The following is a 44619-nucleotide window of genomic DNA, read 5'->3' as shown; positions in this document are numbered from 1 at the left end:
CGCGCGCGCGCCGAGGCGGTTGGCGAGCCCGGGGCGCGCGTTGGCCTCGTGGACGGTGAAGGGGACGCCGGCGCGGCGGGCCGCCAGGTAGGCGGGTGCTGCCGCGTACCCTCCGAAGCCGACCACCGCGTCGATCCGCCGATCGCGGATCGTCCGGACGATGCCGGCGATGGTCGCGCGGAAGGCTCCGGGGAACCGCAGCGCCGCCGCGTTCGGGCGGCGCGGGAACGGCAGCCGCGGGATCACCGAGAGCTCGTAGCCGCGGAGGGGGACGAGGCGCGCCTCGAGCCCCTCGGCGGTGCCGAGCACGAGCACTTCGTCGCGCGGGTTCCGCCTGCGGATCTCGTCGGCCGTCGCGAGCAGCGGATTGACGTGGCCGGCGGTGCCGCCGCCGGCGAGCAGGTAGCGGGTCACTCCGCCGCCGCCTTCCTGCGGCGCAGCACGCCAGCGCCGGGCAGGGGCGCGGTCTGGGTGCGGGCGAAGGAGAGGACGACGCCGATGGCGAGGAGCGAGCTGAGCAGGGCGGTGCCTCCGGAGGAGATCAGCGGCAGCGGGACCCCCAGCACCGGGAGCACCCCCAGGACGACGCCGATGTTGACGAACGCCTGGCCGATCAGCCAGACCATGATCGCGCCGGTGCTGATCCGCACGAACGGATCGGAGGACGCGTGGATGACGCGGAAGAAGGCGACCGCGAGGACCACGAACAGCGCCAGGACGACGATCGCTCCGATCAGCCCGAGCTCCTCGCCGATGATGGCGAATATGTAGTCGTTGTCCGCGGCGGGCAGCCAGGACCACTTGGCCTTGGAGTTGCCGAGGCCCACGCCGAAGATCCCGCCGGAGGCCATCGCCCAGGTGCCGTGCACCGGCTGCCAGCACGAGTTCTGGTACTCCTCGACGTTGGAGCAGTCGCCGAGGAAGGACATGATCCGGGTGAGGCGGTTGTCGCTGGAGACGGCGAACAGCACCGCTCCGATCGCGCCGACCACCACGATCGGCACGAGGACCTTCATCTGGACGTTCGCGTAGAAGAGCGCGGCGAGGACGATGCCCGCCATGATCACGACCGTGCCCAGGTCGCCTCCGATGAGGACCAGTCCGATCGCCGCGCCGCCGACGATCAGGACGGGGATGAGCGCGTCCTTCCAGTCCTTCGGCGACCGGTAGCGGCGGGCGAGCAGGAGCCCCAGCCAGAGGGCGAGCGCGAGCTTGATGATCTCGGAGGGCTGCATGCTGAAGGCGCCGAGGCGGATCCAGTTGCGGTTCCCGCCGACGGAGTCGCCGAGCGGTGTGAAGAGCACGAGGCACTGGAGGACGCAGCCGGCGATGAGCAGGATCGGCGTCACGCGCTTCCACACGCCGAGGGGCAGCCGCGAGACCACCAGCATCATCGGGATCCCGAGGAGGGCGAATCCGCCCTGGCGCAGGAAGCCGCCGAAGGAGTCGTCGCTCGACACGTAGGAGGTGACCGACGAGGAGGAGAGCACCATCGTCAGTCCGAACAGCACCAGGAAGAGCGTGGTGCCGAAGAGGAGGTAGAAGTTCGGCGAGTGGGAGGCGAAGACCTTCGACAGGACGATCCGCGCGGAGCGGGCCCCGCTCCGGTCCTTCCCGCGCGGCTCAGTGCGCGAGCGGCCCGCGGGGCGGCTCGTCGTCGGAGCGGTCATCGGCTCCCCCTCCCAGGTGTGTCGCCACGGCGGCCGCGAAGGAGCGGCCCCGAGCCGCGTAGTCGAGGAACTGGTCCATCGAGGCCGCGGCGGGTGCGAGCAGGACGACGTCCCCCGAGCGGGCGAGCGTCGCGGCGGCCTCGACGGCCGCCTGCATCACCGCACCAGTGTCGTCCGGCACCGCCTCGCTCACGGGGAGGGCGGGCGCGTGTCGCCGGAATGCCGCGAGCAGCGCCGAGCGGTCGGCGCCGATCACCACGGCGCCCCGCAGGCGGCCGACGTGCGCGGCCACGAGGGCGTCCACGTCGACGCCCTTGAGCAGGCCGCCGACGACCCAGACGACCGACGGGTACGCGCGCAGCGAGGCGTCGGCGGCGTGCGGGTTCGTGGCCTTGGAGTCGTTCACCCAGGTCACCCCGTCGTGCTCGGCGACGACCTGGATGCGGTGGGCGTCGAGCTCGAAGGACGCCAGCGCGGTGCGGACGGCCGTGACCTCGATCCCGCACGCTCGGGAGAGCGCTGCCGCGGCGAGCACGTTCTGGACGATGTGCGGAGCGGCGAGGTTCCGAGCGGCGAGCTCGTCCACGGTGGTGATCTCGAGGGCACTGGTGCGGCGGTCCTCGAGGAAGGCGCGGTCGCAGAGGATGCCGTCGACGATCCCGAAGTCGCTCGGGCCGGGCACGCCGAGGCCGAACCCGATCGCCCGGGCGCCCTCCACCACCTCGGCGTCGAGCACCATCTGCTCGGTCGCCGCGTCGGCGCGGTTGTACACGCAGGCGACGCGGGTGCCGGCGTAGACCTTGCCCTTGGCTGCGCGGTAGGCGTCGAACGAACCGTGCCAGTCGAGGTGGTCGTCGGCGATGTTGAGGCACACGCTCGCGATCGGCTCGATCGCGCCCAGGTAGTGCAGCTGGTAGCTCGAGAGCTCCACGACGAGGACGTCGAAGCCCTGCGGGTCGCGGACCGCGTCGAGCACGGGCACGCCGATGTTGCCGCAGGGGGCGGCGCGGAGGCCGCCGGCCACGAGCATCGTCGCCGTGAGCTGGACGGTCGTGGTCTTCCCGTTGGTGCCGGTGACGGCCACCCATTCCGCCGGAGTGCCGTCGGCGCGCACGACCTTGTCGCGGACGCGCCAGGCGAGCTCGACGTCGCCCCACACGGGGATCCCGGACTCCGCCGCCCACACGAGGATCGGGTGCGTCGGCCGGAAGCCGGGCGACACCACGACCAGCTCCGGTGCGAACGCGTGCAGCTCCTCCGGAGCGGAGTCGAGGCGGTCGGCCCGGTGCAGGCGGGCGCCGATCACCTCGAGCAGGCGCTCGCGCTCCTCGTCGGCGCGGTCGGCGAGGACCAGCACCTCGGAGCCGAGCTCGGTCAGGGTGTCGGCCACCGAGAACCCGGTGACGCCCAGGCCCAGCACGGCGACGCGCAGGCCGCGCCAGTCCGAGTGCCAGCTGCGGAGGGAGTCGGGACGGGCGGGATCGGTCATGCCAGCGACAGCCATTCCAGGTAGAAGAGCCCGACTCCGGCGGCGACGAAGATGCCGGCGATGATCCAGAACCGGACCACGACGGTGATCTCGGCCCAGCCCTTGAGCTCGAAGTGGTGGTGGAGCGGGCTCATCAGGAAGATGCGCTTGCCCCGGGTCAGCTTGAAGTAGATCCGCTGGAGGATGACCGAGCCGGTCACGATGACGAACAGGCCGCCGATGAGGATGACCAGCAGCTCGGTGCGGGTGAGGATCGCCAGGGCCGCGAGCGCGCCGCCGAGGCCGAGCGAGCCGGTGTCGCCCATGAAGATCTGCGCCGGCGAGGTGTTCCACCAGAGGAAGCCCACCAGGGCACCGGAGACGGCCGCCGCGATGATGGCCAGGTCGAACGGGTCGCTCACCTGGTAGCACTTGTCGACGACCTCGGGGTTGAGGTGCTGGTCGAAGCACCACTGGTTCGACTGCCAGAACCCGATGATGACGTAGGAGCCGATCGCGAGGATCGAGGACCCGGTCGCGAGTCCGTCGAGCCCGTCGGCGACGTTCACGCCGTTCGACGTGCTGGTGACGATGATGCAGATCCACAGCACGAACAGGCCGATGCCGATCCAGCCGAGGGAGGCGAAGTCGAACGGCAGGTCGCGGATGAACGAGATCGAGGTGGACGCGGGGGTGAGCCCGTTGGAGTCGCGGACCATGATCGCGATCACCGCGAAGGCCGCGGCGACGATGATCTGGCCGGCGATCTTCGCCCAGCCGCCGAGGCCGAGGCTGCGCTGGTTGCGGGTCTTCAGGAAGTCGTCGACGAAGCCGACGAGTCCGAGCCCGACCATCATGAAGAGCACCAGCAGGGCCGACGGCGCGATCGCCCGGTTGCCGAACAGCATCCCGAGGAAGTAGCCGACCACGGTGCCGATGATGATGACGATGCCGCCCATCGTCGCCGTGCCGTGCTTGACGTGGTGCGACTTCGGTCCGTCCTCGCGGATGAACTGGCCCCACTGCAGGCGGTGGAAGAGGCGGATGAACAGGGGCGTCATCAGGAGCGTGAAGGCTCCCGAGAACGCGCCGGACAGGAGGAGTGCCCTCATCGGTGACGCTCCCCGAGACGGTCGGCGAGGAAGCGCAGCCCCGCGGAGTTGGACGACTTGACCAGCACGGTGTCGCCGGGTCGCAGGTAGTCCTCGAGGAGGTCGAACGCCTCGTCGGAGGTCTCCGCGAAGACGGACTCGCCGCTCCACGACCCCTCGCGCTCGGCCGCGACGTGGATCCGGCGGGCGCCTCGGCCCACCACCACGATCTGGGAGATGTTGAGGCGCACGGCCAGCAGGCCCACGCGCTCGTGCTCCTCGTCGGCCCACTCGCCGAGCTCGCTCATCTCTCCCAGGACGGCGACGGTGCGCCCCCCGGGCTTCGCGATCTGAGCGAGGGTGCGCAGGGCGGCCGCGGTGGAGTCGGGACTCGCGTTGTACGCGTCGTTGATGATGCGGACGTCCTCGCCGCCCAGGACCTCCATGCGGCCGCGCTCGGCGAGGGTGACGGTCGCGAGAGCCTCGACGATCGCGGGCAGCGCCACTCCGACAGAGAGCGCGGCGGCGGTCGCCGCGAGGGCGTTCATCACGTGGTGCTCGCCGAGGACGCGCAGCAGGAGCTCGGCGCGAGCGGCCTCGCGGCCCTCCCCCGCCGAGACCTCGATGGCGAAGCGGGTGCCGTCGGCGGTCGCGTCGATATCGACGGCGCGGACGTCCGCGCTCTCGCCGCGGCCGAACCAGAGGACCCGGGCGGCGGTGCGGCCCGCCATCGAGGCGACCCGGCCGTCGTCGGCGTTCAGCACGGCGACGTCGTCGGCGGTGAGGTCGGCGACCATCTCTGTCTTGGCCTCGAGCGTGCGCTCGATCCCGCCGAACTCGCCGGCGTGCGCGAGGCCCACGGCGAGGACGACGCCGACGTCGGGCCTGGCCATCCGGACGAGGCGGCGGATCTCGCCGACCGCGCTCGCGCCCATCTCGGCGACGAGGAAGCGCGTCGACTCGGACACCTGGAGCATCGTGATCGGCGCGCCGACCTCGTTGTTGAAGGATCCGCGCGGAGCGACCGTCTCTCCGACCCGCTCGAGGACGGTGCGGAGGAGGTTCTTGGTCGTCGTCTTGCCGTTCGAGCCGGTGACGCCGATGACGGTGAGCCCGCCCTTCGCGCGGACGCGCCGGACGACCTCGGTCGCCAGCGCTCCGAGCGCCTCGACGGAGTCGTCGACGAGGACCTGCGGCACGTCGAGGTCGAGCGGGCGCTCCACGATGAGGAGCGCGGCACCGCGCTCGAGAGCGGCGGGAGCGAAGAGGTGGCCGTCGGTGTGCTCGCCGCGCTTGGCGACGAAGATCCCGCCGGGCGCGATCTCGCGGGAGTCGGTCTCGGTCGCTCCGTCGATCACGGTGGCGGCCGTGGCGGACGAGCCGGCCAGGTGGAGGCGTCCGGAGACGGCCTCGGCGATCTCGGTGAGGGTGAGGGCGATCATCTACAGCCAGCCCGCCTCGCGCAGCGCGTGACGGACGTCGTCTCTGGCCGAATACGGCATGTGCACTCCTGCGATCTCCTGGTGGTCCTCGTGGCCGGGCCCGGCGTAGAGGATCGAGTCCCCTTCGCGCGCGAGGGCGACGGCGGCGCGCACGGCGGCGCGCGGGTCGGCGATCTCGTGGATCTCCCGGTCGGGCACGGCGGCCCGGGCGCCCTGGAGGAGCGCGGCGCGGATGGCGGCCGGATCCTCCCAGCGCGGGTGGAAGTCGGTGACGACCACGACGTCGGCGAGGCGGGCGGCGATGGCGCCCATGTCGCTCCGCTTGGTCGTGTCGCGGTCCCCGTCCGCCCCGAACACCATGAACAGGCGGCCGGGCGTGATGGTCCGCAGCGCCTCGAGCGCGTTCTGGAACGCGTCGGGGGTGTGGCCGTAGTCGACGTAGACGCGCGGTCCGCGCTCCCCCGAGACGAGCTCCGCGCGGCCCGGGATGTAGACGTCGAGACGACTGTCCTCGAGCGCGTGCGCGACGGCGTCCAGGTCGAAGCCCGACTCCACCAGCATCACGATCGCCAGCGCGGCGTTGGACGCCATGTACCAGCCGATCAGCGAGACGGTGACGACGACGGAGCGGTTCTCGGGCCCCTCCAGGCGGAAGGTGGTGCTGTCGGGCGTCGCGTCCAGCACCGTCATCGACCAGTCGGCGGGCGTCGTCGGGGCGACTCCGACGACCGGAGAGCCGGCGAGCGTCGCGACGGGGATGCGGCTGCGCTCGGCGAGCTCGCGCCCCCAGGCGCTGTCGACCGTGACGACGCCGCGGCGTGCGCGCTCCGGCTCGAAGAGGTCGGCCTTGGCCTCGAAGTACTCGCGCAGATCGGAGTAGTCGTCGAGGTGGTCGTGGCTGAGGTTCGTGAAGCCGACGACGTCGAAGACGAGGCCGTCGATCCGGTGCCGCGTGAGCGCCTGCGCCGACACCTCGATGGAGACCGCGCGGACGGCGGACTCGCGCATCCGCGCGAGCAGGCCGTGCAGCTCGCTCGCCTCGGGAGTGGTCAGCGAGCTGACCACGGCGACGTCGCCGATCCGGCGCTCGGCGGTGGAGCTGAGGCCGGAGACGACTCCGAGCCGGCGCAGCAGCGCGTCGAGGATGTAGACGACGCTCGTCTTGCCGTTGGTCCCCGTCACGCCGAAGAGCGTCGGGACGTCCTCGCGGGTGCGGTGGATCCACGCGGCGACGTCGCCGAGGGCGGCCCGCGGGTCGGGGGTCACCAGCACGGGCAGGCCGCTGTCGGCGGCGAGCTCCGCTCCGGCCGGGTCGGTCAGCACGGCGACGGCTCCGGACGCCGCGGCGGCCGACGCGAAGGCCGCGCCATGGGCACGGCGTCCTGCGACACCGACGTAGAGGTCCCCGGACTCGACCTGGTTCGAGTCCAGCGTGACTCCGCTCACCTCGACGCCCTCGAGGCCGCGGACCGGGCCGAGGGAGAACTCGGCCACGAGCTGCGAGAGGCTCCGCGGCACGGGGTGCTCGGGGCGGAGGGAGGACTGCGGGCGAGGGTCGTGCACTGCCCGCTCTTTCTCTCGTTCTGGTGCGTGGATCGTGGTCCCGGCGGGGCTCACCACGTCGTCGGGTACTCGACGGGCGGCACCGTGGACGGCTCCACCCGGTTGGTCTTGAGCACCTGGGTCATGACCTGCTGGAAGACGGGAGCCGTCGCCTGGGACGTGTTCATCTTAACCGGATCGGCGATGGTGACCGTCACGACGTACTCCGGGTCCTCCGCCGGCGCGAGCCCGGCGAGCGAGACGGTGTAGCTCTTCGAGTAGCCGCCCTTGCCGTCGGGCTGCTGCGCGGTACCGGTCTTGGTGGCGATGTTGTAGCCGTCGACGTGGATGTCGTTCGCCAGCCAGCCCTCGTTGTAGTGCGTCTGCAGCATGTCGACGACCTGCTTCGCGGCCGAGCTCGACACCACCTGGGTGCCCGTCGCATCGGGGACGTCCACGACGGAGCCGTCGGCCGTGGTGCAGCCGTCGATCAGCTGCGACGGGAGCCGCACTCCGCCGTTGCCGAGCGTCTGGTAGATGCTCGCGACCTGCACCGCGGTCGCCGAGACGCCCTGGCCGAACATCGTCGTGTAGTTCGTCTGGTTGTCCCAGTCCTGGTAGTCGGCGAGCAGGCCGCCCTCCTCGCCGGGGAAGCCGCTCGTAGTGGGCGTGCCGAGACCGAACTTCTGCAGGTAGTCGTAGCGGGTCTGGGCCGACAGGCGGGAGCCGAGCATCGAGATGCCGACGTTCGACGAGTCCTTGAGGATGCCGGTCAGCGTGTAGTTCGTCGGGGTGTGCGCGAAGTCGTCGCTGAACGAGGCGCCGTCCTTCTCGAAGGAGTCCGGGACGACGACCTGGGTCGTCGGGCCCGCCTGGCCCTGGTCGATCAGCATCGCGGCCGTCATCGGCTTGAAGGTCGAGCCCGGCTCGAACGGCGCGCGGAACGCGCGCGAGCTGCGGTCGGCGGAGGCGCTCGCCTCGACGTTGTTGGGGTCGACGGTCGGCGTCTCGGCCACGGCGAGCAGCTTGCCGGTCTTGACCTCCTGCACCACGACGATCCCGTAGCTGCCGCCGACCTCGGCGACGCGCTGCGAGAGGACCTGCTGGGAGTAGTACTGGAGGTCGGAGTCGATGGTGAGCTTCAGCGTCCCGCCGTCGACGGCCGGGGTCTCCGAGACGGTGCTGCCCGGGATCCGAACATAGTCGGCGCTGCGCTCGTAGCTCTCGGACCCGTTCTGCCCCGCGAGGCAGGTGTTCTCCGCGTACTCCATGCCCTCCTGGGCCGCTCCGTCCGCCCCGACGTAGCCGACGAGGTTGCCGGCCACCGCGCCGTTGGGGTAGCTGCGTCCCTGCTGGGTCTCGAAGTAGGTCCACGGGATGTCGAGCGCGACGAGCTTCTGGTAGGCCTCGAGGTCGAGCCCCTCCGAGAGGATCAGGTAGTTGGCCTTCGCGTCCTTCGCAAGCGCGGCGTCCACCGCTCCGGTGATCTGCTCGACCGACTGCCCGGTGATCGCGCCGATCTCGGAGGCGGCCTGCTGCACGCTGACCATGACCTTCTGGTCCTCGCCCAGCTCGCGCGGGAACTCGGCCACGTTCTTCGGCGAGGTCGTCAGCCGGTAGCGCGTGGTGGTGTCCGCGAGCACCGTCCCGGAGCGGTCCACGATGGGGCCGCGCTGGCCGTAGGTGACGACGCTGTTCGACTGGTTCTGGGCGGCCGCATCGGTGAGCTCGTTCGCCCGCACGATCTGGATGTCCACCAGCTTGCCGATGAAGAGTCCGACGACGGCGACGATGATGACGAACGTGACGGCCGTGCGGCGTCTGCTCGAGCGGTGGTGTCTCACTGCGGCGGTGTCCTTCTTGCTCCGGGCGGGCGGGCCGCCGTTCGTCGGGTCCGGATGGTCGTCGTGCGCCCCGCGGGGCGGGTGCCCGCGCGGAGGCGGACCGCGACGCCGTGCGTCAGTGCGTGATGGGCGCGGGCAGCTCGCCCTGCAACGGTACGGCCGCACCGTCGACAGCCGGGGAGGACGCGCTCGCGCCGGGCTGGAGAGCCGGGACGAGGGCGTTGGGCACGAGCGGCGCGGAGGCGGTGCCCGCGACTTCGCTCGACGCGGCGGAGGAGGGGTCGCCCAGCACGGCGCCGTCCGAGAGGCGGAGGTAGACCGGCGCGGTATTGGCGACCATGCCCAGGCCCTGCGCGGCGGTGGCGAGGTTCTGCGGCGAGCTCAGCGTGTCGACGGCGTCCTGCTTCTCCGCGTTGCTGCGGGTGAGCGATTTCTGCTCCGTCTGCAGCGCCGAGATCTGGTAGGCCCCCTGCGAGAGGCCGACGCTCACCAGGAGCTGGACGACGATGATCGCGAAGAGGCCGGCGACGGCGACGATCCCGTAGACGAGCTTCGGGCGCGACTGCGCCTGACCGGCCGGGACGGCCTCGATGCGGGGGCGGGGCGCCTCCTCCTCGGGGCGTGCTCGGCGGGCGGTGTCGATGACGGCGGGGTCGATGACGGCGGTGGCGCTCATGCGGTGCTCCTGATCCTCTCGGCCGCGCGCAGACGCACGGGTGTCGCTCGGGGGTTGCGGGCCTTCTCGTCGTCGGAGGCGAGCTCGGCTCCGCGGATGACGAGTCGGAACTCGGGTCGGTGCTCCGGCAGCTCCATCGGGAGGCCGGCCGGGGCGGTGGAGGAGGACGCGGCCTGGAGCGCGCGCTTGACGATCCGGTCCTCGAGCGACTGGTACGCCTCGACGACGATCCGCCCGCCCTCGTTGATCCGGCCCAGCGCGGCGGGGATCGCCCGCTCGAGGACGGACAGCTCCTGGTTGACCTCGATCCGCAGCGCCTGGAAGACGCGCTTGGCGGGGTGGCCGTTCCGCTGGATCGCGACCGGGGTCGCCGCCTGGATGATCTCGACGAGACGGCCGGAGCGCTCCAGCGGAGCCTCGCGACGGGCCTCCACGATCTTCTTGGCGTAGCGCGCGGCGAGGCGCTCCTCGCCGTACTCGTGGAAGATGCGGCGCAGGGCGGTCTCGTCGTAGTCGGCGAGGATGCTCGCCGCCGTGAGCGGGGCGGTCGAGTCCATCCGCATGTCCAGCGGCGCGTCCTTGGAGTAGGAGAAGCCGCGCTCGGTCTCGTCGAGCTGGAGCGAGGAGACGCCGAGGTCGAAGAGCGCACCGTCGATCGTGTCGATGCCCAGCTCGTCGAGCACGTCGGGCAGCTCGTCGTAGACGGCGTGCACGAGGTCGATCCGGGAGGCGTGGGCGGAGAGCCGCTCCCCCGCGAGCTGTAGCGCCTCGGGGTCGCGGTCCAGGCCCACGAGGTGCAGGCCGGGGAAGCGCTCGAGCAGCGCGAGCGAGTGCCCGCCCATGCCGAGCGTCGCGTCGACGACGACCGCCCCGTCGCGCTCCAGCGCCGGAGCCAGGAGCTCGACGCAGCGCTCGAGCAGCACCGGGAGGTGCCGCTCCTCGGTCGGGCGCGGAGCGCCCTTCGGAGTGTTCTCTGCCATGGCGGTCCCGCCGTTCCCGTTCCTGTCGTCCGATCCCCATCCACCTCGCGTCCGGACACCGGGGAAGGTGCGTCCGGGCGCCGAGTGGCTGGGAGTCGCGCGACAGGACCTAGAACAGGCCGGGGATCACCTCCTCCTGGGTGTCGGAGAACACGGACTCCTGCTCCTGCAGGTAGGTCTCCCAGGCGCCCTGCGCCCAGATCTCGGCGCGGTTGCCCGCTCCGATGACGGTGAGGTCGCGGTCGAGGCCCGCGTACGCACGCAGCGGAGCCGGGAGGGTCACGCGGTTCTGCTTGTCCGGCGTCTCGGCGCTCGCGCCCGAGAGGAACACCCGGAGGAAGTCCCGCGCCTGCTTGCTGGTCACCGGCGCCTGCCGGATCTTCTCGTGCATCACCTCGAACTCGGCCTGGCTGAACACGTACAGGCACCGCTCCTGGCCGCGCGTGACGACGACTCCGGAGGAGAGCTCGTCGCGGAACTTGGCGGGGAGGATCACGCGGCCCTTCTCGTCGAGCTTGGGGGAATAGGTGCCGAGGAACACGGACTGCCCCCCACTTCTTCCGGCCAAGGATGGTGTGTCCTCCACAGTACTCCACTTCCCCCCACTCACAACCCCGGCGCGGCGCGGGGCGCGCCGGAGAGGCCCCGGTCATCCGCGTGTTTCCGCGGAATCGCGACAGTGGGGCGAAGTGGAGGGGGAAGGCCGCGGGAGGGAGGCCGCGGGCACGAAAAAAGGGCCGATCCGTGAGGATCGACCCTGTGGTGGAGCGGAGGGGAGGCTAGCCGCGCCCGTCTCCGCGGTTGTCCCACCTGTCGTTCAGACGGTCCATGAAGCCGGACCCCTGGCGGTTGCCCGAGCGGGGCTTCGACGGACGGCCGACGTCGGGCAGGCCGGGCTCGGCGGAGCCGCCGGCGGCCGGGCGCATGGCCACGATCACGCCGCCGAGCATGAAGGCGAACCCGAGGATGCCGACGAGGGGCTGGCGCACGACCACGCCCGCGACGAGCACGGCGAGACCGAGGATGCCGAGCAGGATGCCGAGCACGAGGGCTCGGTAGTTGGTGCCGCCGCGCCCCTTGCCGACCGCCGCCACGAAATCGGCGTCGTTCTGGTAGAGGTTCCGCTCCATCTCATCGAGGAGCCGTTGCTCGTGTTCCGAAAGCGGCATCGTGACCCCTTCAGGGTGCGGCGTCGACCCTTTCGGGGATCGGCACCGGAATAGGCGGCGTCTGGGCTCGACCGGTCGGGCGGCGCTTCAGTGTAGACCGAGCCCGACGCAGGCACCAGGCACCTTCGGTGCATAGGCTGGTCGGGTGAACCACAGCTCTCGACTGGTCGATCGCGTCCAGCTCCGAATCGATGAATTCCTCACCGGGCGCACGCCAATTCTGCGCTCCATAGGAGAGGACGTCTTCGCCCTCGGCGACCTTTCGCGGGACTTTCTCAGCGGGGGCAAGCGGTTCCGCGCGCGCTTCTGCGAGGCGGGCTGGAACGCGGTGTCGAGCACCTCGAGCGAGGCCCATCCGAGCGGCTCCGATCCGATCGCGAGGGTGGGCGCCGGGCTGGAGCTGTTCCACGCCGCCGCCCTTGTCCACGACGACGTGATCGACAACTCCGACACCCGCCGCGGCGCTCCCGCGGCCCACCGGCGCTTCTCCTCCTTCCACGCCGACGGCGGCTGGACCGGCGACCGCGACGAGTTCGGCCGCTCCTCCGCGATCCTCCTCGGCGACCTCCTCCTGGTCTGGTCGGACGAGATCTTCGCCGCGGCGGAGTGGTCGCTCGGGGATCGAGTCGCAGCCGAGCGCGCGCGCGCGGAGTTCAACCTGATGCGCACCGAGGTCACGCTGGGCCAGTACCTCGACATCCTCGAGGAGAGCGCGTGGGTGCAGCACCCCGAGCACGAGCACCTGCAGCGGGCGGAGCGGGTGGTGGTCTACAAGAGCGCGAAGTACAGCATCGAGGCGCCGCTGGTGATCGGCGGCTCCCTCGCCGGCGGCGACGACGCGCAGCTGGACGCCCTGCGCCGCTTCGGGCTCCCGGTCGGGATCGCCTTCCAGCTGCGCGACGACGTCCTCGGAGTCTTCGGCGACCCGGCAGTGACGGGCAAGCCGGCCGGCGACGATCTGCGGGAGGGCAAGCGCACCGTGCTGCTCGGCCTCGCCCGCGGCGCGTGCTCGCCGGGCGAGCGGGCCGAGCTCGACGCGGTCGTGGGCCGGAACGACGCCGACGCGGCGTCCATCGCGCGGGCGCAGGAGATCATCGCGGGCAGCGGCGCCCTCGAGCGGCTCGAGGAGCGCATCGACCAGGAGGTGGCCGCGGCGATCGCGGTCCTCCCCGACGCGCCGCTCCGCACGGAGGGCGTGGCGGAGCTGCGCGAGCTGGCCGCCCAGGTCACGGTCCGCACCTCCTAGGAGCGGACGGGCGGGATCAGGCCAGGGCCTGGGCGACCCGCCGGACCTCGGCCTTGCGGCCGGCGCGGAGGGCGACGATCGGGCTCGTGCCCAGGCTCTCCTCGACCGTCAGCATCCAGTCGACCGCCTCGTCGTCGGTGAAGCCGGAGTCGGCGAGCAGGATCGCGGTGCCGCGGATCTCGCTCATCGGCTCCCCGTCGCGGAGGAAGAGGGCGGGGACCTTCAGCACGCCGTCGCGGCGGGTGCCGAGCAGGTGGCGCTCCTCGAGGAGGCGGCGGACCCGGCCGGCGCCGAGCCCGGTCAGCTCCACGAGGTCGGGGACGGTCAGCCACTCGAGCTCGGAATCGGTCGAGGTGGCGGGGGAAGCGGACGAGTCGGTCACGCGTCAAGACTGCCACGAGCCCGGAGGGCCGCCAACTGCGGGCGCCCCGGAGAAGGAGTCGGGCCCGTCCTGCGCCGCCCGGGCGTCGCTCACCGGTTCCCCCGGGGGTCTTGCCTAGACTCGTCGCGTGACCACCAGCCAGCTCGACCCTCTCCTCGGCCGTCTCGTCGACGGCCGGTACGAGGTGCGCTCGAGGATCGCCCGCGGCGGCATGGCGACGGTCTACCTCGCGCACGATCAGCGCCTCGAGCGCCGCGTGGCGATGAAGGTCATGCACGGCCACCTCTCCGACGACGCGACGTTCAAGAACCGCTTCGTCCAGGAGGCGCGCTCCGCCGCCCGTCTCGCCCACCCGAACGTGGTCAGCGTCTTCGACCAGGGCCAGGACTCGGACATGGCCTACCTGGTGATGGAGTACCTCCCCGGGATCACCCTGCGCGACCTGCTCAAGGAGCGCGGCCGGCTGACCGCCCAGCAGGTCGTCGACATCATGCACTCCGTGCTCTCGGGTCTGGCCGCCGCGCACCGCGCCGGGATCCTCCACCGCGACCTCAAGCCCGAGAACGTGCTCCTCGCCGACGACGGCCGGATCAAGATCGGCGACTTCGGCCTCGCGCGCGCCGCCTCCGCCAACACCGCCTCCGGTCAGGCCCTCCTCGGCACGATCGCCTACCTCTCCCCCGAGCTGGTCACGCGGGGCACCGCCGACACCCGCAGCGACATCTACGCCATCGGGATCATGATCTACGAGATGCTCACCGGAGAGCAGCCCTTCACGGGCGAGCAGCCGATGCAGATCGCGTACCAGCACGCGAACGACTCCGTCCCGTACCCCAGCGCGACGGTCGCCTCCGTCCCCACCTCGCTCGACGAGCTCGTCCTCTGGGCGACCGAGCGCGACCCGGACATGCGGCCCCGCGACGCCGGTGTCATGCTCGCGCAGCTGCTCGAGGCCGAGCGGCTCATGGGCATCACACCGAGCGACCGGCGCGGCGACACGCAGGCGGTCACCCCGCTCCCGGCGCCCGTCGCCGATCCGGCGCCCGCGACGGCCGTCTTCGATCCGGCGGAGCCCGGGCAGACCTCGGTCTTCGACCCGGCGCCGGCCCCCGGAGCGGTGCTCGTGGTCGACGAGGACGACGACATCGTCGCCCGGCTCGCGAGCAGGCGCCGCGTCCGACGGCGCCGCGGCGTCCTGCTCACGGTGGTCGTCCTCCTCCTGGCGCTCATCGGCGGCGGGACGGCCTGGTGGTTCGGCGAGGGACCCGGCGCGATCGTGTCGATCCCGGACGTCGTCAGCCAGTCGCAGCAGGACGCGACGGCCCAGCTGCAGGCGCAGGGCTTCGAGGTGCAGCCGCAGGAGACGCCCGACCTCACCGTGCCCGCGGGGACGGTCGTGAGCTCCGATCCGCCCGGCGGGCAGGGGGTGCACAAGGGCTCCGTCATCACGCTGACCGTCTCGAGCGGGCCGCGCCAGCTGCCGGTCCCGTCTCTCGCAGGCCTCTCGGAGGCCGACGCTGCCGCCGCGGTGACGGGCGGCTCCTTCACCGTCGGCGACGTCTCGAAGATCTTCGACGCCGACGTCGACGCCGGTGTGGTCGTCTCCGCGTCGCTGCCTGACGGATCGGCGCTGCCCGAGACGATGTCCGAGACCAGCACCATCGCGATGGTGGTGAGCCTCGGACCGATCCCGAACGTCGTCGGCCTCTCGATCGACGACGCGACGGCGAAGGCGGAGGCGGCCGGTCTCGCCCTCGACCGCAGCGGCGAGGACTGGAGCGACACCGTGGCCGCGGGCGTCGTCCTCACGCAGGCGAACCCGGAGGCGCCCGCCGTGACCGGCGACACCGTCTCGGTCGTCGTGTCGAAGGGGCCCGAGCCCGTCGCCGTGCCGAACGTCGTGGGGATGAACCGCGACGAGGCGAAGGCGGCCCTCGAGGCGGCGGATCTGTCGTGGAGCTACTCCCTGACGACGCTCGGCCCGCTGATCGACGCGGCGCCGAACGAGCTGACCAAGGTCACGAACCAGTCCAACAAGGCCGGCGATCTCGTGCAGCGCGGCACGACGATCCAGCTGTCGATCACCATCACGACCTGACGCCGCCGGTCGAGCCCTCAACGAGGACTCGACCGGCGGTCGGGGTCGGATCAGATCGCGCGGCCCCGGAGCTCCTCCGCCACGAGGAACGCGAGCTCGAGCGACTGCATGTGGTTGAGGCGCGGGTCGCAGACCGACTCGTACCGGGTGGCGAGCGTCGCCTCGTCGATGTGCTCCGAGCCGCCGAGGCACTCGGTGACGTCGTCGCCCGTGAGCTCGACGTGGATGCCGCCCGGGTGCGTCCCCGCGGCGCGGTGCGCCTCGAAGAAGCCCTTGACCTCGTCGACCACGTCGTCGAAGCGACGGGTCTTGTAGCCGGTCGGCGTCGTCAGCCCGTTGCCGTGCATCGGATCGGTCACCCACAGCGGCAGGGCGTCGCTCCGCTTGACGGCCTCGAGCAGCGGCGGGAGGGCGTCGCGGATCCTCCCGGCACCCATGCGGGTGATGAAGGTGAGGCGACCGGGCTCCCGCTCGGGGTCGAGCTTGTCGATCAGCTCGAGCATCGTCTCGGGCGTGGTCGACGGGCCGAGCTTCACGCCGATCGGGTTGCGCACCCGCGACAGGAAGTCGACGTGCGCGCCGTCGAGCTCGCGGGTGCGCTCGCCGATCCAGATGAAGTGGCTGGAGGTGTTGTACGGCGTGCCGGTCCGCGAGTCGATGCGCGTCATGGGGCGCTCGTAGTCCATCAGCAGGCCCTCGTGGCCGGTGTAGAACTCAGTGCGCTTCATGCCCTCGAAGTCGGCCCCGCACGCCACCATGAACTTGACCGCGCGGTCGATCTCGCGGGCCAGCTGCTCGTAGCGCTGGTTCTGCGGGTTCTCGGTGAAGCCCTTGTTCCAGTAGTGGACGAGGCGCAGGTCGGCGAATCCACCCTGCGTGAAGGCGCGGATGAGGTTCAGCGTCGAGGCGGCGGTGTGGTAGCCCTGCACGATGCGACGCGGGTCCGCGGCGCGCGACTCCGGGGTGAAGTCGTAGCCGTTGACGATGTCGCCGCGGTAGGCGGGCAGGGTCACGTCGCCGCGGGTCTCGAGGTCGCTCGAGCGCGGCTTCGCGAACTGGCCGGCCATCCGGCCCATCTTGATGACGGGCATGCTCGCGCCGTAGGTCAGGACGACGGCCATCTGCAGCACGGTCTTGACGCGGTTGCGGATCTGCTCGGCGGTCGCTCCGGCGAAGGTCTCGGCGCAGTCGCCGCCCTGCAGGAGGAACGCCTCGCCGCGGGCCGCGGCTCCGAGACGCTCGCGCAGCTGGTCCACCTCGCCGGCGAACACCAGCGGAGGGAGCGCGGCCACCTCGGCGGACGCCGCTCGCACGGCCTCCGCATCGGGCCACTGCGGCTGCTGCTTGATCTCGAGCTCGCGCCAATAGTCCAGGCCGGCGACCACGGAGGGGGCGGCGAGGACGTACGGTTCGTTCGGATCGATGACCACGAGGGTGTTCCCGGTTCTGACGGGCGCCAGCGGCGCGCGGAGGGCCGCCGTCCGGACGGACGGCAGCGGTTGACGAGCTTATAGCCTGGCAGGGCGCTCGGCCGGGAGGGGCCCCCGGCGTCGAGCGGGCGCTCAGCGGGTGAGGGCCGCGCGCTTCTCCTTGACCGAGGTCGCGTAGACGTCGAGGTACTCCTGGCCGCTCAGGGCGAGGAGCTCGTACATGATCTCGTCGGTGATCGAGCGGAGGATGAACCGGTCGCCCTCCATGCCCTCGAAGCGGCTGAAGTCGAGCGGCTCCCCGAAGACGATGCCGATGCGGCCCAGCTTCGGCAGGCGCTTGCCGATGGGCATGATGCGCGCGGTGTCGATCATGGCGACCGGGATGACGGGCACGCGGGCCTCGAGGACCATGCGTGCGACTCCGGTGCGGCCGCGGTACATGCGGCCGTCGGGGCTGCGCGTGCCCTCGGGATAGATGCCCAGGGCGTGGCCGCCCGCGAGGACGCGGAGGCCCGTGTTGAGCGAGGCCTCCGACGCCTTGCCACCGGAGCGGTCGATGGGCAGCATCCCCGTGGCGGTGAAGAACGTCCGCGTCGCCCAGCCCTTGAGGCCCTTGCCGGTGAAGTAGTCGCTCTTGGCGAGGAAGACCATGTTCCGCTCGATCACCAGCGGGAGGATCACGGAGTCGATGAAGGAGAGGTGGTTGCTCGCGAGGATCACGCCGCCGTTCTGCGGCACCTTGTCGGCACCGACCACCCACGGCCGGAAGATCGTCTTCAGGAGCGGGCCCGCGACGATGTGCTTCATGAACCAGTAGAACATCGGGCTCCTCGGCGGTGCGGCGGATCGGGTGCGGCGGGTGCCGCTAGAGGGAGCTCGCGTGCAGGCGCGCCAGGTCGGCGGCCCCCACGACTCCGGCGTCGTTGACGAGCTCCGCGATGCGGAACTCGGGCTCGGGGTGGTAGCCCCGGGCGGGGAGGTTGTCGAGGTAGGCCTGGCGGATGGGGTCCAGCAGGAGGTCGCCCGCCTGCGCCACTCCGCCGCCGATGACGAACATCTGCGGGTCGAGGACGGCGCTCAGGCTGGCCGCCGCCTCGCCCAGCCAGTGGCCGAGCTGTCGCAGCGCCGCGAGGGCGCCGAGGTCGCCGGCGGTGATCAGCTCGGAGATGAGGTGGCCGTTCAGCTCGCCGCCGTTGCGGGCGCGGGCGTCGGCGATGCCCTGGCCGATCCCGCCCGCGTCGGCCAGCTCGCCGGCGAAGCGCTGGAGCGCGCGGCCCGAGCCGTACTGCTCGATGCAGCCGCGGGCGCCGCAGCCGCAGGGCAGGCCTCCGGGGACGACGCGCATGTGCCCGATCTCGGCCGCGGCGCCGAAGCCGCCGCGCAGGAGCCGGTCGTTGATGACGATCGCGCCACCCACTCCGGTGCCGATGGTGAGCATCAGCATGTCGCTGACGAGGCGGCCCGAGCCGTAGCGGAACTCGGCCCAGCCGGCGGCGTTCGCATCGTTCTCGATGATGATCGGCAGGTCGATGCGGGCCGAGAGCTTCTCGCGGAAGGGCTCGTTGCGCCAGTTGATGTTCGGGGCGTAGTAGACGATCGACTGCGAGGCGTCGATGAAGCCGGCGGCGGCGACTCCGACCGCGGAGACGTCTCCCGGGAGCAGGCCGGAGCGCAGATGCTCGACCATCTCGACCACGACGTCGACGATCAGCTCGGGGTGCCCGGCAGGAGTGGGCCGACGGTCCTCGCGGAGGATCCCCCCGAACTCGTCGACCAGGGCTCCGGCGATCTTCGTGCCGCCGATGTCGATCCCGATCGCGTGCACGCGAACCGCCTTCCCGTCGCCACCGGCGCGGCAGCGTCGGCGGGCCGCCCTGAGCGGCGGCCAGGACGAGTGTAGTGACCGCGAGCGCTCCGATGCGGCTCAGCGGCGAGACCCGGCGACGCGTGTCGGCCCTCCTCGCGGAGCCACCCCTGGATCGTTACCCTGAACGGATCCACAGCTTGCGCCGCGCCGGTAGGGTGGAGACGACGTTCATTCAGGTACCGAAGGAGTTGCCGTGGACCAGTTCGATTCCCCCCTGGTGGTTCCGGCCGATCCCCAGGCCAACACGACCGCCCTCCTGCTGGACCGCGTCCGCGAGACACCCGATCGCCCGCTCTTCGCGCTGCCCGACGGCGACGGCTGGCGCGATGTGACGGCGCAGGAGTTCCTCGACCAGGTCACGGCCCTCGCGAAGGGCTTCGTCGCCGCCGGCCTCGAGCCGGGCGAGAAGGTCGGGCTGATCTGCAAGACGCGCTACGAGTGGACGCTGATCGACTTCGCCGTCTGGTTCGCCGGCGGGATCCTCGTCCCGGTGTACGAGACCTCCTCCCCCGCGCAGGTGCAGTGGAACCTCGCCGACTCCGGCGCGCACGCCGTGATCGTCGAGACCCCCGAGCACTTCGCCCGCTTCGACGAGATCCGCGCCGACCTTCCCGAGGTCCGACTCGCCTGGCAGATCGGGCTGGGCGATCTGGACAAGCTCGTCGCGCGCGGCGTCGACGTGCCGGACGCCGAGATCGAGCGCCGCCGCTCGCTGGCGACCGGCACCGACATCGCGACGATCATCTACACCTCCGGCTCCACCGGCCGCCCCAAGGGCTGCATCATCCGGCACTCGAACTTCGTCGAGCTCAGCCGCAACTCGGCGGTCGCCCTGACGGAGCTGATCCACCAGCCCGGCGCGTCGACGCTGCTGTTCATCACCACGGCGCACGTGTTCGCCCGCTTCATCGCGATCCTCTGCGTGCACGGCGGGGTGAAGGTGGGGCACCAGGCCGACACCAGGCAGCTGCTCCCCTCGCTCGCGTCCTTCAAGCCGACGTTCCTCCTGGCCGTGCCGCGCGTGTTCGAGAAGGTCTACAACTCCGCCGAGCAGAAGGCCGAGGCCGGGGGGAAGGGGAAGATCTTCCGCCGCGCGGCCGACGTCGCCGTCGCCCACTCGATGGCGCTCGAGGCGGGCTTGGTGCCGCTCGCGCTGAAGCTGCAGTTCCTCCTCTTCGACCGGCTCGTCTACTCGAAGCTGCGCACCGCCATGGGCGGGAACGTCCGCTTCGCGGTGTCCGGCTCGGCGCCGCTGGGAGACCGGCTCGGGCACTTCTTCCACAGCCTCGGCATCAAGATCCTCGAGGGCTACGGCCTCACGGAGACGACGGCGCCCGCCACGGTCAACCGCACCGAGCGTTTCAAGATCGGCTCGGTGGGCCCGGCGATGCCCGGCGTCTCGATCCGGATCGCGGGCGACGGCGAGATCCAGGTGCGCGGCATCGACGTCTTCGGCGGCTACTGGAACAACGAGGCGGCGACGGCCGAGTCGTTCGACGGCGAGTGGTTCCGCACGGGCGACCTCGGAACCCTGGACGAGGACGGGTACCTGCGCGTCACCGGGCGGAAGAAGGAGATCATCGTCACCGCCGGCGGCAAGAACGTCGCTCCGGCGGCGCTGGAGGATCCGATCCGCGCGAACCCGCTGGTCGGCCAGGTCGTCGTCGTCGGCGATCAGCGCCCGTTCATCGCTGCTCTGGTCACGCTCGACTCCGAGATGCTGCCGACGTGGCTCGCCAACAACGGGCAGGACAAGGGCCTCTCACTCGAGGACGCGGCCGTGAACCCGGTCGTTCTGGCCGAGGTGCAGCGGGCCGTCGATGCGGCGAACGAGCGCGTGTCCCGCGCCGAGTCGATCCGGAAGTTCGTGATCCTCCCGACCGAGTTCACGGAGGCGAGCGGTCACCTGACTCCGAAGATGAGCATCAAGCGCAACGTCATCCTCGCCGACTTCGCCGACACCATCGCCGCCGTCTACTCCGCCGCCCCCGCCACCGAGGGCATCTCCCTCCGCTGACCCCGCGCTCTCCCGCCGTTACCACCAGGCCGTCCCGATCGCAGCCGCCTCCGGGACAGCGCGCCCAGCTCTATCCCGTCGGCGGAACGCCCGACGCTCTCCTCGACGCGCCCCTGTCGCGGTGCCGACCGCGCCGGGCCGGGCAGGGACCGGCTCCCCCTCAACGCAGCCGTATCCGGTGAAGCGCGTGCCAGCGCTTCACCGTCGGCGGAACGCACGACGCTCCACCGAACGCGCCCACCTCGAAAAGCCGACCGCGCCGAGCCGGGCAAGGACCGGCTCGGAATCCAACTCAGAACCAGTCGGATTCCCGGACGGCCTTCATGGCGGCGCGGCGGTCGTCCTGGGAGAGGCGGTCGAGGTAGAGGCGTCCGTCGAGGTGGTCGCATTCGTGCTGGAGGGCCTGGGCCATGAGGCCGTCGCCTTCGAGGACGATCTCGTTGCCGTCGAGGTCGGTGCCGCGGACCTTCGCGTGCGGGTAGCGGATCGCGGGGTACCAGAGGTTCGGGACGGAGAGGCAGCCCTCGTCGACCGGTCGCGGGTCTCCGCTGAGCTCGATGATCTCGGGGTTGAGGATGTACCCGATGACGCCGTCGACGTTGTAGCTGAAGGCGCGGAGGTTGACGCCGATCTGGGGGGCTGCGACGCCGGCGCGTCCGGGCGGTCGGACGCTGTCGACGAGGTCCTCGACGAGGCCGCGGACGCCGGCGTCGACCGTCTCGATGGTCGTGGACGGGGTCTTCAGCACCGGGTCCCCGAAGATGCGGATCTGGCGTTCGGTCATGTGGTGCGCTCCCTCAGGGCCTCCTCCGCGCTCAGGAGGGCGTTCTCGACGACTTCGCTCGCTGCGGGGTGCGGCCAGTACTGGCTGCGGGCGAGTCCGCGGATGCCGGTGCCGGCGCTAGCGGCCTGGACGAGCGGCTGAATGAGGATACTGGCCTGCGGCCCGATGATGTGCGCGCCGAGGAGGGCGCCGTCGAGTCCGACGACCAGGAGGCAGGCGCTGGAGTCGTCCTCGAGCGCCCAGCCGAAGGCGGTGGAGCCGTACTCCTGGGTGACGGTGACGACGTCCAGGCCCTGGTCCCGCGCTTCGGCCGCGGTGAGCCCGAAGTGGGCGATCTGCGGGTGGGCGAAGATCGCGCCGGGCACCGGCGAGAGGGTGTTGGAGAGCAGCTCGCCCGGGTGCAGGAGGTTGTGCGCCACGAGGCGCGCCTCGTGGTTGGCGACGTGCTTGAGCTGCCAGCGGGACGACACGTCGCCGAGGGCGAAGAGGCCGGGCACGGGGCGTCCGCCGGAGAGGACGCGCTGCTCGGTGTCGACGCTGATCCGGCCGTCCTCGTGCAGATCGATCCCGACGGAGGCGGCGGCGACCGTGTCGCTGTTGGGGTCGCGGCCGAGCGCGACGAGCAGCAGGTCGGTCTCGACCGTCGTGCCGTCGCTGAGGGCGACGCGGAGCCCGTCAGGGCGGGCGTCGACGCTCTCGGCGCTCACTCCGGTGAGCACCGTGTACCGCTCGGCGGCGATCCCGGTGAACCGGCGCGAGACGTCCTCGTCGAGGGCGCGGAGGAGGCGGTCGCCGCGGACGGCGACGGTCACGGCCGTGCCGAAGGAGGAGAAGACGTGGGCGAACTCGACGGCCACCGCGCCGCCGCCGAGGATCAGCATCCGCTCGGGGAGCTCGTCGAGCCGCATGACCGAGGACGAGTCCTGGATGCGGGGGTCCGGCTCGTACGCGGCGAGGAGCGGCCTGGGCCGCGAGCCGGCGGCCACGACCACCTGCGGAGCACTGATGCGGGCACCGCTGGCGCTGACGAGGACGTGCGGGCGGTCGCCGTCTCCGAGCGACTCGAAGCCGAAGCTCTCGCGGAGGACGGTCACGTTCGGGGAGCGCTGATCGCGGTACTCGAACCCGCCCTCGCTGATCGCGTCGATCCGGCCGAAGACCCGGTCGCGCACCTCGGCCCACTCGGGGCGGCGCAGGCGGGAGTGGACGCCGATCGGGCCGCCCTGGTCGACGTCGGTGATCACGTCGGCGACATGGACGAACATCTTGGTCGGGATGCAGCCGGCGTTGAGGCAGGTGCCGCCGAACCACTCCCCGTCGTCGAGGATCGCGACCCGCAGGCCGTCGAACTCCGGACCGACGATCGAGTTGCCGGAGCCGGCCCCGATGACGATCAGGTCGAAGGAGTCGGTGGTCGCGTCGGGTCCGTCGGTGCGGTCCTGGAACGCGGCGGACGCCGCCTCGGAGCCCCGGGGCTCAGACACGTCGGACCGGCATGCCCTCGACCACGAGCGCGGCGAGCAGGCGTGCGGCGTCCTTCGTGCCCTCGCGCAGCTGCTCCCACTTCACCACGGATCCGGCGGCGAGCACCGGGTCGTAGGGGATGCGGACGATGTCGCGGACGCGGGAGCGGAAGTGCGACTCGATCTCCTCCAGCTTCACCAGGCTCGTGCCCTGCGTCGCCGTGTTGAGCGCGACGACCGCGTTGCGCACCAGGGCGCCGTAGCCGTTCGCGTCCAGCCAGGTGAGGGTCTCGGAGGCCAGGCGGGCCTCGTCGACGCTGCCGCCCGAGACGATCACCACCGTGTCGGCGCGCTGCAGCGTGGGCCGCATCACCGAGTGCACGATGCCCGTGCCGCAGTCGGTGAGCATGATCGAGTAGAAGCGCTCGACCAGGTCGGCGACCACGTTGTAGTCGTCCTCGTCGAAGGCCTCGGAGAGCTGCGGGTCGGTGTCGGAGGCGAGGACGTCGAGGCGGGTCTCGTCGCGGGAGACCATCGTCGAGAACTCGGTGAATCCGGTCACACCGGCCGCGCGGTTCACGACGTCGCGGACGGTCGCCCGCGTCTGCTTGGGGACGCGCTCGGCCAGGGTGCCGCGGTCGGGGTTCGCGTCGACCGCGATGATGCGGTCCTCGCGCGCGTCGGCGAGGGCCATGCCCAGGAGCGTCGTGACCGTGGTCTTGCCGACGCCGCCCTTGCGGGTCATGACCGGGACGAAGCGGGTGCCGCCCTCGAACTGCCGGCCGATCCGCTCGTCCATCGCCTTCCACGCCCTCACCTTCGCGGAGTCGCCGAGGTTGACCGTGTGGAAGGTCAGGCCGTAGAGGAAGCGGTGCCAGCCGCCCGTGGGAGCGGGACGGGTCTTGCGGTTGACCTCCAGGAGCCTGTCCGGGGTGAGCATCGACGCCGACTCGGGCACGGCGGCGCTCGGCGCGGACGGGGCGGGAGCGGCGCTCGAGGACTCGGCGCGGAGGCGGTCGCGGCGCGTGGGGACGGCAGCGGGCTCCCCCGCGGACTCGGACGCCGCGGGCTTCTCGGCGGACTCCGCTCGGGCGGGGATCCCCGCCGAGACCGGTCCGTTCGCGCCGGACGGGTGAGCGGGAGCCGGTGAGGGGGTCGGAGCAGGACTCGGCTCCGGGGGCACGAGAGCGTGCGAGCGCGAGGGCGGCAGGCCGAGGCGGCCGACGTCGATCGCGTCCTCGTCCTCGACCGGAGCAGGGGCGGTGGAGCGGCGCCGCGGGCCGGGCGGGGTGATCCGCACGCCGTCGGGCAGGAGGGTCGGAGCGGTGTCGCTCGCTCGCGGGGAGTACTGACCCGATTCCCGAGCCGCGTCCATGGCGGTCCGCGGCGTGGGACCGGTGCCGGTGTCGGGCTGTTCGTCGTTGCGCTCATCCATGCGAACGAGCCTCCTTCCGCTCAGGACGAGTGTACCGGCGGGCCCGGATCGCGCCGGGCGGCTTGGTCGGAGCGCGCTCCGACTGCTAGAGCGGCCCGCTTCCGGAGGCGGCGCGGACGGCGCGTGCAGCGAACGGTTAGGTTCTGCCGCCCGGAGGAACGTAAAGTAGTCAGCCATGCATGTACTCAGCGTGAGCTCCCTCAAGGGCGGCGTCGGCAAGACCACGGTGACGCTCGGCCTTGCATCCGCGGCGTTCTCGAAGGGCCTGCGAACGCTGGTCGTCGACCTCGATCCCCAGTCCGACGTGTCGACCGGAATGGACATCAACGTCGCCGGCCACCTCAACATCGCCGACGTCCTGACGTCGCCGAAGGAGAAGATCGTCCGCTCGGCGATCGCCCCCTCCGGCTGGACCAAGGAGCACCACGGCACGATCGACGTGCTGATCGGAAGCCCCTCCGCGATCAACTTCGACGGGCCGCACCCCAGCATCCGCGACATCTGGAAGCTCGAGGAGGCCCTCGCGAGCGTCGAGGCCGACTACGACCTCGTGCTGATCGACTGCGCCCCCTCGCTCAACGCCCTGACCCGCACGGCCTGGGCCGCGAGCGACCGCGTCGCCGTCGTCACGGAGCCGGGCCTGTTCTCGGTGGCCGCCGCCGACCGGGCGCTCCGGGCGATCGAGGAGATCCGCCGCGGACTCAGCCCGCGCCTCCAGCCGCTGGGCATCATCGTCAACCGCGCCCGCGTCCAGTCGCTGGAGCACCAGTTCCGGATCAAGGAGCTGCGCGACATGTTCGGACCGCTCGTGCTCAGCCCGCAGCTCCCGGAGCGCACCTCCCTCCAGCAGGCGCAGGGCGCGGCGAAGCCCGTGCACGTCTGGCCCGGGGAGAGCGCTCAGGAGATGGCGCACAACTTCGACCTGCTGCTCGACCGCGTGATCCGCACCGGTCGCATCGGCGAGCAGGTCCCCGCCGCGACCTAGGGCCGGCGGGTCCGCCGGACTCCTCCGGCTCGAGGTCTCGGGACGCGGGCGATGCTCGGTGCCCGAGGAGTGCCAGGGACGGCGCCGGCGGACGCTCGGCGTCGGAGTTCAGCGCGGACTCTCGATGCGCGGGCGGAGCCCATCGTCGGATCCGCAGGGCGGGACACGGACGGAGCCCGTCATCGGACCAGCAGGGTGAGCGGGCGTGATCGGCGGGGAGCTCGCGTCCGGCGGACGGTTCGCGCGGGCGGGGCCCGCCATTCGACCAGCACGGTGACACTCGGGTGGCGCCCGTTGCTCACACAGCGCGGCTGCAGGCGGGTCCGCTTCTAATCGGCTGAGCGTGCGAAGGGGACCCGGGAGTCCCCGGAGCAGCGGCAGACCCGCGAGGGGTGGGCGGTCAGCCGACGCGGCGGGAGGCGCGGCGCTGGGCGAGCTCGTCGCCCGGGTCGACCGACTGGTGGTCGAGCTCGACGAGGCTCGACTCGACCTCGCGGAGGACCTTGCCGACGGCGATGCCGAAGACGCCCTGGCCGCGGCTGAGCAGGTCGATGACCTCGTCGTTCGAAGTGCAGAGGTAGACGCTCGCGCCGTCGCTCATCAGGGTCGTCTGCGCGAGGTCGTCGACCCCGGACTCGCGGAGCTGGTTGACCGCCGTGCGGATCTGCTGGAGCGAGATCCCGGTGTCGAGCAGGCGCTTGACCAGCTTCAGCACGAGGATGTCGCGGAAGCCGTAGAGGCGCTGCGTGCCGGAGCCGGACGCGCCGCGCACGGTGGGCTCGACGAGCTCGGTCCGCGCCCAGTAGTCGAGCTGACGGTAGGTGATCCCCGCGGCGCGCGCCGCGACGGCCCCGCGGTAGCCCGCGTCGGCGTCGAGCTCGGGCAGTCCGTCGGTGAACAGGACGAGGTCGCGCTGGCCGCTGACGTCGCGGCTGACTTCTCTCATCCCTGTGCCTCTCGGATCCGGACGCCGGATCCTCCGAACGCGCTCCCTACCGTACCGACCGGCGCAGGCCGAGTAAACGACATCGGCCTCGGCGCCGCGGCGTGTCGCACGGGCCGCCCGACGGCCGGCGGCGCGGCCCTCACGAGCGGGCGATCCGCGAGAGGGCGCTGCGCACCATCGCCCCGCGGATCGTGCCCAGCTGGGTCGCGAGCCCCACCGCGTTCTCGGCAGCGCCGGCGGAGCCGGACGCCTCTCCGCGGCGGGCGCTGGAGGCGACGACGCTCTCGATGAGCGACATCTCGCGCTCGACGGCGACGCGGAGCGGTCGGAGATGGCGGGGCTCGATACCGGATCGGCCGAGGTCGACGAGCGCCTTGAGCGTCGTCACGGCCTCGTCCCCGAACACGTCGCCGCCCCGCACGAGCCCGGCGGCGATGGCCTCCTGGACGAGAGCGGGCGTGGCACCGGACTCGGCCGCGAGGCCCTCGCGGGTCAACCGCGTGGCGGGGCCGAGGAGCGAGGCGCTCGGACCCCCGACACCGGCCGGCAGGGCGGGCTCGCGTCCGGCGTCGATGTCGTCGAGGTATCCGCGGATGACCTTGAGGGGGAGGTAGTGGTCGCGCTGCAGAGCGAGGATCATCCGGAGCCGCTCGACGTCGGAGCCCGAGAACTTGCGGTAGCCGGAGTCGGTGCGGGCCGGCGAGACGAGCCCCTGCTCCTCGAGGAAGCGCAGCTTGGACGGGGTGACGTCCGGGAACTCACTGGTCAGCCTGGCCAGCACCTGCCCGATGCTCAGCAGAGCGGCGGAGCCGGTGGGGAGGGCGCGCGCGGAGGAGCGGCCCACGGCTCACGCGTCCGGAGCGGCGACGAGGTCGGCGCGGGACGCGTAGAAGGTGAGTCGGAACTTGCCGACCTGCACCTCGGAGCCGTCGGTGAGGATCGCGGACTCGATCCGGACCCCGTCGAAGTAGGTGCCGTTCAGGGAGCCGAGGTCGTGGACCTCGAACGCCGTGCCGCGGCGGACGAACTCGGCGTGCCGGCGCGAGACCGTGACGTCGTCGAGGAAGATGCCCGCGTCGGGGTGACGGCCGACCGTCGTGGAGTCGGTGTCGAGGAGGAAGCGGGCGCCGGTGTTCGGTCCGCGGCGCACGACCAGCAGCGCGGATCCCGAGGGCAGAGCCCCGACGGCCTCGGCCTCCTCGCGGGACGCGCGGTTGTCGAGAGCGGCGAGCTGGGCACCGATGTCGTCGGTGAACGTCAGAGTCGTCTCCGTCGACGGCTCACCGGGAACGGAATTGTGCTGGGCGGATGATGCTCCACCGACGGGCTCGACCAAGACGTACCTCCTATCAGGTCAGCGTATCCGAATCGTGACCCTCGTCGGACCCCTGAGCACCTGTGCGGACCCCCAGGACGAGGTCCCGCGTCTGGACGGCGTAGACGATCCCGGCCCACCAGTAGAGGAATGCGCCCCACAGCGCGAAGGCCCAGGCGATGGGGAGCGAGGCGGGCGCGAGGGCCGGGAACGCCTGCCCCAGCATGATCAGCGGGAGCGCGTAGAAGAGGCAGAAGGTCGCGAATTTCCCCAGGTGGTGCACGGGAAGCGGTCCGTAGCCGTTGTTCGCCAGGACGACCGCCAGGACCACGAGCATCAGGTCGCGGGCGAGCAGCACGGCGACCAGCCACCAGGGCACCAGTCCGCGGGCCGCGAGGCCCAGGACGGTGGCGAAGATGTAGAGCCGGTCGGCGGCCGGATCGAGGACGCGTCCGAGGCGCGTCATCTGGTCGAAGCGGCGCGCGATCCAGCCGTCGAGGTAGTCGGTGAGGCTCGAGACCACGAGGGTCAGGAGCGCGAGCGCGTCCTCGCCGAGGACCACGAGCACGAGGAACACCGGCACCAGGGCGAGGCGCACCATGCTGAGGACGTTCGGGACCGTCCAGATCCGGTCCTCACCGGTGCGCGCCATGCGCCCAGCCTAGGCGGGGCGCACGGCGGCGTGGTCAGCGCTTGTCGCGCCAGACCCGCTCGAACGGCAGGCGCCAGGCGTGCGGCGCGATCAGCTGGTGGATGGCGTTCGGCCCCCAGGAGCCGGGCGCGTAGAGACGGACGGGCGGCGGATCCTGCAGGAGGGGCGCGGAGACCTCCCAGAGCCGCTCGATGCCCTCCGCGGTGGTGAACAGCGTGTGGTCTCCGCGCATCGCGTCGAGGATCAGGCGCTCGTAGGCCTCGAGCGCGTCGCCCGCGCGGTCGGTCTCCTGGAGCGCGAACTGCATGCTCAGCTTGTCGAGCCGCATGCCGGGACCGGGGCGCTTCCCGTAGAACGAGAGCGAGACCTTCGAGGCGTCCGCCAGGTCGAAGGTGAGGTGGTCCGGGCCGTGGGCACCGACTCCGGAGCCCTGCGGGAACATGCTCTTCGGGGGCTCGCGGAACGCGATCGAGATGATGCGCTGGCCCTCGGCCATCCGCTTGCCGGTGCGGAGGTAGAACGGCACTCCCGCCCAGCGCCAGTTGTCGATCTCGCACTTCAGCGCGACGAAGGTGTCGGTCTCGGAGTCGGCGGCGACGCCCGGCTCGTCGCGGTAGCCGATGTACTGGCCGCGCACCACGTTCTCGGGGTTCAGCGGACGCATCGAGCGGAAGACCTTGTTCTTCTCCTCGCTGATGGCCTGGGGCTCCAGCGCGGTCGGCGGCTCCATCGCCATGAACGCCAGCACCTGGAAGAGGTGGGTGACGACCATGTCCTTGTACGCGCCGGTGGACTCGTAGAACTCGGCGCGACGGTCGAGCGTGAGGCGCTCGGGGATGTCGATCTGGACGTGATCGATGAAGTTGCGGTTCCAGATGGGCTCGAAGAGGCCGTTGGCGAAGCGGAAGGCGAGGATGTTCTGCGCCGGCTCCTTGCCGAGGAAGTGGTCGATCCGGAAGATCTGCTCCTCGCTGAAGGTCTCGTGGAGCTCCGCGTTGAGGACGACCGCGCTCTCGAGGTCGACGCCGAACGGCTTCTCCATGATGATCCGCGAGCGCTCGACCAGCCCGGCCTCGGCGAGCATCCGCACGACGGAGAGAGCTGCCCTGGGCGGGACGCTGAGGTAGTGCAGCCGGCTCACGTCCGGGCCGAGGACCGCCTCGGCGTCGGTCACGGCGGCGGCCAGCGCGGCCGGGCCGGCGGACTGCGGGACGTAGCGGAGCTTGGACGCGAACTCGTCCCACTGCGCCGGCGTCAGGGAGCGGCTCCCGAACTCGTCGTAGGCCAGCTTCGCGAAGGCGCGGAACGAGGCGTCGTCGTGCTCCTCGAGCGAGGTGCCGACGATCTGCAGGTCCGGTGCGAGGGAGGAGAGCGCGAGGTGGGCCATCCCCGGGATGAGCTTGCGCCGGGCCAGGTCGCCGACGGCGCCGAACAGCACGACGACATGGGGTGCCGCCTGCTCGGTCTGGACGGCGGGAGCGGGGGGTGCGGTTGTCACGGTCACCCCTCGATCATTCCAGTTCGGATCGTGACGCAGGCGTCATGTGCTCGATACGCACCGCCGCTAAGGTCTCTCCCGTGCATCCGTTCTCCGACGCGTCCGCCGCGACCGCAGCACCCGCCTCCGCCACCGCCCCCTCCTCCGCCGACGGGACGACCGCGCCTCCGCTCGACGAGAGGATCCGCGCCGACGTCCACCTGCTGGGCGAGCTGCTCGGCCAGGTGCTCCGCGAGTCGGGCGAGCCCTCCCTCTACGAGGACGTGGAGCGCCTGCGCGCGCTCACGATCAGCGCCTACGACAGCGGCGACGCCGCCGGGACCGCGGAGGCGGAGGAGTTCGTCGCCTCGCTCACGCTCGAGCGCGCCGAGGAGGTCGCCCGGGCGTTCACCTGCTACTTCCACCTCGTCAACGTGGCGGAGGAGTTCCACCGCGTCCGCGTGCTGCGCCGGCGCGAGGCCGACGCCGGCGCGCAGTCGCCCGAGGACTCGATCCTCGCCTCGATGCGCCGGCTGACCGGGGAGCTCGGGGAGGACGAGGCGTTCGCGCGCCTGTCCCGACTGGAGTTCCGCCCGGTCCTCACGGCGCACCCGACCGAGGCGCGCCGCCGCGCAGTGGCCTCGACCATCCGCCGCATCAGCGACCTGCTCGAGCAGCGCGACGACCCGCGCATGGGCGGCGTCGTGCTGGTGGAGATCCGCCGCAAGCTGCTGGCCGAGGTCGACACGCTGTGGCGCACCGCTCCGCTGCGCGAGTCCAAGCCCACTCCCCTCGACGAGGTGCGCACCGCGATGAGCGTCTTCGACGAGTCGCTGTTCTCGGTGCTCCCCCGCGTCTACCGCCGCCTCGACGACGCTCTGCTCGGCGAGGGCTCGGGCACCCGGGCTCCGGTCGCACCGGCCTTCGTCCGCCTGGGCACCTGGATCGGCGGCGACCGCGACGGCAATCCCTTCGTCACCGCCGAGACGACCCTCGCTGCGGTGGACATCGCCTCCGAGCACGTCCTCATGGGCCTCGAGCGGGTCGCCCGCCGCGTGGGCCGCGCGCTGACCCTCGACGCGTCGACCACTCCCCCGTCGGCCGCCGTCGAGGCGCTCTGGGCCTCCTGCGTCGAGCGGGCTCCCGAGCTCGCCGCCGACATCGCCGAGCGCTCGCCCAACGAGGCGCACCGCCGCGTCCTGCTCTTCGCGGCCGAGCGCCTGGCCGCGACCCGGTCCGAGGGGCCGCTGGCCTACTCCGCCGCCGCCGAGCTGCTGGCCGAGCTGCGCACCCTCCAGGAGTCCCTGGTCGAGGCCGAGGACGTCCGCGCCGCCTACGGCGACCTCCAGGACTTCGTCTGGCAGCTCGAGACCTTCGGCTTCCACCTCGCCGAGATCGAGGTGCGCCAGCACTCGAAGGTGCACCGCGAGACGATCGCCGCGATCCGCGCCGGCGAGGAGCTCGACGAGCGCGGCCTCGAGGTCCTGTCGGTGTTCCGGGCGATCGCGAAGGTCCAGGAGCGCTTCGGCACCGACGCGGCGAGGCGGTACATCGTCTCCTTCACGCAGTCGGCCGACGACCTGCGGACGGTCTTCGAACTGGCCGAGGCGGCGACCGACGGCAAGCCGCCGATCATCGACGCGGTCCCGCTCTTCGAGACCTTCGCCGACCTCGACGCCTCGACCGACATCCTCGCCGAGATGATCCGCCTCCCCCAGGTGCAGGCGCGCCTCGCGGCCACCGGCAACCGGCTCGAGGTGATGCTCGGCTACTCCGACTCGTCGAAGGACGTCGGACCGGTCTCGGCGACGCTCGCGCTCTACGACGCGCAGGCGCGCATCGCGCAGTGGGCGGCCGACGAGGGCATCGTGCTCACGCTGTTCCACGGGCGCGGCGGAGCGCTCGGCCGCGGCGGCGGGCCGGCCAACCGGGCCGTCCTCGCGCAGCCGCCCGGATCGGTGGACGGCCGCTTCAAGCTGACGGAGCAGGGCGAGGTCATCTTCGCCCGCTACGGCAACCCGGACATCGCCACCCGGCACATCGAGCAGGTGGCGGGAGCGACGCTGCTCGCCTCCTCCCCCGCTGTCGGCGAGCGCAACGCGGGCGCCGCGGAGCGCTTCGCCGAGGTGGCGGCGACGATGGACCGCGAGTCGCGCCGCCGCTTCTTCGAGCTCGTGAAGGCCGACGGCTTCGCGCCGTGGTTCGCCCGGGTCACCCCGCAGGAGGAGGTGGGCCTGCTCGCCCTCGGCTCGCGTCCGGCCCGCCGCGGCCTCTCCGTCGAGTCGCTCGAGGACCTGCGAGCGATCCCGTGGGTCTTCGCCTGGACCCAGGCCCGCGTCAACCTGACCGGCTGGTTCGGGCTGGGCAGCGCGCTCGAGGCCGTCGGCGACCTCGACCTGCTCCGCGAGGCCTACGCCTCCTGGCCGCTGTTCACGACGATGGTCGACAACGTCGAGATGTCGCTCGCGAAGACCGACGAGGGCATCGCCCGCCGCTACCTCGCCCTCGACTCCCGCGACGACCTCGCCGGACTCGTGCTCGACGAGATGGCGCTCACCCGCCGGTGGGTGCTCTCGATCACCGGCGAGGAGAGCCTGCTCACGGGCCACCGCGTGCTCGGCCGTGCCGTGCGCCTGCGCACCCCGTACGTCAACGCGCTCTCGCTCCTGCAGCTGCGCGCACTGAAGGCGCTCCGCACCGACCCGGGCGGATCCGGTACGGAGCAGAACCAGCGGCTGCTCCTGCTCGCGGTCAACGGAGTCGCGGCGGGTCTGCAGAACACCGGCTGATCCCGGCTCGGAACGACGGAACCCCCGGCGGCCTCACGGCTGCCGGGGGTTCTCGTGCGTCTGCGGGCGCCTCCCGCCTGCGGAGCGGGTCGAGGCGCCGGGCGGATCAGGCCTGCGGGGCGACGCCGGCCTCCTGAGCGGCCTTCGCCTCCTCGTACTGGCGGCGCACCTCGACCATGTCGAGGCCGCGGACCTGCTCGATCAGGTTGTCGAGCGCGGGGGCGGGCAGGGCGCCGGGCTGAGCCATCAGCGGGATCCCGTCGCGGTACACCACGAGGGTGGGGATGGAGGAGATGCCGTAGCTCGCGGCGAGCTGCTGCTGGTCCTCCGTGTCGACCTTCGCGAACGTGATGTCGGCGTTCTTCTCGCTCGTGGCCTCGAAGACCGGAGCGAACTGCTTGCACGGGCCGCACCAGTCGGCCCAGAAGTCGATGAGGACGATGCCGTCGGCGATCGTCTGGTCATGGGAGTCGAGGGTCATCGCAGTCGTAGCCATGGGGGATGCAACCGGGTGCCCCCGCGGCCTATTCCCGGGCGGGATCGAGGAGGTCGAGCAGCGAGCGCGGACCGACCACGGCGGCCCCGAGCGCCTCGACGCGGGCGGCCAGTCCCCGGTCGGCCGTGACGACGACCGCGGTCTCGAGCGCGCCGACCAGCTCGACGATCGCGTCGTCGCCCGAGCCGTCGGCCGAGTGGACCGTGAGCCGCTCCGTGAGAGCGCCCGCCTCCGGGCGGGCGGCGCGCGCCGCTCCCTCGAGCACCACGGCGATGCGCGGCCAGACCGTGTCGGCGTCGATCCCCAGGAGACGGCCGGGGACGCCGGCCTCCGCGAGGCGGGCCAGGGAGGCGAGGAGGCGCTCCGCGGCGCCGGCGCGGTCGCGCCACCAGCCGTCGGGGCGTGAGCCGACCACGTTGGCGGCGTCCACGACGAGCACCGGGATCGAGGAGCCGAGCGCGCGCAGACCCGGCCAGGCCGCTCCGAAGCCCGGGTGCAGCGGCAGGGAGTCGACCTCGTCGGGGGCGACCCAGCGCAGCTCGGTGCTCTCGGCGTCGCTGATACGGGGAGTGAAGTGCTCGCGGGACTCGGCCAGGACTGTGGAGTAGCTCCACGGTCCGATCACGACGACGCTGGAGAGCACGGGCCGGATCAGGTCGGCGGGGACGCCCGCCTCCTCCTCCGACTCCCGGAGGGCCGCCTCGAAGGCCGTCTCCTCGGGGTGACGGGCGCCGCCGGGCAGCCCCCAGGTGTCCCCGAAGTGGCTCCAGCTGACGCGGTGCTGGAGCAGGACGCGTCCCGACGGATCGCGCAGGAGGAGGCCGGCGGCGCCGAAGCGCCCCCAGAAGCGGCGTCCGTCGCCGATCTCGACCCAGCCGTCGCCGAGCGACGCGTCGAAGGGGTGGCGCGGGAGCACGGCGTCCGCGCCGGGGTCCTCGCTGGTCATGCCCTCCAGCCTCCCACACCGCGCCCGCCGCACCCGACCCCGACGGGCTGGCAGAATCGGACGATGCGCCGCTCGAGACCCCTCCGCCTCGCGACGCTCGCCTGGCTCGCGCTGATCGCCCTGATCACGCTGACGCCCGCGCCCTACCCGGCCGGGGAGCCCAACGCGCTGATCCGCGGGATCATCGCCTTCCTCGCTTCCACGCCGCTCACCGGCTGGTTCGACTTCGACGTGGCGGAGTTCACCGCGAACGTGCTGCTCTTCGTGCCGCTCGGTGCGCTGATCGCCGCGCAGTTGCCGGCGGGTCGCCGCCTGTGGGCCGCCGTCATCGGGCTCGCCGTGTCGGCGGCCGTCGAGACAGCGCAGCTGCTGTGGCTGCCGACCCGCGTCTCCGACGTGCAGGACCTCGTCTCGAACGGCAGCGGCTCCCTGATCGGCGCCCTGCTGACGATCGCGCTGCTCCGCTTCTCCCCCCGCCGCCGCTCCCGGAAGGACCGCACCGCCCATGCCCGCTGAGACCCTCGTCGTCCTCGACCGACCCTCCCTCGACGCCGAGGCGCACTCGCCGGGAGGACCCGCGCACCGCATCGATCCGAGCGGGCGCGGCGATCTGGACGTCACCGACCTCGGCTTCACCCGCGGCGACGGCGTGTTCGAGACGATCAACCTGGTCGACGGACGGCTCCAGGCGCTCGACGCGCACCTGGACCGCTTCGAGCGCTCGGCCCGGATGCTCGACCTGCCCCGGCCGGACCGGCCCGCCTGGCTCGAGGCGATCGGAGCGGCGGTGGCCGCGCACCCGCCCGTCGCCGAGGCGATGGTGAAGACGATCCTGACCCGCGGCGTCGAGGGCGGCGGGCGGCCCACCGGCGTCGTCTTCGTCCAGACCAGCCCGGACTTCGGCCCGGCCCGCCGCGACGGCGTGCGCGTGGTGCTCCTGGACCGCGGGCTGCGCTCGGACGTGCAGTCGACGTCCCCCTGGCTGCTCGCCGGCGCGAAGACGCTCTCGTACGCGGTGAACCGTGCAGCCGCGCGGGAGGCCGCCCGGCGCGGCGCCGACGACGCCCTGTTCGTGTCGAGCGACGGCTACCTGCTCGAGGGGCCGACCTCGAACCTCGTGCTGCTGACGGGCGGGGAGCTCGTGACTCCTCCGCCGAGCCTCGGGCTGCTGCCCGGCACCACGCAGGCCGACCTGTTCGCGCTCGCGCCGGGCCTCGGCCTCGAGACGGCGGTGCGTCCGCTGCGCTCGGGCGATCTGGAGGCGGCGGACGCGGCGTGGCTGGTCTCGAGCGCGCGCAACGCCGCTCCCGTCCGCGCCGTCGACGGGACCGACCGCCGCGTCGACGCCGACCTCTCGGCCCGGATCAACGCCGCGCTGCTCGCCCGCTGAGACTCCGATCCTCCCCCGTGGGACGCCCCGCGCCGAGCGCGGACGGCGTCCCGGAGGAGAGAGGGCTCAGGAGAGGCCGTCGACGTCCGCGGGGCCGCGGCTGATCAGTCCGCCGCGGACGTGCTCGACGGTGGGGTCGAGCTGCACCGGATCGCGCTCGTCCGCCGCCTCGTCGTTGATCACGGCCGAGACGATGCCGCGCCAGTCGGTGCCCTCGGCCACGGCGTCCTCGGAGCCGACGCGGCGCGTGACGAACACGGCCTCCGACTCCTCGCCCGCGTGCGAGATGACGGCGAGGACGCCGACGGTGCGACCGCCCGGGTGCTCGATCCGCCACTCCTCGTGCCCGGACGGGACGAGCGAGAACTCCAGGCCCGCGTGCGGGAAGCCGGTGGGGCGCAGCTCGGACGGGGATCCGCTCTGCGGAGGCGCGCCGCGGGTGGGGACCCCGGTGCCCTCGCCGCTCGTCGTGCTCATGCCGACGTCGCCGCGGGTTCCGCCGGCTCCGGAGCTGTCGTTCGCCGCGACCATGCGGTCGTCGCCGCTCCGCAGCGCGTCGTCCGCTCCGGTGTAGATGCTGTCGTCTCGGTTCATGGGAACCTCCTTGTCGGCGGCCAGTGTAGGACCGCGGGGTGGGTGGCGAGCGGGCGCCGTTCGTAGACTGGGGGGATGCAGATCCCGGTGACCGGTGCCGTGCGGGTGGACGCGTGGCTCTGGGCGGTGCGCATCTACAAGACGCGCTCCGCCGCGACGACCGCGGCTCGGGCCGGCCACATCCGCGTCAACGGCGAGCGGGCCAAGGCGGCGCAGACCGTGCGGGTGGGCGATGAGGTCCGCGCCCGGATCGGCGGCTTCGACCGGGAGCTGATCGTCCGCGGACTCGTGGTCAAGCGGGTCGGTGCGCCGGTGGCCGCCGAGTGCATGGAGGACCGGACACCCCCGCCGCCACCCCGGGAGTCCGCGCCGGGCGTGATCGTCCGTGACCGCGGAGCGGGCCGCCCGACGAAGCGCGACCGGCGCGACATCGAGCGCCTCCGCGGATTCTGACCGCGCGACCCGGCAGCGGCCTCAGGGGGCGAGCGCGCGCAGGCGCTCCAGGAGCCCCTCCGCCGCCTCGTCGAGGAACCGCTGCTGCAGCTCGTCGCCGACCTGGACGAGGGCGATGTCGGTGAAGCCCGCCTCGATGTAGGGCACGAAGCTCTGGGCGAGCTCGTCGAGGTCGGGGCCGCAGGCGATCTGCTCGGCGACGTCCTCCGGGCGCACGAACTGGCTCGCTCCGGCGAAGCCGGCGGGGGTCGGCAGATCGGAGTTGACCGCCCAGCCGCCGGCGAACCAGCGGAACTGCTCGTGGGCCAGCGCCACTCCCTGCTCCTTGTCCGGCGCCCAGCAGATCGGGATCTGGCCGATCGTGCGCGAGGGGGCGGCGTCCGCACCGCGGACCGCGGTCCACTGCGAGATCAGCTCCGCGTCGGGCTCGGTCGTGATGAGGTGGTCGCCGATCGGCGCGAAGCGGGCGATCGACTTCTCCCCCGAGACCGCCAGGCCGATCTCGACCGGCGTGTCCGGCAGGTCCCAGATGCGGGCGGAGTCGACGCGGAAGTACTCGCCCTCCCAGGTCACCAGCTCGCCGGTGTGCAGCTCGCGGATGAGGTGGACGGCCTCCTCGAGCATGTCCTGGCGCACGGCGACCGAGGGCCAGCCCTCGCCGACGACGTGCTCGTTGAGGTTCTCGCCCGAGCCGAGGCCGAGCGTGAAGCGGTCGTCGGAGAGGATCGCGAGCGTCGCGGCCTTCTGCGCGACCACGGCCGGGTGGTAGCGGATGGTCGGCGCGGTGACGTAGGTCGTGAGGTCGATGGTCGACGTGGCCTGCGCGACCGCTCCGAGCAGCGTCCAGGCGTAGGAGGCGTGCCCCTGCTCGGTCAGCCACGGCGAGTAGTGGTCGCTCGAGACCGCGAACTCGAAGCCGAGCCTCTCGGCGTCGACCGCGTAGCCCACCAGCTGCTTGGGTCCGCTCTGCTCGGTCATCAGGGTGTATCCGAATCGCACCATGGTCCGTCCTCGTTCCGCTCGTCGTGGGATGCCCGGGGGCACGTCCCATGGTGGGCGGGGCGCCGGATGCGCGCTAACCCCTTGCCCCGGTCGCGAGCGGCGGCTAGCGCGGCGTCAGACGAAGCGGATGCGGTTCTGCACGCGGGTGCGGACCTCGAACGACTCGCCGTACCCGCCGAGCCGCGGGTCGTCCGTGCCGGAGCGCAGCAGCTGCGGCAGCAGCGAGCGGCGGATGACGACGGCGCCCTGGTGCCTGCCGCGCTCGACCTGCTCGAACGGCTGCTCCAGCGCGTCGTCCGGCACGACCACGACGCTCGTCGAGAAGCGGACGCCCAGCTCGCGGCCGAGACGGCGCGCGGCCTTCGCGAGCGAGGCGATCGGCTTCTCGTCCTCGGCGATCCCGGGGCCCTCCAGCTCGCCCTTCTTCAAGCGGACCGGGTCGCCCCAGTCGGCGGAGGTCAGCGCGAGCAGGCCGGCCGGCCCGAGCACGAGGTGGTCGATCTTGAGCCCGCCGTCGCCGACCGCGACGTCGTTCCAGATCGTGTAGGCGATGCCGAGCGCGCCGACGAGCGCGGCCGTCGCCTCCTCGGCCTGAGCCTTCGCGAGCCAGGAGCGGATCTCGCGAGGAGCGGAGCGGACGATCGCCGGGTCGAAGGGGTCCTCGGTCTCGACGCCGCGGCCGAGCCACTCGCGCACCAGGCGCAGGTAGTACTCGCGCGCCGCGCCTCCCGGGTGACCGTAGGAGCGGGCGCGCACGGCCGAGGCGGTCTGCGGGCGCGGCGAGCCGGTGTACGGCGACTGCGGGGAGGACCTCCCGGGGGCGGGAGCGCCTCGGTCGTAGTCGCCGCGGGCGGAGGCGCTGCCGATCCGCTCCCAGGCGAGCTGCACCGCGTGGAACGACGCGGCGTCGCCTCCCGTGTCCGGATGGGTCTCGCGGAGGCGGAGCCGGTACGCCCGGCGGAGCTCGTCGTCGGACGCGGTGGCGGCGACGCCCAGCACCTCGTAGGGGGTGCGGGCGGCGTGGCTGTCGGGCATGTGCTTCCGGGAGGGTCGGGGCGGGGGGTTCCGAGTGTATCGACGCGGGCCGGGCGCCCGGTGGGAGCGCGCACCGCGTCGGCTCGGAACGCGCCGAGCGCCCAGCGGGGGAACGGGCGCCCGGCGGGGGTCAGTGCGCGAGCAGCTCGCGCACCCGCGGGATGACCTGCGTGCCGTAGAGCTCGATGTTGCGCATGATCGCCGGGTGCGGCAGCGTCCCGGCGCTGTACTTGAGGTCGAAGCGGTCGATGCCCAGGGCCTCGACCGTTCGCGCGATCTTCCGGGCGACCGTCTCGGGCGAGCCGAGGTGGATGGCGCCGTCGGGGCCGGCCTCCTCCTCGAAGCGCTCGCGGGTCATCGGGGACCAGCCGCGCTCGCGGCCGATGGCGTCCATCATCGCCTTGTGGTGCGGGAAGTACAGCTCGCGCGCCTCCTCGTCGGTGTCGGCGACGAAGCCGGGCGAGTGCACGGCGACCGGGAGGCGGGGCTGCTCGAGCTGGTCGAGCGCGCGGCCGAAGAGGTCGACGTAGGGGCGGAAGCGGGCCGGCGAGCCGCCGATGATCGCCAGGACGAGCGGGAAGCCGTACCGGGCGGCGCGGACGACCGACTCGGGGCTGCCGCCGACGCCGATCCAGGTGCGGAGGGTGCCGTTGTCGAGGGTCGGGTAGACGCTCTGCTCGGTGAGCGCGGGGCGGGTCGTGCCCTGCCAGGTGACCGGGCCGCCCTGGATCAGGGCGTGGAAGAGGTCGAGCTTCTCCTCGAAGAGGACCTCGTACTGCGCGAGGTCGTAGCCGAAGAGCGGGAAGGACTCGGTGAAGGAGCCGCGGCCGAGGATGACCTCGGCCCGGCCGCCGGAGAGTCCGTCGAGGGTGGCGAAGCGCTGGTAGACGCGCACCGGGTCGTCCGAGGAGAGGACCGTCACGGCGGAGCCGAGGTGGATGCGCTCGGTGCGGGCCGCGATGGCGGCGAGCACGACGTCCGGTGCGCTCACGGCGAAGTCGGCGCGGTGGTGCTCGCCGATCCCGAAGAAGTCGATGCCGACCCGGTCGGCCAGGACTCCCTCCTCGACCACGTCGCGGAGGACCTGGCCGTGCGGCAGCGGGGCGCCGTCGGGGCCGGCGGTGACGTCGCCGAACGTGTCGACGCCGAACTTGACTTCATGCATACTCATGGACTTCTGCAACCTCCGGGGGTCGACGGCTATTCCTGCGGGCGGGGTCCGACGTCCCCGGGCAGGAGCGCGTCGGAAGAGACGATCCCCGCCTCGAGCGCCGGCTCGCGGTAGGCGCGCCCGAGCGAGGCGACGGTGTCGTGCGCGTTCAGGCCGCTCGGGTTCGGCAGCACCCAGAGCGGCGCGCCCGCCACGTCCTCCTCCTGCCTGCCCTGCACCGCCCTGCGGCGTCCGAACGCGATCCGGTAGGCGGTGATGCCGACGACCGCGACGGCCCGGGGCCGCACCCGCTCCACGGTGGCGACCAGCCGCTGAGCGCCCTCGCGCAGCTCCTCCGCGATCAGCTCGTCGGCGCGGGCGGTCGCCCGGGAGGCGAGATTGGTGATGCCGACGCCGCGGGAGACGAGCTCCGCGCGGTCCGCAGCGCTCATCCCCTCGGACACGCGCGGCGCGCGCTCGAGGATCCCGGCCGCGACGAGCGCCGGGTAGAAGCGGTTGCCGGGGTGGGCGAAGTGCGCGCCGGTGGCGGCGGTCCACAGCCCCGGGTTGATGCCGACGAAGAGGAGCCGGACGTCGTCGCCCAGCAGGTCCTCGACGGTGCGGTCCTGGAACGCTGCGAGCTCGGCGCGGGTGAACGGCATGCGACCATCCTGCCGCGGCGCAAGTCCTCTCGGCTCGGGGTCGCCGGTGCCAGCATGGAGGCATGACGAACGCATCCCAGGACCACCCGATCCAGCACGGCAGCGACGACGCGCAGCTCGACGAGAAGCTGCGCGGCGTGCTGCTGCAGGTCGCCGGCGACGCCGAGCTGCGACCGGAGGAGGACGTCGAGACCCTGCTGCGCCAGCGCCTGCGCGACACGCGCATCTCGATCTCGGACGAGGCGATCCCGGGGCTCGCCAAGCGCATCCCCGGCCTCATGCAGCGCGGGGGCGGCGACGTGAACCCCGGGGCGCACTAGCCCCGGGGGACGGGCGCGGGCCGAGCGGCCGCTCGGGCTGCGCCGGCTCGCGCTACTCGGGGACCGCCGGGCCCTTGCGGTGGTGGTCGAACACCAGGCTCGTGCGCGTCGAGGCCACCGCCGGGTTCGCCGAGAGGTTCGAGACCACGAAGTCCCGCACGTCGCTGGAGTCGCGGACCGCGACGTGGATGATGAAGTCCTCCGAGCCGCCGAGGAAGAACACCTGCACCACCTCGGGCAGCGCGCGGATCTCCTCCGCGAAGCGCGTGATCGCCTGGCGCTGGCCGACGCGGATGCTGACGCTGATCAGCGCCTGCAGGGTCAGGCCGAGCGCCGCCGGGTCGAGCTCGGCGGTGAAGCCGGTGATGACGCCGCGCTCGACGAGGCCCCGGACGCGTGCGACGCAGGTCGACGGGGCGATGCCGGCGCGCTCGGCGAGCCGGCTGTTGGGCGTCCGCGCGTCGGCGCGGAGGAGGCGCACCAGGGTCCGATCGACCGGATCCAGGTCGTCGAGGTCGTGCAGATCCTTCGGTGGCATGCGCCCGCTCCCTCACTCCGCCGACGAACCTTCGGCCCGTGCGGTGACTTCCGACCGATCCTGCGGAGTTCCTCCGCTCCGGGCACGATCTTCGCACGATGGGCAGAGCCGGTGCAGGATCGGCGCCCACCGCCCGCCCCGCGGGCCGCAGCGAAGGAGCCGCCGTGCGCGTCGGGATCCCCACCGAGATCAAGAACAACGAGAACCGGGTCGCCGCCACTCCGGCCGGCGTCCACGAGCTGGTGCGCCGCGGCCACGAGGTCCTCGTCGAGGCCGGCGCGGGCCTGGGCTCGCGCGTGTCGGACGACGACTTCCGCCGCGCCGGCGCCCTCGTCGTCGACGGGCCCGACGAGGTCTGGCGCGAGTCCGAGCTGGTCCTCAAGGTCAAGGAGCCGATCGAGGCCGAGTACCCGCGGATGCGCCGCGACCAGGTGCTCTTCACCTACCTCCACCTCGCCGCCTCCCGCCCGTGCACCGATGCGCTGCTCGCGGCGGGGACGACCTCCATCGCCTACGAGACGGTCCAGCTGGACGACCGGCGGCTGCCGCTGCTCTCGCCGATGAGCGAGGTCGCCGGGCGCCTGTCGATCACGGTCGGCGCCTACCACCTCATGAGCGCCGTCGGCGGACGGGGCACGCTGCTCGGCGGGGTCCCCGGCACTCCGAAGGCGAAGGTCGTCGTGATCGGCGGCGGCACGGCCGGCGAGCACGCCGCGGCGAACGCCCTCGGCATGGGGGCCGACGTCACGATCGTCGACCTCTCGCTCCCCCGCCTCGCGCAGCTCGAGAACCGCTTCCAGGGCGCGATCCAGACCCGCGCCTCCTCGGCCTACGAGATCGCCGCGCAGCTGGCCGACGCCGACCTCGTGATCGGATCCGTCCTCATCCCGGGCGCCAAGGCGCCCAAGCTGGTGACCGACGAGATGGTCGCCACGATGAAGCCGGGCTCGGTGCTGGTCGACATCGCGATCGACCAGGGCGGCTGCTTCGAGGGCTCGCGTCCGACCACGCACGACGACCCGGTGTTCCCCGTGCACCGGAGCGTCTACTACTGCGTCGCGAACATGCCCGGCGCCGTTCCCGAGACCTCTACCCGAGCGCTCACCAACGCGACGCTCCCCTACGCGCTCGCGCTGGCCGACCGCGGGTGGCGGGCCGCCCTGGCCGCCGACCCGGCGCTCGCCCGCGGCCTGAGCACCCACGACGGCCGGGTGACGAACGCCGCCGTCGCCGCGGCCTTCGACCTTCCGGCCGTGCCGGTGGAGTCGCTGCTGGGCTAGGCGCCCGCGGGGGCGAGGCCGAGCCCTCCGAGGATCTCGGCGATCTCCTCCTCCGGAGCGCCGCCCACGTCGACCGTGACGTGGAGCTCGTCGTCACCGAGGGGCTCGAGCGCCTCGAACTGCGAGTCGAGCAGCGTGGTCGGCATGAAGTGGCCGACCCGCGAGGCGAGCCGCCCGGCGATCCGGTCCCTCGATCCCGCGAGGTGCGCGAAGACGAGGTCGTCGCGGCGGAGGACGTCGCGGTAGCGGCGGCGCAGTGCCGAGCAGGTCACGACGACCGAGCCGCCCGCGGCGATCCGCTGGTCCACCACGCGGGCGATCTCGGCCAGCCAGGGCGCCCGGTCCTCGTCGGTCAGCGGGATGCCGGCGTGCATCTTGTCGACATTCGCCTGCGGGTGCAGGTCGTCCCCCTCGAGGAACTCCCAGCCCAGTCGGCGCGCCAGGAGCGACGCGACGGTCGACTTGCCGCTGCCGGAGACGCCCATGACGACGACGGCGCGGACGGGGACGGTGGGAAGAGCGGTCATCAGATACCTCCTACGAAGAGACCGATCAGGAGGACCCCGGCGAGCCCGGTCACCGAGACCAGGCACTCCATCACGGTCCAGGTCTTGAGCGTCTGGCCGATGCTGAGCCCGAGGTACTCCTTCACCAGCCAGAACCCGGCGTCGTTGACGTGCGACAGGAACACCGAGCCGGCGCCGATCGCGAGCACCATGAGGGCGACCATCGGCCCGTCCATGGTCTCGGTCAGCGGCTGGAGGATCCCTGCGGCGGTCACGGTGGCGACGGTCGCGGAGCCGGTGGCGACGCGGATCACGACGGCCACGAGCCAGGCGAGCAGCAGCGCCGAGGCGCCGCTCCCCTCCGCGAGCTGGGCGACCACCCCGCCGATCCCGGTGTCGACGAGGACCTGCTTGAAACCGCCGCCCGCGCCGACGATGAGCAGGATGCCCGCGATCGGCGGCAGCGAGCTCGAGAGCGAGGCCTGCAGCTCGGTGCGGTTCATCCGGCCGCCGCGGCCGAGCAGGACCAGACCGGCCAGAAGCGCGATCCCCAGCGCGATGGTCGGCGTGCCGAGGAAGTCGAGGGCCCCCTTCCAGGCGTCCGTGGAGCCCGGGGCCGCGATGTCGGCGATCGCCTTGCCCAGCATCAGCACGACCGGCAGCAGGATGCTCGCGACGGCGGCGGCGAAGCCCGGGCGGTGCTCGCGCGTCTCGCCCGCGCCCTCGCCGAAGAGCGGCGGCGTCTCCACCGGCGCCCAGCGGGCGGCGACCCGGCCGAAGAGCGGGCCGGCGACGACGACGGTGGGGATCGCGACCAGGACGCCGAACGCGAGGGTCACGCCGAGGTTCGCGCCGAGTGCGTCGATCGCGACCAGCGGTCCGGGGTGGGGCGGGACGAGGCCGTGCATCACCGAGAGGCCGGCGAGCGTCGGGATCGCCACCTTCATCAGCGGCAGACCGCTCCGGCGGGCGACCAGGATCACGACCGGGATCAGCAGCACGAGCCCGACCTCGAAGAACATCGGCAGCCCGATCAGCGCGCCGACGAAGCCCATCATCCAGGGCAGCGCGCGAGTGCTCGAGCGGGCGATGAGGGTGTCCACGATGCGGTCCGCGCCGCCCGAGTCGGCGAGGAGCTTGCCGTACATCGCGCCGAGGCCGATGAGGATGCCGACGCCGCCCATGGTGTTGCCGAACCCGAGCGCGAAGCTGGCGACCGCGTCCGCCGCCGCCAGCCCCGCGATCAGGCCCGTCGTCAGCGCTCCGATCAGCAGGGAGACGAAGGGGTGCAGCTTCAGCCAGGTGATCAGCACGACGATCACGGCGATGCCGACGACGGCGGCGAGGATCAGCTGCCCCTGCCCGGCGGTGGTGGCGGGGGCGTCCCCGCGCGGCGGCGGGACGTCACGAGCCCGAGCGTCTCGAGGACGCGCACCGCCTCCCGCATCACCGAGCGGGAGACCCCGCGCCGTTCCGCAC

The 44619-nt window shown here is 72.4% G+C and carries 43 protein-coding genes; 10 read left to right on the top strand and 33 right to left on the bottom strand.

The genetic code is table 11. The annotated features are described in order from the left end of the window. The 11 genes from C5C33_RS13360 to C5C33_RS13310 all read right to left on the bottom strand — a co-directional run. On the bottom strand, window positions 1-414 hold a 414-nt coding region (locus C5C33_RS13360; RefSeq protein ID WP_181136248.1), incomplete at its 3' end, for a glycosyltransferase. Next, window positions 411-1670: a putative lipid II flippase FtsW gene (gene ftsW / locus C5C33_RS13355; protein ID WP_104222593.1), complete on the bottom strand. Its 1260-nt coding sequence runs from the start codon at window positions 1668-1670 to the stop codon at window positions 411-413. The genes ftsW and C5C33_RS13360, both read right to left, overlap by 4 nt. Beyond that, entirely contained in the window at window positions 1624-3159 is a 1536-nt protein-coding gene (gene murD / locus C5C33_RS13350) for a UDP-N-acetylmuramoyl-L-alanine--D-glutamate ligase (RefSeq protein ID WP_104247144.1), read from the bottom strand. The genes ftsW and murD overlap by 47 nt, the downstream gene beginning before the upstream one ends. Beyond that, window positions 3156-4250 carry a phospho-N-acetylmuramoyl-pentapeptide-transferase gene (gene mraY, locus C5C33_RS13345; protein WP_104261331.1) on the bottom strand — a complete coding sequence of 365 codons (1095 nt, stop codon included), beginning with the start codon at window positions 4248-4250 and terminating at the stop codon, window positions 3156-3158. Before mraY ends, murD begins: the two co-directional genes overlap by 4 nt. Further along, window positions 4247-5671, bottom strand: a complete 1425-nt coding sequence (gene murF / locus C5C33_RS13340; protein ID WP_104247145.1) for a UDP-N-acetylmuramoyl-tripeptide--D-alanyl-D-alanine ligase — start codon at window positions 5669-5671, stop codon at window positions 4247-4249. The genes mraY and murF overlap by 4 nt, the downstream gene beginning before the upstream one ends. Next, window positions 5672-7234 carry a Mur ligase family protein gene (locus C5C33_RS13335; protein ID WP_104238697.1) on the bottom strand — a complete coding sequence of 521 codons (1563 nt, stop codon included), beginning with the start codon at window positions 7232-7234 and terminating at the stop codon, window positions 5672-5674. Between the two features lie 50 nt (window positions 7235-7284). Then, entirely contained in the window at window positions 7285-9057 is a 1773-nt protein-coding gene (locus tag C5C33_RS13330; protein WP_244229623.1) for a penicillin-binding protein 2, read from the bottom strand. A 115-nt stretch (window positions 9058-9172) separates the two neighbouring features. Beyond that, window positions 9173-9733 (bottom strand): hypothetical protein, encoded by a 561-nt coding sequence (locus C5C33_RS13325; protein ID WP_104222588.1) that lies wholly within the window; start codon window positions 9731-9733, stop codon window positions 9173-9175. Then, window positions 9730-10713, bottom strand: a complete 984-nt coding sequence (gene rsmH / locus C5C33_RS13320; protein ID WP_104225374.1) for a 16S rRNA (cytosine(1402)-N(4))-methyltransferase RsmH — start codon at window positions 10711-10713, stop codon at window positions 9730-9732. Before rsmH ends, C5C33_RS13325 begins: the two co-directional genes overlap by 4 nt. Before the next feature lie 109 nt (window positions 10714-10822). After that, window positions 10823-11254 (bottom strand): division/cell wall cluster transcriptional repressor MraZ, encoded by a 432-nt coding sequence (gene mraZ / locus C5C33_RS13315; RefSeq protein WP_104222586.1) that lies wholly within the window; start codon window positions 11252-11254, stop codon window positions 10823-10825. Window positions 11255-11492: 238 nt separating this feature from the next. After that, entirely contained in the window at window positions 11493-11882 is a 390-nt protein-coding gene (locus tag C5C33_RS13310; RefSeq protein WP_104222585.1) for a DUF3040 domain-containing protein, read from the bottom strand. 145 nt (window positions 11883-12027) lie between these two features. On the opposite strand from C5C33_RS13310, the gene C5C33_RS13305 reads away from it, so the two are divergent. Continuing rightward, window positions 12028-13128: a polyprenyl synthetase family protein gene (locus C5C33_RS13305; protein ID WP_104261330.1), complete on the top strand. Its 1101-nt coding sequence runs from the start codon at window positions 12028-12030 to the stop codon at window positions 13126-13128. A 16-nt stretch (window positions 13129-13144) separates the two neighbouring features. Here the strand turns inward: C5C33_RS13305 and C5C33_RS13300 are convergent, their stop codons facing one another. Continuing rightward, on the bottom strand, window positions 13145-13510 hold the full coding sequence (locus tag C5C33_RS13300) for an Rv2175c family DNA-binding protein (RefSeq protein WP_104222583.1): 366 nt from the start codon (window positions 13508-13510) through the stop codon (window positions 13145-13147). 127 nt (window positions 13511-13637) lie between these two features. Here C5C33_RS13300 and pknB point away from each other — a divergent pair, with 127 nt between their 5' ends. After that, window positions 13638-15608, top strand: coding sequence for a Stk1 family PASTA domain-containing Ser/Thr kinase (gene pknB / locus C5C33_RS13295; RefSeq protein WP_104261329.1), 1971 nt, complete (start codon window positions 13638-13640; stop codon window positions 15606-15608). A 50-nt stretch (window positions 15609-15658) separates the two neighbouring features. Here the strand turns inward: pknB and C5C33_RS13290 are convergent, their stop codons facing one another. From C5C33_RS13290 to C5C33_RS13280, 3 genes are all read right to left on the bottom strand, one after another. Continuing rightward, window positions 15659-16993 carry a class II 3-deoxy-7-phosphoheptulonate synthase gene (locus C5C33_RS13290; RefSeq protein WP_104222617.1) on the bottom strand — a complete coding sequence of 445 codons (1335 nt, stop codon included), beginning with the start codon at window positions 16991-16993 and terminating at the stop codon, window positions 15659-15661. A 177-nt stretch (window positions 16994-17170) separates the two neighbouring features. Next, window positions 17171-17860 carry a 1-acyl-sn-glycerol-3-phosphate acyltransferase gene (locus tag C5C33_RS13285; protein ID WP_104222581.1) on the bottom strand — a complete coding sequence of 230 codons (690 nt, stop codon included), beginning with the start codon at window positions 17858-17860 and terminating at the stop codon, window positions 17171-17173. A 43-nt stretch (window positions 17861-17903) separates the two neighbouring features. Then, complete coding sequence (locus C5C33_RS13280) at window positions 17904-18863, bottom strand: ROK family glucokinase (RefSeq protein ID WP_104222580.1); 960 nt, start codon at window positions 18861-18863, stop codon at window positions 17904-17906. Between the two features lie 235 nt (window positions 18864-19098). Here C5C33_RS13280 and C5C33_RS13275 point away from each other — a divergent pair, with 235 nt between their 5' ends. Then, a complete protein-coding gene (locus C5C33_RS13275; protein ID WP_104261328.1) occupies window positions 19099-20922 on the top strand; it encodes a long-chain fatty acid--CoA ligase in 1824 nt (607 codons plus the stop codon). Window positions 20923-21214: 292 nt separating this feature from the next. On the opposite strand, the gene def is transcribed toward C5C33_RS13275, so the two are convergent. From def to C5C33_RS13260, 3 genes are read right to left on the bottom strand one after another with little or no spacing between them, the layout of a single operon-like run. Next, window positions 21215-21706 (bottom strand): peptide deformylase, encoded by a 492-nt coding sequence (gene def / locus C5C33_RS13270; RefSeq protein WP_104225378.1) that lies wholly within the window; start codon window positions 21704-21706, stop codon window positions 21215-21217. Continuing rightward, on the bottom strand, window positions 21703-23190 hold the full coding sequence (locus C5C33_RS13265; protein WP_104261327.1) for a mycothione reductase: 1488 nt from the start codon (window positions 23188-23190) through the stop codon (window positions 21703-21705). Before C5C33_RS13265 ends, def begins: the two co-directional genes overlap by 4 nt. Then, window positions 23183-24604, bottom strand: coding sequence for a MinD/ParA family protein (locus C5C33_RS13260; RefSeq protein WP_258069241.1), 1422 nt, complete (start codon window positions 24602-24604; stop codon window positions 23183-23185). Before C5C33_RS13260 ends, C5C33_RS13265 begins: the two co-directional genes overlap by 8 nt. 175 nt (window positions 24605-24779) lie before the next feature. Between C5C33_RS13260 and C5C33_RS13255 the strand changes: the two genes are divergently transcribed. Then, entirely contained in the window at window positions 24780-25589 is an 810-nt protein-coding gene (locus tag C5C33_RS13255) for a ParA family protein (RefSeq protein ID WP_104222576.1), read from the top strand. 400 nt (window positions 25590-25989) lie between these two features. On the opposite strand, the gene C5C33_RS13250 is transcribed toward C5C33_RS13255, so the two are convergent. The 5 genes from C5C33_RS13250 to zwf all read right to left on the bottom strand — a co-directional run bounded on the left by C5C33_RS13250 (window position 25990) and on the right by zwf (window position 30000). Further along, complete coding sequence (locus C5C33_RS13250) at window positions 25990-26535, bottom strand: MerR family transcriptional regulator (RefSeq protein WP_104222575.1); 546 nt, start codon at window positions 26533-26535, stop codon at window positions 25990-25992. A 139-nt stretch (window positions 26536-26674) separates the two neighbouring features. Beyond that, complete coding sequence (locus tag C5C33_RS13245) at window positions 26675-27379, bottom strand: MerR family transcriptional regulator (protein WP_104222574.1); 705 nt, start codon at window positions 27377-27379, stop codon at window positions 26675-26677. 3 nt (window positions 27380-27382) lie between these two features. Further along, complete coding sequence (locus C5C33_RS13240) at window positions 27383-27871, bottom strand: FHA domain-containing protein (protein ID WP_104222573.1); 489 nt, start codon at window positions 27869-27871, stop codon at window positions 27383-27385. Window positions 27872-27884: 13 nt separating this feature from the next. Beyond that, window positions 27885-28502, bottom strand: coding sequence for a CDP-alcohol phosphatidyltransferase family protein (locus C5C33_RS13235; RefSeq protein WP_104222572.1), 618 nt, complete (start codon window positions 28500-28502; stop codon window positions 27885-27887). Between the two features lie 34 nt (window positions 28503-28536). Beyond that, entirely contained in the window at window positions 28537-30000 is a 1464-nt protein-coding gene (zwf, locus tag C5C33_RS13230; RefSeq protein WP_104225448.1) for a glucose-6-phosphate dehydrogenase, read from the bottom strand. A gap of 44 nt (window positions 30001-30044) precedes the next feature. Between zwf and C5C33_RS13225 the strand changes: the two genes are divergently transcribed. Next, window positions 30045-32768 (top strand): phosphoenolpyruvate carboxylase, encoded by a 2724-nt coding sequence (locus tag C5C33_RS13225; RefSeq protein ID WP_104222571.1) that lies wholly within the window; start codon window positions 30045-30047, stop codon window positions 32766-32768. A 106-nt stretch (window positions 32769-32874) separates the two neighbouring features. On the opposite strand, the gene trxA is transcribed toward C5C33_RS13225, so the two are convergent. Together trxA and C5C33_RS13215 are read right to left on the bottom strand one after the other, a co-directional pair. Then, on the bottom strand, window positions 32875-33264 hold the full coding sequence (gene trxA, locus C5C33_RS13220; RefSeq protein WP_104222570.1) for a thioredoxin: 390 nt from the start codon (window positions 33262-33264) through the stop codon (window positions 32875-32877). 28 nt (window positions 33265-33292) lie between these two features. Beyond that, the gene (locus C5C33_RS13215) at window positions 33293-34210 is read right to left on the bottom strand and encodes an NUDIX domain-containing protein (protein ID WP_104261326.1); all 918 of its coding nucleotides are present in this window, start codon (window positions 34208-34210) and stop codon (window positions 33293-33295) included. A 63-nt stretch (window positions 34211-34273) separates the two neighbouring features. On the opposite strand from C5C33_RS13215, the gene C5C33_RS13210 reads away from it, so the two are divergent. Continuing rightward, window positions 34274-34726: a VanZ family protein gene (locus C5C33_RS13210; RefSeq protein WP_104222568.1), complete on the top strand. Its 453-nt coding sequence runs from the start codon at window positions 34274-34276 to the stop codon at window positions 34724-34726. Further along, the gene (locus C5C33_RS13205; protein ID WP_104261325.1) at window positions 34716-35600 is read left to right on the top strand and encodes an aminotransferase class IV; all 885 of its coding nucleotides are present in this window, start codon (window positions 34716-34718) and stop codon (window positions 35598-35600) included. The genes C5C33_RS13210 and C5C33_RS13205 overlap by 11 nt, the downstream gene beginning before the upstream one ends. Window positions 35601-35666: 66 nt before the next feature. Here the strand turns inward: C5C33_RS13205 and C5C33_RS13200 are convergent, their stop codons facing one another. Next, window positions 35667-36194: a hypothetical protein gene (locus C5C33_RS13200; RefSeq protein WP_104225386.1), complete on the bottom strand. Its 528-nt coding sequence runs from the start codon at window positions 36192-36194 to the stop codon at window positions 35667-35669. A 75-nt stretch (window positions 36195-36269) separates the two neighbouring features. Here C5C33_RS13200 and C5C33_RS13195 point away from each other — a divergent pair, with 75 nt between their 5' ends. Then, the gene (locus tag C5C33_RS13195; RefSeq protein WP_181027140.1) at window positions 36270-36647 is read left to right on the top strand and encodes an RNA-binding S4 domain-containing protein; all 378 of its coding nucleotides are present in this window, start codon (window positions 36270-36272) and stop codon (window positions 36645-36647) included. Between the two features lie 21 nt (window positions 36648-36668). Here the strand turns inward: C5C33_RS13195 and C5C33_RS13190 are convergent, their stop codons facing one another. The 4 genes from C5C33_RS13190 to C5C33_RS13175 all read right to left on the bottom strand — a co-directional run bounded on the left by C5C33_RS13190 (window position 36669) and on the right by C5C33_RS13175 (window position 40496). Then, window positions 36669-37649, bottom strand: coding sequence for a TIGR03557 family F420-dependent LLM class oxidoreductase (locus C5C33_RS13190; protein WP_104222565.1), 981 nt, complete (start codon window positions 37647-37649; stop codon window positions 36669-36671). 114 nt (window positions 37650-37763) lie between these two features. Continuing rightward, window positions 37764-38684 (bottom strand): DnaJ domain-containing protein, encoded by a 921-nt coding sequence (locus C5C33_RS13185; RefSeq protein ID WP_104247154.1) that lies wholly within the window; start codon window positions 38682-38684, stop codon window positions 37764-37766. 130 nt (window positions 38685-38814) lie between these two features. After that, on the bottom strand, window positions 38815-39849 hold the full coding sequence (locus C5C33_RS13180) for an LLM class flavin-dependent oxidoreductase (RefSeq protein WP_104225389.1): 1035 nt from the start codon (window positions 39847-39849) through the stop codon (window positions 38815-38817). 35 nt (window positions 39850-39884) lie between these two features. Continuing rightward, on the bottom strand, window positions 39885-40496 hold the full coding sequence (locus tag C5C33_RS13175) for a mismatch-specific DNA-glycosylase (RefSeq protein ID WP_104261324.1): 612 nt from the start codon (window positions 40494-40496) through the stop codon (window positions 39885-39887). Between the two features lie 62 nt (window positions 40497-40558). Between C5C33_RS13175 and C5C33_RS13170 the strand changes: the two genes are divergently transcribed. Further along, window positions 40559-40816, top strand: coding sequence for a hypothetical protein (locus C5C33_RS13170; RefSeq protein WP_104222561.1), 258 nt, complete (start codon window positions 40559-40561; stop codon window positions 40814-40816). A 52-nt stretch (window positions 40817-40868) separates the two neighbouring features. On the opposite strand, the gene C5C33_RS13165 is transcribed toward C5C33_RS13170, so the two are convergent. Then, window positions 40869-41354: an Lrp/AsnC family transcriptional regulator gene (locus C5C33_RS13165; protein ID WP_104222560.1), complete on the bottom strand. Its 486-nt coding sequence runs from the start codon at window positions 41352-41354 to the stop codon at window positions 40869-40871. 164 nt (window positions 41355-41518) lie between these two features. On the opposite strand from C5C33_RS13165, the gene ald reads away from it, so the two are divergent. Continuing rightward, window positions 41519-42634, top strand: coding sequence for an alanine dehydrogenase (ald, locus tag C5C33_RS13160; RefSeq protein WP_104261323.1), 1116 nt, complete (start codon window positions 41519-41521; stop codon window positions 42632-42634). Here ald and C5C33_RS13155 read toward each other — a convergent pair. Then, window positions 42631-43161: a gluconokinase gene (locus C5C33_RS13155; protein ID WP_104225392.1), complete on the bottom strand. Its 531-nt coding sequence runs from the start codon at window positions 43159-43161 to the stop codon at window positions 42631-42633. The genes ald and C5C33_RS13155 overlap by 4 nt on opposite strands. Further along, window positions 43161-44492, bottom strand: a complete 1332-nt coding sequence (locus tag C5C33_RS13150; protein ID WP_104261322.1) for a GntP family permease — start codon at window positions 44490-44492, stop codon at window positions 43161-43163. The genes C5C33_RS13155 and C5C33_RS13150 overlap by 1 nt, the downstream gene beginning before the upstream one ends. Between the last annotated feature and the right edge of the window lie 127 nt (window positions 44493-44619).

It is taken from the genome of Rathayibacter sp. AY1H3, assembly GCF_002932015.1.
This window is presented reverse-complemented; position numbering and strand designations above follow the sequence as displayed.

What these genes read in the sequence shown, in the direction of transcription:
- C5C33_RS13285 (WP_104222581.1), bottom strand. Translation starts at nt 17,860, where the DNA reads ATGTTCTACTGGTTCATGAAGCACATCGTCGCGGGCCCGCTCCTGAAG.
- trxA (WP_104222570.1), bottom strand. Translation starts at nt 33,264, where the DNA reads ATGGCTACGACTGCGATGACCCTCGACTCCCATGACCAGACGATCGCC.
- C5C33_RS13255 (WP_104222576.1), top strand. Translation starts at nt 24,780, where the DNA reads ATGCATGTACTCAGCGTGAGCTCCCTCAAGGGCGGCGTCGGCAAGACC.
- C5C33_RS13180 (WP_104225389.1), bottom strand. Translation starts at nt 39,849, where the DNA reads ATGCATGAAGTCAAGTTCGGCGTCGACACGTTCGGCGACGTCACCGCC.
- mraY (WP_104261331.1), bottom strand. Translation starts at nt 4,250, where the DNA reads ATGAGGGCACTCCTCCTGTCCGGCGCGTTCTCGGGAGCCTTCACGCTC.
- C5C33_RS13260 (WP_258069241.1), bottom strand. Translation starts at nt 24,604, where the DNA reads ATGGATGAGCGCAACGACGAACAGCCCGACACCGGCACCGGTCCCACG.
- C5C33_RS13225 (WP_104222571.1), top strand. Translation starts at nt 30,045, where the DNA reads ATGTGCTCGATACGCACCGCCGCTAAGGTCTCTCCCGTGCATCCGTTC.
- C5C33_RS13165 (WP_104222560.1), bottom strand. Translation starts at nt 41,354, where the DNA reads ATGCCACCGAAGGATCTGCACGACCTCGACGACCTGGATCCGGTCGAT.
- murD (WP_104247144.1), bottom strand. Translation starts at nt 3,159, where the DNA reads ATGACCGATCCCGCCCGTCCCGACTCCCTCCGCAGCTGGCACTCGGAC.
- C5C33_RS13185 (WP_104247154.1), bottom strand. Translation starts at nt 38,684, where the DNA reads ATGCCCGACAGCCACGCCGCCCGCACCCCCTACGAGGTGCTGGGCGTC.
- def (WP_104225378.1), bottom strand. Translation starts at nt 21,706, where the DNA reads ATGACCGAACGCCAGATCCGCATCTTCGGGGACCCGGTGCTGAAGACC.
- C5C33_RS13205 (WP_104261325.1), top strand. Translation starts at nt 34,716, where the DNA reads ATGCCCGCTGAGACCCTCGTCGTCCTCGACCGACCCTCCCTCGACGCC.
- C5C33_RS13310 (WP_104222585.1), bottom strand. Translation starts at nt 11,882, where the DNA reads ATGCCGCTTTCGGAACACGAGCAACGGCTCCTCGATGAGATGGAGCGG.
- C5C33_RS13170 (WP_104222561.1), top strand. Translation starts at nt 40,559, where the DNA reads ATGACGAACGCATCCCAGGACCACCCGATCCAGCACGGCAGCGACGAC.
- ftsW (WP_104222593.1), bottom strand. Translation starts at nt 1,670, where the DNA reads ATGACCGCTCCGACGACGAGCCGCCCCGCGGGCCGCTCGCGCACTGAG.
- murF (WP_104247145.1), bottom strand. Translation starts at nt 5,671, where the DNA reads ATGATCGCCCTCACCCTCACCGAGATCGCCGAGGCCGTCTCCGGACGC.
- C5C33_RS13190 (WP_104222565.1), bottom strand. Translation starts at nt 37,649, where the DNA reads ATGGTGCGATTCGGATACACCCTGATGACCGAGCAGAGCGGACCCAAG.
- rsmH (WP_104225374.1), bottom strand. Translation starts at nt 10,713, where the DNA reads ATGGCAGAGAACACTCCGAAGGGCGCTCCGCGCCCGACCGAGGAGCGG.
- C5C33_RS13235 (WP_104222572.1), bottom strand. Translation starts at nt 28,502, where the DNA reads ATGGCGCGCACCGGTGAGGACCGGATCTGGACGGTCCCGAACGTCCTC.
- C5C33_RS13175 (WP_104261324.1), bottom strand. Translation starts at nt 40,496, where the DNA reads ATGCCGTTCACCCGCGCCGAGCTCGCAGCGTTCCAGGACCGCACCGTC.
- C5C33_RS13250 (WP_104222575.1), bottom strand. Translation starts at nt 26,535, where the DNA reads ATGAGAGAAGTCAGCCGCGACGTCAGCGGCCAGCGCGACCTCGTCCTG.
- C5C33_RS13155 (WP_104225392.1), bottom strand. Translation starts at nt 43,161, where the DNA reads ATGACCGCTCTTCCCACCGTCCCCGTCCGCGCCGTCGTCGTCATGGGC.
- C5C33_RS13210 (WP_104222568.1), top strand. Translation starts at nt 34,274, where the DNA reads ATGCGCCGCTCGAGACCCCTCCGCCTCGCGACGCTCGCCTGGCTCGCG.
- C5C33_RS13200 (WP_104225386.1), bottom strand. Translation starts at nt 36,194, where the DNA reads ATGAACCGAGACGACAGCATCTACACCGGAGCGGACGACGCGCTGCGG.
- C5C33_RS13195 (WP_181027140.1), top strand. Translation starts at nt 36,270, where the DNA reads ATGCAGATCCCGGTGACCGGTGCCGTGCGGGTGGACGCGTGGCTCTGG.
- C5C33_RS13325 (WP_104222588.1), bottom strand. Translation starts at nt 9,733, where the DNA reads ATGAGCGCCACCGCCGTCATCGACCCCGCCGTCATCGACACCGCCCGC.
- C5C33_RS13215 (WP_104261326.1), bottom strand. Translation starts at nt 34,210, where the DNA reads ATGACCAGCGAGGACCCCGGCGCGGACGCCGTGCTCCCGCGCCACCCC.